The following is a 46,037-nucleotide window of genomic DNA, read 5'->3' as shown; positions in this document are numbered from 1 at the left end:
TGCTTTTGCATCAAGTATCTTCCCCAGCAGAATTCACTCCTTCCTATTCATTGACAAGGTCAATTTTACCAACACAAAGTTTGTCATTAAATAGGAATAAAGATACAAAAACAGTACTCAAATGATTTAGAGTTCTCGAAACTTTAAACCTGTAGTAAAGGGTACTCCTCAATAAGCCCTACTTCGTCCCTCTTCTCATATTCCGTTGAAAACGTTAACCCGTAACTTTTCTGATCAAAAAACAATAGCCATCTGCCTGTTTCTAAACTCTTAACACACCTTCATAATCAAAACCTTGTTCATCATATCCTACATGTAAATGCATACTCTCATCTAAACTATGTATTCTTTCATTTGTACACACTTTCACCTTACTCCCCTAACTTTTCACATTATGCTGAAAATCAATATTCCTCAACTCAACCCAATCAACAAGATCAGGTACCTTTTTTGTCGTCAAAAAATGTTGAACGATTTGATACGCTTGATTGCGGTCGACATAGCTGCACGATGGCACATACAATGGTGATCCAGCGACCAAATGCTCGATCGTTTGGATCTTTTCTACCTTTTGAAAAGGGACTAAAAAATCTGGATATCTGATGATAAAGAATCCATACGGTTCAGTATAAAAGAAAACTAGACTTTCGCATTCCCAATCTTCCTCTAACTCAATGGAAGATTCCCCGTTTCCTTGTTCCCAATACTCTTCACCCTTCTGAAAGAAGATCCTTTTCATGAATTCTTCTTCCGGATTTTCTACTGGAGCTCCTGTGGGACCGTAGTATAAAAACATCAATATCGCTCCTTCATGCCTATATCAATTTAGATTTAACCGATTGTTCTATTTCCCTCAAAATCATAAAAGGCTTGTGTTTGTTGGTTTAATTTTAGCATGTGAAATAGCTTTGGGTTTAGCTTTTGAAAGGTTTGAGTGCTAACCCATTTTACTTCTTCAATATCATGATCCGGATCTAGTAGAATGTTCATCTCTCCCCCGATCATTTCCGCAAAGAACGTAATGATCAGCGCATGATGCTTTTTATCTTGAAAGAATGCTTCACGAACCGAATGAAGTTCATTTACTTTGATAACATACCCTGTCTCTTCTTTCACTTCGCGGATGACAGCCTGCTGCAGGTGTTCACCTTTTTCCACAGCACCGCCCGGAAGTTCCCAATATCCCTTTACATTCTTGACCGTTAATATATTTTCTTCCTCATCATAAATAATAGCTGAAACCACGTCTACTCGTTTCAAATAAATCCCCCTCAACATTCTCCATTCACATAAAATGTCGGATTTATGACACGAACTGTTCATTTTATACATTCTTATTATACTGTATTAGTAGTCAGCGATTGGAGGCCAGAGCATGTGGATGATCATCATTTTGCACATTATCCTTATAGGATTTACAGGGACTACCGTTTCTCTATTAAGACAAATGAAAGGGTCAAACGAGAAAATCATTCAACTGGTAGAACATCAAAAAACGAAACAATGAAAAACTATTATTCCTATTCTTGAGCTTATTACATAAGGTAATAATTCTCATCAATACCGCTTAAACACTCTTTCCTTTACATAAGTTTATCGCAGCAATTATTCCATTAGCATTAACTAACCTTTTCCTCTTATTTTAAAGTAGAGTGCGACATAAGGTACAGGAGTACATTGATCCGGTTCCGGGTCTTTCAATCCATGCACTCATGTAGAGTGCGACCTTCCGTTCATCCCACATACTATCACCTCAAAAGCTTTCAATCCACGCACTCATGTAGAGTGCGACTTGAATGGGAGCAGAAACGAAATGCCTTTCTTGACTTTCAATCCACGCACTCATGTAGAGTGCGACGAACCAAGTGAAAGGGAAGATGTCTTGAAATGGATCTTTCAATCCACGCACTCATGTAGAGTGCGACCGATCCGCATGGATTCGTCAATTGCTGACATCATTCTTTCAATCCACGCACTCATGTAGAGTGCGACAGCGATTTTCAGTAAAAAAATAAATAAAACAGCACTTTTTTATAATAATCAGATAAAAAAGTCCCTTCTGTTGATACAAAGTATAAATTATTGAGACAAATAGAGATAGAGTTTGTCGAAAAATCTTTCTTTTTAGGTGCGAATGCTTCAGGGAATTTATGTGCACCTCACATTCGCACCTAAAAAATAAAAGGATCTTCTACAAAAATTGTTTCCTTTGCACCAACCTGTTCTACTTTTTTTCGATATTGGTTACCCATTTGGTAAAATCGAATACTATCTTTTTCTTCATTAATAGCTTGCAACAACTGATTCTTCAATGTTGCAAATTCCGTTGAATCTACAATACATTCAAATACAGAATGTTGTACTCTTTGACCATAGTTTTGACAAATTTTCGATATTTTCCTTAGTCTCCGTTGCCCATCTCTATCAATTGTACTGACATCATACGTAATCACAACCATCATAAAAAACATCACCTACTTCCAAAGAAATGGTGGATATTCATCTAAATCATTACGTAAAAATCTTGCGAGAAGGAGTGCTTGTGCGTGAGGTACTAATCCCCATGCAATTTTTTCACCTAGAAAAGGATGTTCGATTTTCTCTTGTTTTCGATTTTGCCATGCAGTTAAAAAAGTTTTTCGACCTTTATCTGTCATGATAACTGCACCATTTTCTTTTTTTACAAAGTCAGATGGCGAAATCATTTTCTTATTTACGATTGTTAAGACAAATTTATCAGCAAATACCCCTCTTAGTTCCTCCATCACATCTAAGGCGAGTGATATGCGTCCAGGGCGGTCCCTATGAAGAAAACCTACATAAGCGTCTAATCCAACTCCTTCTAGTGCTGCAGCTACATCATTAGCGAGTAATGTATAAGCAAATGAAAGCATGGCATTGATCGGATCAAGTGGTGGTCTTCTAGAACGAGAATGGAAAGAGAACGATTCTTTTTGCTGAAGAATCATTTCATCGAATACTCGATAGTATGCAGAAGCTGCCTGTCCTTCTAAGCCTCTTAACCTATCTAAATCAGACTCGACCCTCACATTAGCCAAAATATCTGAAATGTGTTGCGTCGTTTGCTTAAATACCGGTACATTTATTCTCAATGGGTAATCTCTTGTCATTCGCTCAAGCATCCATTTATGATTATATATCTTGCCAAATATAAAATTCCTTGCAACTTCAACTGATGTATCTTGACGTTCTGAGACTTGATACTGTTTTTTTCTCAATGTGACATTTCCTCTGCTTTTCCCTGAGACTCGCGCCAAGAATCGTCCACTCTTGGTTAAAAACACTATCGAAATATGATTTTCTGCACAATAACCCATTAAAGCAGGACTTATGCCCCTATAGCCAAAAGAAACAATTCCCTCGATATTATGAAGAGGAAGACGACCTACTTTTTCTTTTTCATTAAGTAAAACAATATTCTCTCCATCCAAAGATAAATATACTTCAGGCTGGGTAATAAATATTGTGTTTAATAACTTCCTCATTCATCCATCGCCCTTTCAATATACTGTTTGACCGTTCTTTTATTCATCAAACTAGGCAAACAAATGTGTTGAAGCGAGCATTTTTTGCAAAATTTCCCTATTTTCACCTGAGGAGTGCGACGCCTCTCAAAAAAATCCAGCATCTCTGTAACCACAACTTTTGCTTTTATTCTATTTTCCGTCGTAATTGGTACTTCCACCCTTTGTTTGATTTCATGATAATAAATGTAACCAGACTGAATATCACAAAGAAGCATTTCTTCTAAACAGGCAGCTTGAGCAGTCAATTGAAGGATGTCTGCATCATTCAATTTTGGCTTCCCTCTTTTATACTCGACAGGGTAAACAAGGTAATTCTCTTCTAAACTAGGAATGTAGACTCCTTTTTTGTGCAAGATAAATTCAACGACGTCACAAACCCCGCTTATTTTGAGCTGGTGAGATACAATTGGCATTCCTCTTACAATTAATTTATCTTTTCTCTTCTCTCTCACAAATGGGTTATCAGCTTTTTGATGAAGAAACTGTCCTTCAATGGTATTTACATTCTCTGCCCATTGTTGTTCGATATGAATTAACGCCCATTGCCTTTTACAGAATTGAAAATGTTGAATACCAGACAGCATTAAGTACTCTTCTTCTCTATTATTTCCCATCCAATACCTGATATTGTAAACCTTCTAATTCTGATACTCTGAATTGATAGTCTTTCTCAAATGTTTTTGGTTCACCGTGTAATGGCTCTATATTCACCAATCGATGAACTTTGGCAGACGAATACTGCCCCATCTTCGATTGGTGCTCCCACCAAATCACTTTATTTACTTCCATACTTCCTTCGGGACGTGCAGATGAAGCATCATTTTCAAATAAGGTACAAAGTGCTTCTTTTATATTCTCTGCATCTTTTTCTGTAAAACCTGTTTTCTCAGCTAATTGCGTGTTGATACTTCCATAAAAGATATAAACGCCATGTTCTACTCGATGTTTCATTCCCATCGTATCAGAACCTTTTTTCTCACCAGGTTCACTGTTTACACTCTTAGTGATCTGCATACTAGTCAAGTCTATGGGAGTAATACTGGTTGCGGTATGGATGGAAACAGGTCCCCTCACTCCTACAGAAACACCTCCACCTGCCCCCTTAAAAGCAAAGACTTGACCAAAACTGCGTACATCAATCCATTTCTCACATGCTACTCTGGCAATCTCATCCGTAGTAGTTTTTTTATCTTTCAGACGTTTTCCAAAGTCAATATCAGATTCAGCCCGTTCTTTTAAACTACTAAACCCATCTACCTTCCGATCGTTTGATTGGACAAAAATAGATTCTCCCATATCTAATAAACGATTTCTGATTTTTCTTTTAATGGCTACATCAGAAATCTCCCCATACCCTTCATGGGTTTGCCTTGGTCGATTTCCGTTAAGTGGATCCCCATTTGGATTCGCTTTATGGACAGATAGCACAACTGCAAAATCAATTTTTTTGTTCAATGTTTTCATATCCTACTCCCCTTTTTCGTCAGTGCCATTCATTTCTGCTCGATTTCTTTTTTGATATAATGCGTGTCGTTGACTGGAAAAACCTAAAATATATTTCCCTGATAACGGTTTGTTTGTATAATCATCTACTGCAAAGGAAGAAAGAACCTCATCCATCATTATTTCTAGGTACATGCTTCTTGCTCCCAGTTTCACCCGGTAAGGCTGTAACGCTGCATATATTGTTGTCCATGTACGTTCTGGTTGTCTTGAGAATGCATTCATATAACGTATCGCATTCGTTGCTCTTTGTTCATCACTTCCAAGAGCACGTCTCTCTAGCACATCTGCAATGGCAAGCAATCGTCCAAATAGATAACTTCTGTCTGTATTTGACTGGTCTAAAGCCACTTCCATTTCCTCCTTTATATTTACTAATGCACATGCAATACCTAACGTTTTTTCCCATTCCCAAGTTTTCATTGCGACAGGGTTAGAGGCACGCTGAATGGCAAGGTTAACAATATCTTTTGGTATGTTCTGATTCCTTTGATCTCCAACAATATAAGGAACTAGACGACTTGCAACCTCTTTTATCAATTGTTCCTTCACTTGAGGACCGTACATGGCAAAGGCGATATCTTTTGGAGTTGGTGTCCCAATAGACGATTTTCCCTCGGCGTAACGCTGTCTCCAACAGCACGACACATACCAATGATTTAACCTGTTTAAATATAAATGCTTGTCCATGTTGATATAGTCGAGTACAGCAAGCCGACCCGTTGTAGCTGCATCTAAAATTAAGATATGAATATCTCTTTTTTTCAGTCGAAAATCATGCTCGTATCCAGCTAGTGCTTTACTGATTTCTTTTGCATACTCTCTTGCAGTAAAACTTTCCTTCTTTTCAGGAAAATCTTCAAATGAATACGGGTCATCAAAAGGTGAAGGAATTTGTAATTGATCATGCTGCCAAACTAGAAATACTCTTTGATCTATTGATTTGCCTTGATATTGAATTAGCCATTTTAATGCATTGTGTGCTTTTTGCGATACTTCATAGCCAACACTTGCAACTTGCTGACTTTTATCAAAACGTCCTCTAAAAGTAAAGCCGCTTGTATCGTTTGACGATATCAACTTCGCCTTATCCCCTGAATGACGTATTTTATTAGCATGTCTTTCTGTATAAGGAATGACTTCTCCTTTCACAAAACAAACATCTTCATTATTTAATAAAGTGTTATAAAACCGAACGAATGAATTATACATTTCTATATCATTCCACACTTTACGACTTATTTCAGGATAAGTATGAACATCAAATCGTATAAAAGCACTAAGTTGATCACTCGCTAAGACAGAAAAAATATCGGGCTTGATTTCACCATATTTTTTATCCCACTTCTCTATCAAATGATTATTTTCATCAACGTGAAGAATACCTTCATTCACTAAATTCCGGATAAGAGTTTTCTGTTTCAAATAAGCTAAAATACTACTCAATTTAGAATGTGCATAAGGTGAATTGGCCCATAATTCCAAATTTTCGATATAACGATGAAAATGTTCTCTCCTTTGTCCACCATACGCCTCATAATCTCCTGCGACATACATGAGCTTATCATGTAAAGGATATGGCGCAACAACACTACCTGCACGACTAGAAGAGGCTTCTGTGCAAGGGATAACAGTTACTGCATCTTCCTGATCTGTAATTTTAGCTGAATGAAATGCTCCTTCTTTTGTTACAAGAACTTCAATATGTGCGGTTTGTGTTGTGTGTGAAATTGGTAGAAGTGTAAACGTTTTAGATTTATCTCCGTAGAATCTTTCTTCTATCTTTCCAATACGATCTAGATTCTCTTGATATGTTTCATACAAGCTCAAAAGCCAGCTCATGAGCCTATTTCTCCTTTAATTTGAGTAAACAGTTCATCTACGCTTTCGATATGATCCTGATCGAACTGTTTGACATCCATTTCTTTTACTTGCCTCACGAGCTGGCATTCTTCAGGTCGTATAAATTGAATATACCCATTTGTCATCAAAGGATTCCATAATCGCACCTCTAAATGCTGACCGCCTGTTTCATCAGGATAGTTCAGTCCATGTACCATCGTACCAAAGTGAATATCACCATAATCGTCATAGTAGCCTGTTCCTTCGCCAAATTCACACGGTTCAACGTAGCCTTGGCATTCTCTTGTGCCAAGAAAAATATCTCGTCTGCCCCCAACATTAAGTGCACGCTTCAAGATATTATGATGTTTATGTTCATTTCGATCAAATGCCAAGTCAGATCGATGAAAATTAAATTCAAAATGAGCTTGCACCTGATATTCTACATCTTGTAAATATGTATAGTGTGCCAGTGTATTTTTTCCTCTTCCATACTCAATTGGCCGTACTCCTTTTGATTCCATTTTAATTGGTTTCATGACCCTTATTTTATCAACAACCATCAATAAAGTAGGTTTCCAATAAATTGATTCGACAATTCCCTTTATCGCCTGATATGTAGGAATATGATAAGAGTACTTCTCGCCACCCATTTTTGTTAAAGGATCAGTAAATAGCGCATAATTCCCATACAAGCGGAATGAAATTGAATTTCTCATTCCAACACCTCCTAACATAAAATGAACATAACACAACATCTCAAAAATGTAAAATTTTACTATTTTAAAATATTGCTGTTTCCATAGAACTATCATTCTCTAAATTCAAGCCGAAATTCTTCTGATCGTATGCACCTTCTGTCAAACAAAAGATTTGACCTTCCCAATAGCTGTGAAGAACTCCCTGCCTTATTAACTCATCCTTTTGACAAGATAAGATATTAATTGAGTATCGCTGAGCATCTTTAAGTAACTGATTTAAGTTGACCTGATGTGTACCATTAAGTTCGGCGATGATTGCTTTCCCTTTTTCATGATAGGGAACGATGACACTTGTCGTTGTTTGATCAATTACTTTAAAATGATCACTTGCAGTTTTATAACTGCTAGCTAAACAAAGTGGCAGCTTTTTATCATGTTTAAAAGTATAGGCAGCATGGTAACCACCGTTTCCACTCCTTGATGCAGTTATTAATTCAATCATGCTTTTCTCAAGAGCTTTAATCGGGTAGTCTAACCTCGTCTCAAACTTTAAATAAAAATGTTGAAAATAATAGTTCATGGCCTCCCTAGAAAGCAAGTGCCCTCCATAAGCAGAGGGATCCATTTTTAAGTCTCTTAACATAACCTTAACAATTTGACTACCCACCTGTATTTCGCGAAGATGTGCCAGTTTTTCTTCTTGATGATCAATAATATAAACAAGCCCTTTTTCCTTTTCTCCATTTCGATTACAGCGACCCGCTGCTTGTGCAATGGAATCGAGTCCTGCTAAAGAGCGTATAACGCATTGAAAGCTTATATCCACACCAGCTTCAATTAACTGGGTACTTATGCAAATGACCGGTTCTTGGTTTCTTAAATGAGTATAGACTTTTTTTAAAGTATCTTGACGATGTGCAGCACACATCGATGTACTTAAATGGTAGACAGGTAAGTTTAGTTGTTGTAAACCTTCAAATAAGCTTTTGACAACTGATTTTGTGTTTAAAATAACTAATACACTGTTTACACGTTGCAATTGTTTTTGAACAAACATTTGCAATTGCTCATGATTAAACGATTCTTGAGTGGCACAATCGATCATATCCACCCGGCGAAATGCTTCGATTACTTCATCGATAGACTGAATCATTTCAGCATCTTGGTTCAACTCTAGACTTTTTTTCACAAGATGCAATGCTGGCTGAGTAGCTGTACAAAGTACAACACTACAACTCGCTTTTTCTTTGAGGAAATTTACGGTTTCATTAAATAAAGACACACAAGAGGTTGGTACCTTCTGTACTTCATCAAATATCACGATCGATTCTGCGATTTGATGTAGTCTTCTCGTATTGCGATTACCTTTCGCATAAAAAACATTTAAAAACTGTACTATTGTCGTTAAAATAATTGGCGAATCCCAGTTATCTCTCGCTAATTTCAATTGATAGCTTCGATTGAGAGCAGATTCATCCAACTCCTCTTGATCTTCTGCTACATCATCTGCACTCTCAATGACATTAGAATGATGCTCTAAAATGTGCCGATCATCCTGTAACACCTTTCTTAATTCAGCTGCATTTTGTTCGATAATTGTTGTGTATGGCACAACATAAATAATTTTCTTTTTACCATAGTAAAGCGCATGTTCCAGTGCATACCGAAGACTAGCCAACGTCTTCCCACCACCAGTAGGAATAGACAGTGTATAAATATCTGAAGGATGTTTTGCTCGTTCTGCGCACTGTAAGGACATGTCGTTTCTCAGTTGATTGATTGGATGGCTAGTTAAATTAAACGTATCCAAATGGGATAACAATCTCTGATGAAACGTTTTAAATAATTGGTCTATTTGAACAGATGCAATTGTTTTCTGTTTCTCTTCAAAAAGACGAGAGTTGGTGCGATCTGCATCAATCAATGTACTAAAAACAAATTTAGATAAATAAAAAGATTGGTCATATATCGACTTTGTTGAAGTCAAGGTATAGTTTTTTAATTCCTTTACTGCTTTTTGAACGTAAGAACGAAATACAGTTTCATTCATCACCTCTTCAAAAAATCGGCTTTGAATCAAAGGTAAATCTTTTAATTCTTGTGTTTCTTTATCTTTGACTCTTGTCAAAAAAGGCGAGTCTGCATTTTGATTTAAAAAATCTTGCAAATCCGAATGATGAGAAATCACTGCATTAGAAACAATTTCTACCAAAAGAGTATAATAGCGATTGTTTGGAGAACCATGAAACATCTTGTACAGCATACGCCCCCCTGCCGTTGAGTGATCGACACGCCCTCTCTGTGGAGGATGATCGGGAGAATCAACTGCTTCACGAATATATTGTTGAAACTCTTTGGAGTATTTTCCTAAATCATGAAGAACTCCTGCCAATCCAGCTATATGGCGAATGCCAAGCTTATCTCCGAACCTCTCACATAATGACTTCACTTCTAATAAATGATCGGAAACAGTTTGAATAGCACCATCTTGTTTTCTGACATGTGCGATATAGTTCATCGTTAACTCCTTCATTGATTTTAAGGGTTTGTGTATATATGTGGGTTTTTACAACACATGTTGAATTATAGGGTGCGACGTCTTTCAAATCTCGGACAAGACGTGTGATTGACTTATTTCAATCCACGCATTCATGTGCGACAGTCATTTACAAGAAAATTATACCATTTTATACATTATTTTAAAAATTTGTGATTTCTCATGGAGAAACGAATAAAATATAAATTTATGGATATTTTCATAAAAAATAATGGTGCGAATCCTCGAGGCTTTTTATGTTTCCCTAGGGTTCGCACCATACTTATTATCATTAATTTTGTTTGTTTTTCTTCGCCCTTTCTTCCTTCCACTGCTCAAGCTCCGATACTGTTAGTAACTGATATCCTTGCTTTGTCAATTCGTTGATGATCGTGACAGCCGCGTTTGCAGAGGTGTCATAGATGTCGTGCATTAAGACGGTTTCTCCGCTAGACGCATGGGTGAGAATGTAGTTTGCGACGTATTGGCTGTTGCGATATTTCCAGTCTTCAGGATCAACGTCCCAAAGCGTGACTTTCATGTTGACAGCCGCGTTGATCTGCCCGTTTGTTCCACCATATGGCGGTCTAAAGTGAGTCGGTGTGAATCCGCCTGCTTTTTCAATGATTTGCTGCGTTTCTTCTACTTGTTTGATGGCTTGTTTTAATGGCAGTCTTGTGAGTAAAGGGTGGTTATAGGAATGATTTCCGATTTCATTTCCACCTTTTCTGATTTCACCTAGCATATCAGGATAATATTGAACCCTGCTTCCTAGTACAAAAAATGTCGCATGGCCTTTGTTTTCTTTTAAAGCAGTTAAGATCTTTGAAGTCGTTGATGGATTTGGTCCATCATCAAATGTAAGGGCAATGGCTTTTTGATGTGGGTTAAATATTCGCTGTTTAGGCAGTTTCATAATCTTTCTTTTTGCGATCGGTTCTTTTTTCTCGTTTTTGTTCTTTTCTTTATTGATGTATTCTGGCTTTAACATTCCTTTAAGCAGTGTTTTCTTAATCGCCAGCACTTGAGGGCCTTTCTTGTCTGGTGCAATTTGCCCTGCTGGGAAGTAGAATTCAATAAAACGATCTTTGATGGCAAAATACTGATAATGCTCTGCCTCAGGAGATGTTCCTTGTTTAAGCAAATGCTTGTGTTCAGCAAGAGAGCGATCTTTTTTTAACTCCTCAAATGTCATTTGAGACAGTTTTTGCAGATTTTCTTTCTTTGATAAAAATAGGTCGTCTATCGATAAAAAACGCTGTTTCTTGAAATCAAAATTGAAAATCTTCGTTTCATGTCTGCCTTTTACTCCGCCTTTTAATTCATATGTATTGAATTTAATCGCAGCAGTTTGTTTGGCATAGTGAGTAATCTCGTAATCTATGTTTAATTCGTATCGATGATCTTCATCGACATCATTTGCTTCACTAAATGATGTTTTGAATTTATCTAGCGCTGTTTCTGCAAATCTTTTCATCTCTTGATCTAGCTTTTTTTGATGAAACACAGGATAGTTCACAGCATATCTCAAGTATCTCCCGTCATTCACGAGGGTCACAATTTCAACTTCTTTATAGCTCGCATCTGGTGCTACCTTCTTCTTCTCTGTCCCGCTTGCCTGCTGATTATGATAAAACGCGGCGATTCCGATGAACATCGCAAGTCCGCATAGGATGAGACTGACTTTCCATTTAATTGACACAAAAATTCTCCTCTCGTGATGCCGTCATGCCTGAATGACGTGTGTTTGTAGGATAGACTTTGCATGCCCCCTTTTTAGTTTGCAAATCACACAATTGTCACATTTTCGACACATTTTTAGAGAGGAATAAAAAAGGACTGATTTCTCAGTCCTTTGATTATTTTTGCATATATAGTTGAAATAATTTCGTTTCTTCATCAATGGAACGCGCTCGATCAAATGCCGCTCTGACCGTCTTTGTATTGTTCATGAGCTCGTACATCATGGTCAGCACAAAGATAAAAGCTGCATTCCCATCGATGTAATCGTCCGGCGCCGAATAAGATGTAGCTCCTGCCTCTAAAAAAGCATCTGCTAGATTTTTCTCTCCTAGTGTGCAGCCTGTAGAGATAACATGAACTCCTTCTAAGGAAGCATACCGCTTGATTTCATCCGCTCCAAAAGCAGTATCCCTAGGCTCTTCATCTTCGTATACATCTTCCCCTAATTCAGGCATGATAAATGCTCCTTCTTCACCATGAAACGATAAAAGAAGGTAATCTATTTCTCCTCTATTTCTACCAGATAACACATGAATCAGGTCATTTGGCCTTCCGATCCAATGCATATCGACTTTCGCGCCGAAGTTTTCAAGTGCTGCACGCAGTGCAAAAGATTCCAGCTCACTATTAGGTCCTGCTGCTAATGTGATGCGCATGGCTTGTTGATCCACTTCTATCTCCTCCAGACTATGATAAAAATAAAACCATTTTTTCCTCATCTGCATATGTATCAGCCCATTTTAACGCCTTTTTTTCAACAGCGTACGACTCAAATCCAACGGAGCGATAGAGGCGCTTTGCTGAATGATTAGTTGTCACCACTGATAAATACATTTGCTCGATGTCCTGCTGTCTTTGCGCGAAGGAAAGAGCTTTCGTCATTAAGGCTTTGCCTGCTCCCATTCCGCGGGCATCAGCTGTTACATACATCGCAGTCAGATTCGCTCGGTGCTTTAACTTCTGCAAGGTTTCTTGGATGAGCGTGACTGCCCCCACAAGCTGCCCTTGATGAAAAGCTCCAAATGTCCACATAGATTGAGCCGAAGCAAAACGCGCTTTATATTTGTCCTTTGTATTGAATTGCTCTTCCTCATAGCTCATCGCAAAACCCTCTGGATTTACTCGCAGTGCTTCTAGTCTGAGTGCTGTATATTCTTCAGCATCATCTGGTGTTAACAATCGAATATTCAGAAAATCGCCTCCAAAAGAATGATGGATACTTCTAATTTTATCTTGAAAAGAACTTTGGATCAAAATTTTATTCCTGAATATAAAAAGGCATCCCATAAAAGGATGCCCCTTCACTACCACTTACAGCGCTTCACCGGACGGCAGCAAGGGTTTTTGATATCACTGCCGCAATCGTATTCTTCTACAATATACTCGTTGTGAGTCGATTCAGTGACCGGATAGTAGTTTTCTATTCTTTTAATGTTTTTATTGACGTTTTTAATATGCGTTGGATGAATTTTTCTGATCGTTTGTTCATTCGTTCTTGTGTTGACAATTTGACGTGTGGGGAAAACAACCGTTTCTTCTCGGCGAGGCCCAAAGAAAAAATCATCTAATCGATTTCGGCTCATCTTAACACCCCTTCAAGTTGTCTTTCACTTACACTCTATCGTATGTAAGAGGCACCTTTCGTGATTAGATGCTTGTCTATTTTTAGAAAAATCAACTATCGATCTAGTTTTCTCTTTCTTTACAAAAGGGTAATTTTAACATATTATACAAATGATATATTGAGAAGAAATAACATCTATGAAATAAAACATAAGCTTTTTTATTCACTGCATTTTTTCTACTCATCATCAAATAAGAGGTGAACGACATGATCAACACGACACAGCCATTCGAACGAAACAAGCTAGACATTGCACTAGAACTAACTCAATTACATCTGAATCATTATCAAACCAATCATCCTGATCAGCTGAGTGAAATTTACGCGAAATATTACGCGCTACTTGAAGTGCTGGATTTGTCATCCTATGATCAATTAATTGATTTACTGCCAAATGAGCTCAAACAGACGCTTGAGTAAAAAAACCATCTATCCCTTGTGGGTAGATGGTTTTCTTAAATTTATACACGTGCAGCCATATCGGTTTCGATTTGCTCTAAGCTTCTTCCCTTTGTCTCGACTAGCACAAATCGGGTGAATAATAGTCCGATTAAGCAGATGACGCCAAATGAGGAGAAAATAACCCCAAAGCTGAATTTGTCTGCCAGGATAGGGAAAACGAGTCCAACTGCTAACGATCCGGTCCAGTTAAAGGCAGAAGAGATACCTGCTCCGATGCCTCTGACAGAAAGCGGGAAGATTTCGCCAATGATGATCCAAGTGATCGGTGCCCACGAGAAGGCATAGCACAAAATAAAGCAGCAAAGTGAAATCAATGTCACCCAGTTTAAAATTCCTTCACTGACGCCAAGTGCACCTAATGCGGCGGGAGCAAAGAAAGAAAGAGCCATGCCCGATCCCCCTACGGTGAGAATCGTTCGGCGATCGAAGCGGTCAACAAATTGTAAAAAGATTACGGTCGTGACGACAAAAATGACACCGACAATGACTGTAAAACCTGCGGCGACCTGCGGCGCAAGGCCTACATTCCGAGCGATACTCGTTGCATAATAGACAATGGAGTTCGCGCCTTGAATTTGTTGAAGGGTCGCCATTCCAACCCCAATGAAAAGAGCCATTCTGAATTTCTTTTGAAACAATTCACGAATACCCGAGCGTTCTTCTTTGGCGACTTCTAAGATTTCCTGCATTTCTGATTCGATTTCTTCACGAGAAGAACGCAGTGATCCTAATACCTCTCGTGCTTTATGAGCCATTCCGTGTTTAATCAAATATCTCGGAGATTCAGGAAGCTTCAGCATGCCAATATAAAGCACGATCGCAAATAAAGCAGCACTTCCCAGCATCCAGCGCCAGCTGTCTGGGATGGGTTCAAACACAAACGCGACAATATAGCTGAGCAATAGTCCAGTTACAATCATGAGCTGATTGAGTCCAGATAATTTCCCGCGGATTTTAGCAGGAGCGATTTCAGACATGTAAGCCGGAACCAATGATGAGGCTGTTCCTACTGCTGTCCCTAAAAAGATCCGAGCGATGGTGAGCGAAATCTCTTCTGGTGCGACAGCTGATCCGATAGCCCCGACAAAAAAGATAACGGATGAGACCAAAATGAGTTTTCTGCGGCCAAATTTATCCCCTAAGAGACCGCTTAAGATCGAGCCAATGATGGCCCCGCCCATTAATGAAGAGACAACGATTCCAAGCCATAATGGGCTGAGCTGAAATTCTTCCTGAATATGTCCTTCCGCCCCTGCAATAATACCAATATCATACCCAAATAAGATGCCTGCAAAGGACCCGAAAAAGAAGATAAATTTGCTTGACACTTTTTTCTCCAAGTGGATGACCCCCTCACTTAATTAACCGCTTTCATTTCTCCCTGTGCTTCCACTGTAAACAGTAGAAGACCTTTCATCCTTCTTCTATAAAACCACATATTCTGCATTGACAAGCTTTGTAAACTGAACAATTTGATCGACCGTTAAATTGAGAGACACGACTGTATGATGGCCTCCCCCTTGCTTAATCCATGCTTTGACGCCATCCTGAAAATTCGGTTTGATTTTCCACAATACACGCGCAACTGGTAAATGAGGTGCCGCTTCCTCCGGCTCAAAGGCTTCAACTTCTTGTATCAGCCATTTGAAATGTGTTCCAAAATCCGCTATGGAAACAACAACACCTTCGCCTGCTTTTCCATCAAATACAAGACGTGCTGGATCTTCCCGGTTTCCAATCCCAAGTGGAGAAACGACAATGACGGGTTTTGTTTGTGCGAGCGCTGGATCTACTTCCAGCATATGAGATTGTAGCACCGCTTCCTGTCCAGACGTCATTTCATATGTGTAGTCCTCCATAAAACCAGTGGATTGATGATGGCTCATCACTTTTAATAAGCGGTCTAGTGCGGCCGTTTTCCAATCGCCTTCCCCAGCAAAGCCGTATCCCTTTGCCATCAGCCGCTGTACCGCAAGTCCAGGCAGCTGCTTCATCCCATGTAAATCTTCAAAGTTTGTTGTAAAGGCATGATAGCCGCCTTCATCTAAGAAACGTTTGATGGCGATCTCATATCGCGCCTGCACCTTGACACTTTTTTCCCATTCTTCAACTGAATACGTTCCATAATTCACATCATATTGCGTTAAATACTCAGCAAATAATGCATCTACCTCTTCTTCCTCTACTGCATTTACATATTCGACGAGATCGCCTATTCCAAAGTAATCAACGGTCCATCCTAATTGAATCTGCGCTTCGATTTTATCGCCTTCTGTCACGGCCACATGCCGCATGTTGTCACCAAACCGGGCTACTTTGATGTGAAAGCTCTCATGATAGGCAGCCGCAACGTCCATCCAATCAGCAATTTGCTGCTGCACATCCGGCTTTGACCAATGACCGGTCACAATTTGGTTTTGTTTATTTAAACGTGCATTGATATAGCCATATTCTCTATCTCCATGTGCGGATTGATGAAGATTCATATAGTCCATGTCGATCGTGTCCCACGGAATCTTTTCATAATATTGTGTGACAAGATGCAAAAGAGGCTTTTGCAAAAGATTGGTCCCTCGTATCCACATTTTCGCTGGTGAAAATGTATGCATCCACGTCATCACGCCAATGACTTCATCGCGATAATTGACCTCTTTCATAAGCTTTGTGATTTGATCCGCACTGACAGCCAAGTCCTGCAAAATCACTGGATAAGGAAGTAAACCGCTCTCATTTAAGGCATCTGTCATCTTTTGTGCATTTGCTTTTACTTTTTGCAGTGCTTCATCACCATATAAATGCTGTGACCCAACGATAAACCAAAATTCTTTTTTCTGACTTGTTAACATAGATATCCCTCTTTTCTTTATCTTGAAGGTTTTTGTCCGTAATACGCATGCTTTCCATGTTTTCTTAAGTAATGTTTATCTAAAATTCGCTGCGGCAATGGCTCCGCAAATTCGTTCAATTGCTTGGCAAAAAGGTTCATTTTCGCAACTTCATCTAAGATCACACTGTTTGTGACCGCACTTTTTGCATCCTTCCCCCATGTAAACGGACCATGACCTTGAAGCAATACACCCGGCACTGCCATGACATCTAGGTTTCTTTTCTCAAACGTTTCGATGATCAGCTTGCCCGTTTCTACCTCATAACCCCGATTGACTTCTTCTTCTGTTAGAAAACGAGCGCACGGAACGGCGCCGTAAAATGTATCGGCATGTGTAGTGCCCATTGCTGGTAAATCAAGACCTGCCTGCGCCCAAACGGTTGCCCACATGGAATGGCTATGTGAAATGCCGCCAATTTCCTCAAAGTGTTTGTAAAGAACTGCATGTGTTGCTGTATCTGACGAAGGACTGAATTCTCCTTCCACCACTTCACCATCAAAGTTCACCACGACCATATCTTTTGCTGATAGTTGCTCATATGCTATGCCGCTCGGCTTAATCACAAACAAACCACTGTCACGATCACATGCACTGACATTGCCCCATGTAAATTTCACAAGTCCGTATTTTGGCAAATCTAAATTCGCTTGATACACTTCTTCTTTTAAGCGATCTAGCATACCGTCGTCACTCCTTTCTTTGGCATGAGATGCGCTACTGCCGCTTCTTCAATCGCAAGCCCCTTTTGATAGCGCTTTAAAAATTCGTCAAAGCCTTTGACATCGAGTGGATCAGGCTCCATGAGCTCTTCTGATGTATGGGCAAATACCCGGTGGGTAAGAAATTCAGCCAATGTTTGCTGCTGATGATGGACCATAAATGAAGCAAGGACCGCCATCCCAAACGCACCACCTTCTCCTGCTGTTGAAACGACTGATACAGGTGTATTCAGCGCTGCGGCAACCATTTTTTGGCCAACGAGCGGTGTTTTAAATAATCCCCCATGTCCTAGTAAGCGGTCAATCACTACATGCTCCTGTTCCTTTAACCGGTCCATGCCTATTTTCATAGCACCAAAAGCGGAGAACAAATGGGTGCGCATGAAATTAGCGAGGTTAAAGCGGCTTTCAGGAGACCTGACAAAAAGAGGTCTTCCTTCTGGCAGTCTCGTAATATTTTCACCAGAGTAATAGCCATAGCTTAAGAGTCCGCCACCATCTCGATCTGCTTCTAAAGCTTGCTGCAATAACGATTCGTATAACCTCTCTGACTCCACATGCATGCCTAGTGCTTCAAATGCCTCTCTGAATATATTCATCCAAGCGTTTAGGTCACTTGTACAGTTATTCGCATGAACCATGGCAACTGGCAGTCCATCCGGCGTCGTGACAAGATCCACTTCTGGATAGACACCTTTTAGATCCTGCTCCAAGACAATCATGGCAAAAACCGATGTCCCAACAGAAATATTCCCAGTCCGTCTTTCTACACTGTTTGTCGCCACCATTCCCGTTCCAGCGTCACCTTCCGGCGGGCAAAATGGAATGCCTGGCTGCAAATGTTTTCCTTGATCCAAAATGGCTGCCCCTGCTGCCGTTAACACGCCTGCCTCTTCACCAGCTAAATAGACACGCGGCAGAAGGTGACGAAGCTTCCACGGGTAGCCTTTTTCTGCAATCAATGCTTCAAATTGCTGGAGCATTTCTTCATTGTAGTCCTTCGTTTCGTCATCAATTGGAAACATCCCTGACGCATCGCCAATACCAATGGCCTGCTTTCCGGTTAACAGCCAGTGAATATATCCAGACAAAGTGGTCATATATTCTAATCGGGATAGATGTTTTTCCTCTTCTAATACCGCTTGATACAAATGAGCAATACTCCATCTTTCTGGAATATGAAATTGAAATACATCTGTCAGCTTTTGACTCGCCTCGATGGTCGTTGCATTTCGCCATGTTCGGAACGGAACGAGAACCTCTCCTGTATGATCACATGCCACATAACCATGCATCATCGCTGATACCCCGATTGAGCCAATGGTTTGAATGGTCACACCATACTTTTGCTCGGCCTGTTCTTTCATCTCTCGATACGCCACTTGCAGACCTGTAATAATATCAATTAAGTTGTACGTCCAAATTCCATCCTGGAGAAAACTTTCCCATTCATATGCACCTTGTGCAATTGGCTGAAATTCCTCATCTATTAAAATCGCTTTAATTCGTGTTGAACCAAATTCAATGCCTAAAGATGTCCGTCCTTCTTTCAAGGCTTTGGCCGTCTCTTTATGATTCAATCTACGTTCACCCCCATTTTGATAGCGGTTTCAATTTTGTTTTTCTAGATTCATTGATTCTCTGGTACAATCACAATATAATATTTGTACGTACATATGTCAATAATAAATATAGTTGTACATACACAATGTGACAAAAACCTGCATTTTTTCTGGAGGGGTCATGACAGAAAAGGAAAGCGCCTGTTTTTGATTCGACAACCATGTTAAAATATGTCCATACAATTTCTTCTCAATCCGAGTAGATGATCAACTGAGAAAGAAGTGAAACGATGAAAAAGAAGTACCAGATCATTATTGATGATATAAAAAGCAAAATACTCACAGGGGATTATCGGATCGGGGAGCGCATTCCAACCGAATCAAGCCTGCAAGACATGTATCAAGTAAGCAGACATACAGTTCGAAAAGCCATTTTGGAATTGTCCAGCGAAGGATTTTTGCGCAGCGAAAAAGGTTCAGGCACATTTGTGACCAATCAATATCAAACAAAACCTGCGGGACATGCACATATGAAAACGATTGGGGTCATTACAACATACATATCCGATTACATTTTCCCTTCCATCATTCGAGGCATTGAAAGCCGATTAAACGAAGAGAACTATTCCTTGTTACTGGCAAGCACAAATAACGATGTTGAGCAGGAGAAAAAAGCGCTGGAGATGATGTTGTCTTTTGGGGTGGACGGACTTATTGTCGAGCCAACGAAAAGCAATTTATATAATCCAAACATTTCGTACTACTTATCCTTTAAAGAACAGGATGTACCGCTCATTATGATCAATGCCTATTATGAGCAGCTAGAGGTTCCTTTTCTCTGTTTAGATGATGTGAAGTCCAGCTATTTAGCCACAAAAGAGCTGATCACCTCAGGCCATCAGCAAATTGGACTTATTTCAAAAACAGATGATTTACAGGGAAAATATCGGATGAAGGGCTATATTCAAGCGCTAGGTGAAGCGAAGCTTAATTTCCTGCCTGAGCATGTGCTCTTTTTCGATACAGAATCAAAGCAGCATTTGGGAGAGCAAATTCACACATTCCTGATGGCGCACAGACACGAACTGACCGCTCTTGTTTGCTATAACGATGAGGTGGGATTAGAAGTCGCCAGCGTATGCAGCGAAATCGGGCTGTCCATTCCAGATGATCTCTCGATTATTGGACAGGATAATTCGTATATTGCCCAGAAAAATGCCCATGTGAAGCTGACAACACTGACCCATCCACAGGAGAAAATGGGCCGTGATGCAGCAGACTGGATGATTAAAAAAGTACAAGGGAAAAAGAATCTCCCTGATCAAACGTTTTACGAGCCTGAATTGGTTCCAGGTGAAACGATCAAACGAATAAAATGAGCCCTTGCCGCAGGTGGCTCATTTTATTTTAGATTCCAGCATAAGGCGTGAATGGGTCGGATCCCTGAAATGAAAGACATGTGTTTCCCCTCATCCACCATGAATCAATAAAAAATCCCTATCTTATAAAAAGATAGGGAAGATATCTATTACGCCTCTTCTTTAGGAGAAGGCACCGCACATACGCCATCTGCACATGCCGCTTCAAACGCATTGTCAGCAGCTTTCTCTGCTTGAGCTGCTTCCTCTTTCCAAGCTGTTTCAAGTGCACGCAGGAACGTATCGGCTGGCTGTGCACCTGCAACTGAATACTTGTCATTGATCAAGAAAAATGGAACAGCATTGATACCAAGCTGTCTCGCTTCTTGTTCGTCTTTTCGGACATGATCGGCAAATGCTTCGCCGCCCAAAACTTGCTGTACTTCCTTCTCATCAAGGCCTGCTTTTTCTGCAATTTCTAAAAGGGTTTGACGGTCCCCAACATGCTTTCCATCTGTAAAATACGCTTGAAACAGCTCTCCCATGACGAAATCGCCTTTCCCCATTTGACCAGCATATTGTGCCAATCGATGAGCATCAAAGGTGTTGGTCAACACGAGCGGATCAAATTGAAAATCGATTCCTTTCTCTTTGCCAGCCTGCTTCACCTGCTCATTCATCGCCATTGCCCGGCTGCGGCTCATGCCATATTTTTTGGCAAGCATATCGTGAACGTCATGATCGACATCAACAGGTGCATGTGGATCAAGCTCAAAGCTTTTAAACTCTATCTCTACCTGTTCCTTCTCTGGAAATTGTTCTAGCGCTGTTTCCAGCTGTTTTTTTCCTATATAACAAAAAGGACAGGCGATATCTGACCAAATTTGTACTTTCATGTTCATCTTCCTTCCGTGCTTGCGCTTTTTCTTTAACGATGTAACAATTATAGTTACATCAAATAGATGATGTCAAGATTTTGATCTTGATAACTGAAAAAGCCTCTCCTTTTAAGAAAGGAAAGGCTTTGAAAATATCTATTCTAAATTTGCATGGTGACCGTACATTGTATGTGTGTCGAGCTCTTTTATTTCCATTAACCTTAAAATGACCGCATCGTATGTCAGAAGAAGCGACTGCTCAAATAGTGAGCCCATTGGCTGAATGGTATGATGGTTTCCTTCCTGTTGATCCTTCGGTGCACCTGACAATAAGATGACTTCATCCGATAGATCAGCTAAAGGTGACTCAGCAGAAAGCGTAAACGCTGCCACTTTTCCACCAATTGCTTTTGCTTTTTTTGCAAGGACAAGTAAAGACTCTGTACGGCCAGATCCGCTCCCCACAATCAAGAGATCCTCTTCTGTAAAAGAAGGCGTATTCGTTTCACCAATCACATAAGCCTTAACGCCAATATGCGTAAGTCTCATCGCAAACGATTTTCCCATCAAGCCAGATCTGCCTGCACCTGTCACAAAGACTTTTTGTGCAGATAAAATCTTTGTGACCAGGCGCTCTGCTTGTTCGTCTTGAATGGCAGACGAATGATCAGAAAGCTCATTTAAAATGGCTTTCACATAGTCGCTGGTCTTCATGATTGTGCGATCAGCTGCTTCATTTGTGCAGCCACTTCTGCTTTATTGTCCTGGCTTGCGATACCGCCGCCGACAATGATTAAATCAGGGTTTAATTTCACGACTTCAGGTAACGTATCAAGCTTAATTCCACCTGCAATCGCTGTTTTCGCCTGCTTGACAACTTCTTTAATCGTCATAAGATCAGCAAATGAATTTTGACCAACTGCTTGCAGGTCATAGCCTGTATGCACACAAATATAATCGACTCCAAGCGCATCCAGCTCTTTTGCACGACCTTCGATATCTTTGATGCCAATCATATCAACTAAAATTTGTTTTCCTCTTGCTTTCGCTTCTTTCACCGCTCCTTGAATGGACATATCTTCTGCCGCTGCAAGAATGGTGACGATATCTGCTCCAGCTTCAGATGCCTGCTGCACTTCATAGCCGGCAGCATCCATAATTTTCAAATCAGCGAGTACACGTAAATTTGGAAAAGCCTGCTTGACTTCTTTTACAGCACGAAGCCCTTCGTTAATCACAACAGGTGTCCCAATTTCGACCACATCAATGGATGCTTCTACTTCTTTGATCAGCTCAATTGCCTCTGGTATATTCACTAAATCTAATGCTAATTGTAATTTCATCAACTTTCACTCCCGTTTTTCATCTCATCTTCAAGAGCTCCGCGGATGATGCATCTTGAACGATGAAATGAGTATAACAACAGGAATGACGCAATGTAAGTACGCACTTTTTTTTTACATACTATACTTTTCCGCATATGGTTACAAAAAAGATACTGTCTTTTGGGCAGTATCTCAGGGTAAAGACAAAGGGCTAAAATAAAAGTTATTTTAGCCCTACAATCGGTAGTCTTTCTATTTATCATCTTTTAAGAAATTGCTGCCGAGATATTGTTTTCCCCAATCATACATCGCCTCTAAAATCGGCATTAAGCTTTCTCCTAGTTCTGTGAGAGAATACTCAACCTTTGGCGGGACGACAGGATAAACCTCCCGGTGCACAATGTGATCTTCCTCTAATTCTCTTAGCTGATTGACAAGCATTCTTTGCGTAATCCCAGGCATTAACGACTTTAACTCACCAAAACGTTTTGTCCCTTCTCTGCCAAGGTGCCATAAAATCAGCATTTTCCACTTACCACCGATAATATTCAGCGTCAGCTCTTTTTCGCAGTTAAACACTTTATTTTCCATTCGTGATGACAACGACATACACTCCTTTAATAACAAACCACTTAGGTTTTATCATAACTGCAACAAAATGGATTGTCGAACATATGGTCTTCGTTATTGATTTTGTTTTTTGACAAAAGCCATCACAGCCTCCGTCATTTTTTGTGCTTCTTTTGGCGCTCTGTCTGATCCAAACCATTTATTCAGGTCACTGTGGCTCAGCGTATGCACCCGAAAAACAAACCGAGAGCCTTTGTCATGATTCAGTTTTTCAGCAAATCGATACACTTCAGGGTTTTCCCAGCCCGTGACCAAATAGACAGGTGGTAAATTCTTTTGATTCATATAAGTGACAGGTGATGCCTTTGTCCAGTTCTTCTCTTGTTTGCCAAAGACTTTTTTGTACGAGGGGATGGCTTGTATAAATTGATTAATGTTTAACGGCCCGTCTAGAACCACAATGGAATTGATCGTTGTTGGCGACAGCCCCACATGTTTTAAGTAGGTCGAATCTGTGGCAACCAGCGCCGTCAAATGACCGCCCGCTGAGTGACCCATGACATTGATTTTTGATGAATCGATTTGATATTCATCCGCATGATCCTTTACCCATTTAATGGCGTTTGCCGTATCATCTGCCATCTGCTCGTAGTTGGCATCAGGATGAAGCCTGTAATTCATTGAAACAAACACATACCCTTGACCGGTAAAATAATCAGCCTTTGAAGCGACTCTATTCTTATCGCCGCCTGTCCAGCCGCCTCCATGGAGATAAATCATGACTGGATGCTTCTTCTTTTTGTCTTCATCTTTGCCCTTTGGCATGTACATATCGAGTGTTTGCTGTTTGTTTTGTGTGTCTGCATAATGGATGTTTGTCGTCGGCTTAGGCTGGTTGAAACGGAACACAAAGAATGCGCAAACCAATAAGCCTGCGATGACCGCCGCAAATAAGAGCCATTTCAAGATTCGATTCAATGTCATTGCACCTTTCTGTGTTGGGATGGGGAAGCATATTTAGGCATATGTTGGTAGACTATCATGATTCATTTGATACGACTTGTATGACTTGAACCGTTTCACAATAAAAAGAAAAATACTGTTCTTCATAATCTTCGACAAAGTAATTCAAATATTCCCAGCCTCTATCCAAAAGTTGAATGTTCAAAAAAAGATAGGAATCGTTTGTTAACTCCAAATCTTTGATTTGAACAGAAGAGACATTGGTGAATTTCAGATGAATGTCTGCTTGTAGATTCGGGGATTCATATGGGATGTGCAGAACAATACAATTGATCATGTCGTAATGTTCATTATACTCTTTAAAGTAGTGGAATTCATTGATTTGCTTTAGATGACTGATATCGAAATCAGGGATTTGCTTCTGGATTTTTTCATCTAAAAACCATGTCATTGTTTGTCCTCCAAGAGGTTATTTTATAAGTTCAATGATTCGTTTTCTTGCTTCCTCATGGTACTGGATATAGGAATGTAATAAAGGATACGATTCAAGAATATGTTGATAGGTTTTAATTTGTGGATATTGCTCTTCAAATGACTGACGTAGCACGTTTAACTGTTTTTTTGGTATTCGTTTATTATCGATCACATAACTTAAGCTGCCTGTCACAAGAGTGAAAAATTCATAAAAATCATCGGACCATATACCAGTTTCCTCCTCAAAAGATACGATATCTTCTGGATAAGCGGAATGAAAACAATATTGATAACGCTGCTTCAAATCATTGATTAAACCTTGTTTATCTTGGCTCGTGTTCATGGATCCACTACACCTTTCTCTCAATGCTTTTAAGTAGATTAAAATTTAAGAAGATTATAGTTCTTATTATTCAATATTTGTGTGATTTTGGATGAATTCTTTTCTAAAATCTTCTGGAATTTTCTGAGTCGGAAATACAACTAAAATCCAACCTAATACAATCTCATCAAAAGTTCTCCACGTTTTTAGCAATTGTTTATTCATATGTTCTAATGGTTGGTAAAATATCATCACTCAATGCCCAATCAAACTCTTGAAACAAAAAACAATCAAATGTCTTACGGAAGACTTGTTGTGGCAGCTCTTTATTTGTGTCAAACACATGATCTACTAAATTCTGATAGAATTTGAATTCTTTTTCTGAACGAATAAATAAGTTTTCAAGCCGTTTCAAACAACTACCTCCACTCTTGTCGAACTAGTAGTTTTTTAATTCTTCCTCTATATCTTCTTTTAATGTTTGAATTTCAATTGACACCGAATTATTTCGATTATAGAAAATGGACGGATTGAATCCATCTGCTATCATACCCGGGAGCCACTCTTCTATAAAGTCTTCTAAATCAATCATTTCTGGCACTGTTTTTTCCCATTGATCGATTGCGCAATAAGCGGCATGATCCTTTGTCGCCCAAAAATGAAGCTGCGGTACACCACGTTCATCCTCTTACATAACCCAGCCCTTCTCGTTGCTTAATGACCAAACCTCTTCTAAATCAACAATCTTTTTGATGAAGTAGTCATAACGCTTTTTCGCAGATAACTGGATGGTGGTTTCTAATTCTTTCGGATGCATGGACATTGCGTCGCTCCTTATCTATTTATTTACTGTAGAAAACGGCATGATTTTAGAGATTACTTATTGAATACGACGACTCCATACGGATTATAAAACGAATCAGCTTCGGAATAAATATCGTATTCAATAAGAGCTGGCCCGTCATCACCTAAAATAATGTTCTTTTTCTTATGTTCTTCTTCCCAAAAGCCCATTTAAAATACACTCCTTTATATTTTTGCGTTCTTGATTTCCACAAGTGTTATGCTATTCTCATTTTGTCTTATCACAATAACCGTAAACTTGTATAAACAGGTTTATTTGTATGTTTGAATAGTGCTACTTCATGATCAGTTAACCACTTAAGCTCTCGCATATGATAAGAAATTTCTTCCAAATAGGTATCGGTTTTAGCAATTAGTTTTTTAGATAATATCTTTCTTTTATTGTCTTCAATGACAAGATAGAGAGTAAACTGCTTTAGATCTAACTCGATCAGAGGATATGCTTTCTTTTTTTTATCGGGGCTTAGTTTTGTTTGTTTTCCTTTTATCTCAGCTTTATATTTCTTTTCTTTCATTTTTTGAAATGTCGCTTTGACGAGCTGACTGTCCCAATTTTTTAATTCACACAGATAGAACACCGCTTTTTCCAAAGTATCAGCTAAGATCTTTTTCTTATTTGTTGCATTTTGAAATTCACTGTAACAGAAGGGTACTTCTAGCTCATAAGTATTTTTTAAAAATAAGATGTCAGGTTCATTTTTAGAAGTACTAATTAATTTGTAGTCTTTAAAAGATCCACATATAAAAACAATAGCCTCACAATCTTTCGTTTGAATTCTTTTCCCTAATTCCCATAAAAACATTTCAGTTATACAAAGGGATTGGCTAGCTAAGTTCCCACAATCGTCATCTGACATTAATTGGATATATTTCAAATACACTTCTTATAATCCTCCTTTCTAGAATCACTTTCTCCACCACATTCAAACTAAGGAACCTTAATTTCTATTTAAAGGAAATTAATCTTTTTAAGGATTTTTCTAATAAATCACGTGGTATATGGTCATGACTAATATAGTGAAATATTGCAATACCATTTTCCAATGAGAGAATTGTCCATGCCATTTCTTCAGGTGAAAGAGTACATGTAAGGTTCTCTTTTTCTATTAAATTCTCAATGGATTGAGAGATTTGTTTTACCGATTGTAGGATCATATTTGACCACTGACACCTTACTTCCTCATTTCTCATTGAATACAAAAGAAATTCCATATTTAGCAGGCTCCACGTCCGATTTTCTTCAAAATTTTGAATAGACTGTTGATTCATTTTTTCTGGAAAGTGTAAAAGAGAAGGCTGTTCTGCTAATAAAGCATTGATTTTTTTAACATGTAATTGCATTTGTTGTTCCAATAGAGCCAGAAAGATCTCTTCCTTTGAATGGAAATGCGCATAAAAGGCCCCTTTGCTAAATCCCGCATATTCTGCCAATTTATCAATGGAGACCCCATGAAAACCATACTTGGCGAAATTCTCAACAGCAGAATTTATGAGTAATTTCCGTGTTTCATCTTTCCTTTCGTTTTGCGTTTTTCTTTGTCTAATCATTCCTTTACCTCCTTATCTTGACAATAATACCATATAGAATTAATATACCAATTAGTATATTAATTCTATATGGTATATATCTTGATGTACAGCATAAACAATTAATCGCTATGGAAAAGGAGCAAAACAATGCGAAAGATGGGGAAAAAAATTCACAAAACGAAAAGGGACATAATCGCTCAAACAGTTAAATCAGGAATTATTACATCAAATTTAATCCCAATGTGTGCTGGCTTAACCTTGGCATTATACACTTATCAAATTGACATCCTTCATAAATCTATTGAGATACTATTTGCATTTGCAGGTTCAATTTTATTAATTGGTGCTGCTGGAGCTTTAAACAATTTGTATGATAGGGACATAGATTCCGTGATGAATAGAACAAAAAACAGACCTACTGTAACAGGAGAAGTCAATCTTAAAAAAGTTCTATGGCTTAGTATCTTAATGTCTGTTTTAGGATTGATTTTTTTAGCATTTACAACCTATCTAGCAGCTATTATAGGATTGATTGGTTTACTTTTTTATATTTTCCCTTATACAATGTGGAGTAAAAGAAAAACCGTTTACAACACAGAAATTGGTAGCATTTCTGGGGCAATGCCGCCTCTCATTGGTTGGACGGCTATTTCACCAGACATCTCACACCCAGCTATTCTGGGGTTATTTTTCATTACAATTATTTGGCAGATGCCGCATTTTTACTCAATAGCTATTAGAAAGCAAAATGAATACAAGGCAGCAAACATTCCCATGCTACCTGTTGTAAAAGGAATGAAAAGAACATACTTGCAAACCAATCTTTATATCTTAGCAATAACCTTAAGCAGTTTTCTTTTCCGTTCTTTAAGCATAGGGCTTGTGCTTATGTCTTTTTTTCTAGGTTTTATATGGATTTGTTTAAGTATTTTAGGTTACAAGCGAATGAATTCAGAGAAGTGGGCATCTTTTATGTTTGTCTATTCACTAATTTATATGACAACTCTTTATTCAACGGTCATTATCTATACTCTTACTCGTCAAATTTTTTGATTTATTCAAACCTTAGTTCTGTAGACGACCATAAAAAAGTTCATATAAAAAGCACCCTACACGGATGCTTCAATCAAATGATATTTTTTCAAAATACGATAGGTGATTTCTTTTGCTTCTAGTCCTGTGCCTTCGATATTTGTGGCGAAGATGTAGGTTTTGTTTTTATGTTTGATGAAGCCTACGTACCAGCCGATGCCTGAGCCGGAGCCTGTTTTTCCGTATAGGGTGGCATGTTTCTCTTCTTCTTGTATCATCATTCGTTTGACCGTTCTCATGACAGATAGGTCAAATGGGAGACTTTCTTCATATAGCTGTTTGAGGAAATGGACTTGTTCTACTGGAGAAATGCGCAACGAACTGCTTAACCAAAATTGATCGATTCCGCCAGATATGTCTTCATTGCCATAGTGTATGGCTTTCACCCAATGGCTCATGCGTTCTTCCCCGATGTCACGCGCCATGGCTTGATAGTACCAGACGACTGAATCTCTCATGCCAGAGCCCAGTGTATGATCCTTATTCCAGTTATCAATTTCTCTTTTTACTCCGTCCCAATATTTGATGTCATATTCATCTCTCACCGCGCCGGTTTGGAGTCCGATGAGGGCATTTGCCACTTTAAATGTTGATTGTGGGGCAAAGCGCTTATTCGCTCTTTTTTTGTTATATACCCATGGCGATTTTTCTTTTACTTCTTGGATCACAAATGTGCCTTCCCTGTCTTTCAAGAATTCATCATCTACTGACCATGCTGGTGATGTTCCCTCACTTGATGACGGCTGACCGATACAAAGCGCCATCAGCAAAATGAAGAAAACTAGCCATTTCATATGCTTTTTCTTCAAAAAACCGCTCCTTTTCCCATGATTTGTATCGATTGTAGCATGCCTGAGCGATGAGACATAAGGTACGCTTGTCCTCTTTTCTGCCAAATAAAAAAAGCCGGTTTCATCCGGCTTTCTGATCATATTAGCTTTCTTTTTTCTCTTCAATGGCCTGCTTCGCGATTTTTGAAATCGTCATATCATCCATTGGCGGGTTATGGAGCCCAGCACGAATATCTCGATAGTAACGCTGCAGCGGACAGCCAAGACTCAAACTTTTTGCACCGACTAAACGCATGGCTTTATCAACCACCTGCAGACTATGATTGACGACTGTATGCTTCACTGCACCGAATTCATTGATTAACAGCTCTCTTTTCTCAGGCTGCTCATACAATGTTGTCGTTGAATAGATGACGTGGCGTGCTTGCTTTAGTAGTAAATCAATTTCGCCAATCAATGTTTGGACATTTGGCAGGTCACTAATCGTTCCGCTGATACTGTTCGGTGAATGAGTGATGGCATACTGAACTGCATAATCTCTTGCCGCTTGCGCAATCCCTAAATAGCAGGAAGGAATATGTGCGATCCAAGGGTTTAATGTACCGCCTCGAGGTCCTTTTTGCACTTCAACAAGCATGTCATCTGAGACCACAACTTGATCTAAGATTAAATCATGGCTTTCTGTTCCTCTCATGCCGACAACATCCCATGTTTCTTCTATAGAAACACCTTCTGTATCACGGTGAATTAAGAAGAATCCCATCGCTTCTTTTTCTTCAATCCATACGCCGACTAAAAAGTATGTGAGAGCTGGTGACATCGTTGTGAAAATTTTACGTCCATTGATCACCCAGCGATCACCTGATTTAATCGCTGTTGTTCCAGGCTTGCCGCCTCTTGTTGGGCTGCCTGTCTGTGCCTCACTCACAGCGCGGTTGACAAGGGCGCCCTTCTTCACTTCTTCCGCAAAGAATTGCAGCTGTTTCTCATTCCATAGTTTCTTTTCATAAATTTCACCTACAACTCCTTGGTGCCAGCCGATCGATAAGGCAGTTGCTCCGTCCATGCTCCCAAGCGTTTCTTGAAATAGAACCATATCTGTTACAGATTGACCTCCGCCTCCATATTCAGCGGGGAGAGACAGGGTTGTATATCCCATGTTTACTAATGATTCGATATTCTTTTTAGGAAAATAAGCGCCTTCATCATGTTTTTTTGCGTTTTGTTCGATCGTTTCACGAAGAGATTCCAGCTGATTGAGCCATGTTTTTTGAAAATCGGTATCGACAAATAATGCTTTAGACAAAATGTATCCAACTCCTCTGTTTCTCACAATCTATGATATCTCATTTTTCCAATTGGAATGAATAAAACACACTTTACTTATAGGATTTAATGTGTTAAATTTTATCAATATTAAGTACATCTGTCAAAGGAACGTGATGCTTTTATGATCTCAGCTACTAATCTACATAAATCTTATGGGCAGACCCATGTGTTAAAAGGCATTGATTTCTCCGTACAAGAAGGTGAAGTGGTCGCAATTATTGGACCGAGCGGATCAGGAAAAACAACACTTCTCCGCAGTTTAAACAGCCTCGACATTCCAGACAAAGGAGAGCTGACTGTTGGAGAAGCCACGATTCAATTTGAACGATATCATAAAAAAGATCTTTTAAAACTAAGGCAGCAATCTTCCATGGTATTTCAGCATTATCACTTGTTTCAAAATAAACGGGCACTTGAAAATATTACAGAGGGATTGATTGTGTCTCAAAACATGTCTAAGAAAGAAGCAGAAAAGGTTGGAGAGCAATTTTTAACGCGGATTGGACTGCTTCATAAAAAGGATGCATTTCCGAGTGAACTATCTGGCGGGCAGCAGCAGCGGATTGGAATTGCCCGCGCTCTTGCGATGAATCCTGCGGTGCTTCTGTTTGATGAACCAACGTCCGCACTGGACCCAGAGATGGTTGGAGAAATCCTTGAAATGATCAAGGATATTGCAAGCCAAGGGATGACGACGGTCATTGTGACGCATGAAATTTCCTTTGCAAAGGACGTAGCGGATACGGTGATCTTTATGGCAGATGGGGAAATTGTTGAAAAAGGCTCACCAGAAGATGTTCTGATGAAGCCTCAGCATGAACGAACGAAACAATTTTTATCCAGAATTCATCGCAGAATGTGGCAAGGATCGGAGGAAGACATATGAAGCAAAAGACAGCATTCATGACATCTGGTGTCCTTCTGTTTCTCCTCTCTTTGATTGGCTGCAGCAGTGTAAAAACAACAACAGATGATGGGAAACAAATTGTGAAGGTCGCACTGAGTGCAGAGGTCAATCCACCCTTTTTAGCGACAAATGACCGAAATGAACCGATTGGCTATAACATTGATTATTTAAATGAAGTGGAAAAAAGACTTCCGCACATCCATTTTGATTACATCTTTGGCGAGGAAGAATCCAATCTTATTGGTGTTGGCGCTGGGAAGTTTGAAATGGCGGCTAATTGGTTTTTCAGTAACCCTGAACGCGAAAAGCGGTTTCTTTATCCCAAGGTTCCGTACGGCTATTCGATGACAGGTTTAATTGTGAATGAATCAAACCAGGATATTCAATCGCTTGACGATATGACATCTAAAAAGCTCGCTCCAGTCAGTCCTAGCGGCGGATTGCGCTCTATATTAAATCAATATAATGAAGAACATGATCCAGATATTCCGCTGACAACCATTGAGAGCCCTTCAAATGAACTCAACTTAAAGCGCGTTGAAAGCGGACGGTCCGATGCGGCCTTTATGAATATTTCGACCTTTGATACCATTCAAAAGCATCTGAATCTGAAGGTCAAAGTGGGCGGGATCGTGTCAAAGGAGCCGATCTATCTTGTCTTACAGCCAAGTGAGAAGCAGCTTGCAGCAGATTTGGACCGGGTTACACAAGAGATGATTGATGATGGAACATTGCCTAAGCTTGCGAAAAAGTGGTTTGGAATTGATTTCTTTCAAGATATTGACTACATCTCAGAGCAAGGCTATCAATATGAAGAAAGGAAGGAAGCGTCATGACGTTTACAGCTGGAGATTGGCTGCGGATCTTTTTACAGGTGCTTGAACGCCTGCCACTCACTTTTCTCATTATTGTAGTATCATTGTTTTTCGCTATCATAATAGGGCTTTTATTTGCATGCATTCGTATTAAGCAAATCCCAGTGCTGAAGCAATTGGCTGTTGTCTATTTATCTTTTACACGAAGTACGCCATTAATTGTTCAGTTATTCTTAATTTATTTTGGACTGCCTCAGCTTTTACTTGTGGCAGGAATTCAAATCAACCATTGGGATCGTGTGTTATTTGTGATGATGACGTTCTCTTTACATACGGGCGCTTATTTATCTGAAGTTTTTCGCAGTGCGTATTCATCAGTTGGGAAAGATCAGCTGGAAGCCGCCTACATTGTTGGGATGACAGATACACAGGCCTTGATCAGGATCATTATCCCGCAGGCCTTTCTCATTGCTCTGCCAAACCTCGGAAATTACACCATTGATCTTGTGAAAGACACGGCGATTGCCTTTACGATCGGGCTCATCGATATTATGGGACAGGTGAAGATCATCTTAGGAAATAACTATGGAATCGGCATGTTTGAAGTGTACGTGATCATTGCGATTGTGTACTGGCTCATTTGTATGAGCATTGAACTAGTCACCATGCTGCTTGAAAAGAAATTTGTAAAAGGCCGCACCAGCCTGTCACGTTAAGGAGGCGATTTAGATGCAAACCATTGATATTCCATTTGCGATTGACCAAGTACCTCATATTCTAAAAGGCGTTCCTTTCACCTTATTAATTGCACTAGTTTCTATGGCTGTGAGTCTTGTGATCGGATCTGTTTTTGCTTTCATTCGTCTCTTTCGCATCCCTGTACTCAGGCAGCTGGTCACGCTCTACGTCTCCTTTTTTAGAGGAACGCCTCTTATTGTTCAACTGTTTGCTTTCTTTTATGGGCTTCCTTTTGTTCTAACTAGCATGAGCGGCACATTTGGGCTGACCTTTCACCCGGATATGGTCTCCCCATTAGCTGTTGCTCTCATTACCTTCAGCCTGCATTCAGCCGCCCATTTAACAGAGGTGGTCCGAAGTGCACTTCTCGCAGTAGACAAAGGGCAGCTGGAAGCGGCAAAAATTGTAGGCATGACCACAAGGCAGGCGATGATTCGCATTATTTTGCCGCAGGCTTTTGTTGTGGCCTTACCGAACCTAGGCAATCAGCTCGTTCAGCTATTAAAAGCGACATCTCTTTCGTTTACAATTGGGGTACTCGAAATCATGGGTATTTCCCGGATCATTGCAAATGACGGCTATCAGTTTTTAGAAACTTATCTCGTCTCTGCTTTGATCTATTGGCTGCTGAGCATTTTCTTTGAATTAGCTTTTGCATTATTAGAGAAACGTGTCAGCGTATACGGCAGAACTCTCGGGCGTTAAAAAGTCGATCAGGCACAAAAACCTGATCGACTTTTTTATTCACCCTTTTTTGGTATGTTAAACAGTTCTTTTGGTGCGAGTTTGAGCTTTGGTGCTGAGCCGAATACGACAGGTACAGAAATATATCTGAACTCTCCTTTTCCATCCATGCTACGGCCATGTGCCCATCTGCCTTCCTTGCTTTCTTCCCGTTTTGAGAAGTTAAACAAATCATGGGAAAGTGGTTGGTACGACGACATCCTCTTCTCGCTCTATTAAACATCTTTTCAATTATCACTATTCAACCGCAGCTCTCTTTATGAAATGACCTGATCACATAAAAAAAGAGAATGGCTTATGCCATTCCCTTTGTTATCTTACTTATTCAGCACTGACTAAAATTTTCACTTGATCTTTTTCATTGATTAAAGCATGGAAGCCATCCTCGATCACATCGTCCAGCTTGATTTTTTTCGTGACGAGTGTGTCTGCAGAGAAATAGCCTTTTCTCATTAAGTTTAATACAGATGGGAATACGTCTCTGTAGCCGATAATTCCTTTCACTGTACGTTCTTTGATGACAATATCATTCGGCATAATTTCTGCGCCTTTTTCCCAAATACTCACAATGACTGTTTCGCCTGCAATTTTAGTTGATTGGATTGCTTGCTTCAATACAACAGGTACACCCGTCACTTCAAAAGAAACATCGACGCCACCGTTTGTACGGCTTGCGATTTCTTGAACAACATCTTCATATTGAGAAGGATCTACAATGATCGCTCCAAGCTCTTTTGCTTTCTCTTGGCGTTCTTTCGATAATTCAACTGCATAAATATCAGTAGCACCAGCTGCTTTTAATGCTTCAATGACAAGTAAACCAATTGGTCCGCAGCCAAACACAGCCGCTGTATCCCCAGCTTGTACTTTACTAGAACGTACCGCATATAAAGCAACTGCAGAAGGCTCAACAAGCGCGCCTTGCTCATAGGAGATTTCGTCTGGTAATAAATGAAGTAATTCTTCATCAACTGATACATATTCAGAGAATCCACCGCCGCCTCCGGCAAGTCCTAAAAAGCCCATGTTTTCATCTAAGTTATAAGCACCTTGATGCCCGTGAGTTGCAAAAATAGGTTCTACAACCACTCGATCGCCTACTTTGTAATTGCTTACGCCTTCTCCTACTTCAACAACTTCCCCAGAGAACTCGTGTCCCAATGTAATTGGTGCTTTTTCTTTTGTAAGTGGATGAGGTTCATTCACAGGAATGAAGATCGGTCCGCCTAAATATTCATGTAAATCACTACCACAAATGCCGCACCATTTTACTTTCAGTTTCACTTTACCTGGAGCAACTGTTGGTTCGTCAATTTCCTCTAGTCGAATGTCCTTTTGATCGTGCCAGCGTAGTGCTTTCATTTGTAAGACTCCTTTTCTCATCAATTTAATTAACTTACTTAAATAATGATAACATAATTTTTTTAATTTTCTAAGTAGGATGCACTATTTTTTTGACAGTCAATGGACGAAAGATGACAAAACATAGCAATAGACAGATAAGAAGCATACAAATACACCCAACGATGACGGACATTCTGATCGATAAAATATGAGCGAGCCCGCCGAATATTCCCGTCATGGCTATTGTCAAAATGGCTTCAATTAAAGCATAAAAGCTGGCTATCCTTCCCATCACCTCTACTGGGATATTTGTTTGATAGAACGTCATAAAACCTGTATTCGCAAAAGCTAAAAAGAAAGCTAATATAAAAAAACCACCGGCTGCTACAAATAGTGTGCTGGAAAATGCATATATAAGATAGCCAAACGCCACAAACAAACTGCCGACTCCAAGCATCAGCGAAACTGACAGCCTTTCGACAATGACCGAATTAAGACTTGCCCCTGCGATGATGCCTGCTCCAGCCACACTAACAAGAAGGCCATATTGGGTATCAGTCAGCATCAGTACTTCTTTTGCAAAAACTGTTTCAAGTGAGTCAATGGCTGTAGGAAGGACCGATATTGCCGCGCTAAATAATAAATATACCGCCATGATTTGGCGTGACGTCAGACTAAATCGCAGAACCAGCTTTGCATCCTCTTTTAACATTGAAAGGGAAAACCCCTTTTGGCCAGCATCTGTTTTGAGCAAATTCGGTAAACACATCGTTAACAGAGCAGATATCAAAAGGCAGAACGCATTTACATAAATTGAAAGAACAGGCGTCCCGATGAGAAAAAGCAGACCTGCTGCTGCGGGTCCAAGTAAAAATCCACCGGATTGTAATAAAGAGCGAATGGCATTAAACCGTTTTCGGTTATCGGCCGGGATGAGTCCTGTCATATACACCATCGACGCTGGATGAAACATCGCTTGTGCCATCTGTATGAAAAACACCATGACATACAGGATAAGCAGATGTCCTGAAAATAAGGCAAAAGGGATGCATGCAATGAGCAAAGCACGGGTAATATCTAAACTGATCATCACATTCCGCTGATTCAGCCTGTCAATCAAACTGCCAGACCAGCTATTGGTCAAAAGAGAAGCTGCCGGTCTTAGCAAATAAACTGCTGTTACAGCAAGAACAGAGCCCGTTTCTTGAAAAATAAGCAGATGGAGGGCAATCATATAAATCCATTCTCCTATGTTTGCGATCCCGATGGCTCCAAGCAAAATACTCATATCCCGCCAATGTTTTTTCATCATTGTCCCCCCTATTTGTCATAAAAAAAAATCCCGCCCCCAAGACATTTCTGTCTTGAGGACGGGATTTACTCCGCGTTGCCACCTCAGTTCATTCATCTGTTGCCAGATGAACCTTAGCGGGTGATCACTCACCCTTCTCTGTAACGGGAGAAATTCGCTGCACCACCATCCGAGAGAATCCGGTGCAGAGCTAAGAGGCTTGGTTCCATCATGCTTCCCAGCTCCTTCTCAGCTTCACGGAGTTCTCTGTGTGGGGCAGCTATGATGTACTCTTCTCTATTGGCGCTGTGTCTTTTTTTCATCACGATCTTCAGCTGAATTGTTACATATTGTACTGCCGCTTGATCAAAGCGTCAATGTTTTTTTCATGTTAATCCGCATAAATCATTTTTCTAGTCATGCCGCCATCAACAACCAAATCTGTGCCGGTCACAAATTGATTGTCTTCATCTGTTAAATAAAAACAAGCTTTCACAATATCCTTTGGCGTGCCGACTCGATTGGAAAGATGCTGCTGATGGTCAATTTCTCGAAGACTTTTCTCATCCTTCGTTTCAATCCACCCAGGGGAAATGCTATTCACCGTAATGTGATCCTGACTAAAAGAAACCGCCAAGGCATGAGTAAGCGCGGAAATCCCGCCTTTTGATGCAGCATATGCTTCTGTATGAGGCTCTGACATGGTCGCACGGGTAGAAGAAATATTCACAATGGAACCGCCGTTTGGATTCTCTTTCATAAAACGCGCTGCTTCTCTAGCACATAAGAAAGTCCCTCTTACGTTTGTATGCAGCACATGATCCCACTCATCGACTGTTAACTCATAAGGCGATGCTGTGCACATGACGCCTGCATTATTGATGAGAATATCAATCGTTTTGCAGCGCTCCGCCGCAAACGACATTAAGCGCTGAATATCCTTCTCCTGTTTCACATCCGTTTTGAAGAAATAAACTTCATAGGACTCTTTTCTCAGCTGCTCCTCCAAACGCTTTCCCTTTTCTTCATCAATATCAGCAAGCACCACACGCGCCCCTTCTTTTGCATAGCCGCAGGCGACCGCTTCACCAATTCCATTGGCTGCGCCTGTGATGATGACGGTTTTATGTTGAAAATTCATCATTCATCCAATCCTTTCTCCATGAGATGTTGTCGTCTATCATACCATTTTGAGGAGTATGCATGAATAAAAAGCCCTCTACCGCAATTGAAAGCCATAGAAGGTTTTTTAAAACTAAAATGGAACGAAGAAAAGTGATTAATAGGATCTGATATTCTTCAAACCAATCACCATAAAAACAATTGTAAAAGCAGCTAAAACTGTTATGTCTAGTAATAAGATTGATTGGTTGACAGTACCGCTCATGATCTCACCAAAACCAGACATCATCCATGTTTGCGGTATAGCCAAAGAGATCTTCTTCATAATGTCTGGAACGATATCTAAAGGCCAATAAATACCACCTAGCATGCATGATCCTACAATGACAATTGCACTAAATACTTCAGCTTGTTTTTTTGTATGAGATAAAGTGGCAATCATAAAACCTAAACTCACGACTAGCCCTATAACAAATGATCCAAACACTAGAATATGAATCAAGTTGCCTAAGTACATTTGAAAGAACACAGATAAGATGGTCAAAAGAACACCCAGTTGTATCCACCCAAGGAGGAAATAAGCCATAAAATAGCCCAGAAGCACATATATTTTATGAATTGGACTAGAAAGCAACCTTTGCCATGTATAATCTTTATACTCCAAATGTATAGATGACACAGAGCTTGAAATCGCAAACATCATAAACATAATTGTAAACCCAAGCGGTATCAAATTTGGCTGCTGGCTTGCTTGACCATCTTGATTTTCTTCAACCAATGAAATGGTGCCAGATCCATTTAACTTGTGCAATGCATTGGTGAGAGAAACACTTTTCTGCTCTTTCACACCCTGATTGATTTGATAAATGATGGCTGCTGTCTCTTTTAAATAGGGAGATAAGACTGCATATTCCTCAGTTTTCTTATAAACTGTCACATCAAAAATCTCTTTATTTTCTTTTAGATGGGACTTTAATTGGTTTGCCACTTTCACAGACGCAACTACCTTTTCTTTAGATACTAAATCTTTTGTATCGCTTTCAGTCGTCTTTACCCAAAGAAATTTTGTGTTTTTTTCGAGAATATGAAAAATCTCTTGATCCAGTTTACCTTGGCCGGGCTCTAGAATAAAAGCAACTGTCGGTTTCTTTGTATCAGATGCGGTACTTCCAAAGATAAAACTAAATACCATTGGCATAACAAATAAAAAAATGAGAGTCAATGGGGACTTTAATGTTTCTTTTAGCTTTAACGTGATAATGGCTAATATCTTATGCATAACGATGCTTCCTTTCAAAAGACATTCTTAATAAAGCAATGATGAAGAAAGCTAGTCCCATCCCACAGCTAAGTAATAATCCGCTTTGAATTTCATTAAAATCAGCACCTGCCATACTTTTCAAAAACATTTGAAGTGCAAGAGAATTAGGTAAAAAATAGCTGATATCAATCACCCATTGTGGGAATAAGTATAAGGGCACCATACTCCCACCTAAAGCAGCTAACACTTGAGTTCCTAAAATCCCCACACTGTTAAACGTTTTTTCTCTATTGATAAAAGAACTAATTAGCACCCCGAAACCTGCAGCATTTAATATAAAACTACATCCGATCATAACAACAGTAAAAGGCTCTCCCCAGTTCACCTTAAAGACAAAACTAGTAAATAAAATAATGACCGCAAGTTGAATTATACTCATCAAAACAATACCCAATAACTTCCCAACGATGTAACTAGTATTGCTTAATTTTGATACAATCAGCCTTTTATAAACATCTTCCTCTTTTTCCTCTATCATACTTCCAACTAGAAAAACAACAGTCATTAATAAAAAAAGCACACCCATCCCGCCTGCGTAGTATTGGAAGGATGTAATCGGCTGGCTGCTGATATGAATATTTCTCTCGTTCACTAGTTCTTTTTTGAGTTGATCAGACACGATCTCCACTTCTTTACCTTTATTCAACGGCACCAGAATACGATTCATATGATAATTTTGAAAGAATTGCAAAACCACATTTTCCAGAACCATTTCCTGTAAGTTTGAATTAGGTCCTTTCAAAATATTCAATTGCACATGATCGTGATTCAATATGCTTTTTTCAAAATTCGGCTTGATGATTATACCCATTGTAATGTCCCTACTATTTAAATCTTTCTCTAGTTGATTTTTCGAGGTGACCTTCACATCAAATATGTCACTGAGTTCACTCTTAGACAATGTTGAAAGAAACATTTTACTTGTAGCGGACTTATCTTGATCTGTTATTCCTACTCGAAATGAATTGATCCTGATTTCATCTTTCTTCATGTTATCTCCAAATGCTGCACCTAAAATAGCAATTAATATGATAGGCATAAAAAAAAGTGTAAAAAAGCTTTTCTTATCCCTAAAAAACAATAATAGATCTTTCAGTACAACCCAAATGCTCATATGCTCACCTCCAAACAGCCTAATCCCTCAATTTTTTACTAGTTAAATATAAAAATACATTTTCTAGGTTTGGTTCTACGATTTCTGCTGAAATAATTTGAACATTTAATGCAGTCACACCTTGAATGAGACGACTTAATAGCTGTTGAGGATGTTGATCAAATATTTTAATTTGATTTCCGTGAATCACGATTTCCTTTAACGGATCTTCATCATTTATGTATTGACACACTCGATCTATTTCGCTCTGTCCATGTTCACGTTTAATAGTAAAAATAATTTCCCTTTGATTGCCGACAAGCTCACTTAATTCATGTTGATCTCCCATTGCAATGATCGATCCGTGGTCCAAAATAGCCATTCTTTCGCATAAATATTCGACTTCTTCCATGTAATGACTAGTATATATAATTGTCATCCCTTCACTATTTAACATTTTTACTGTTTCTAGTATGTGATTTCTTGATTGTGGATCTATACCTACAGTCGGTTCATCCATGATTAATAGTTTCGGTTGATGCAAAATCGAGCATCCGATATTCACTCTTCTTTTCATTCCTCCAGAGAATACTTTCACTTTGTCATTTGCTCTATCTTCAAGACCAATTAACTTAAGTGTTTCTTGTACTCTGCTTTTTAACTCCTTTCCTTTCAGTCCGTACATTCTCCCCCAAAATATTAAATTTTCTTTTGCTGTCAAATGTAAATATAAAGCGATCTCTTGCGGGACAATACCAATCATTTGCTGTCCCTTTTTTGTTTCTTTATTTAAATCTAAACCTCCAATCGTTACAGATCCACTCGTTGCACGGATAAGCCCTGTCAAGATGCCAATTAATGTGGTTTTCCCAGCACCATTCGGTCCCAATAGACCAAATGATTCTCCTTTTTTTAAGTGAAAGGTTACCCCTTTTAATACCTGTTGATCCTCATAACTTTTCTTAATATCATGTACTTTTAGCACCCTATCTCTCTCCTCTAATCTGTATATCGTTCTCTCACATAAAATCCCTTATAATAAATACCATCCAATAAAATCATAATTCACAGTAAAAAAATTCTACTAAAGATGGATATTTCCAATCTGTTCATTTTAACATGTTACGGAATGCAGGAGAATAGTACAGGCTTTTTAAAATTTTGAAAATACAAAAAAACTCACAAGGTATTCTTGTAAGTTTTTTAATAAATTCTTTGTACAGATAAATACAAATTTCAGTCATATTACAAGCACAGGGGGTTGTCACCCCTCACAAATGTTTGAGTCTGCTTTGTCCAGAAAAGTTTAATCGACATTTTTATCCTTTCCTGAAAAGAGCAATCCAGTCATCTACCTCTATTGATCCTATTTGATCCTCTCTCTTTTTCAATCTATAATATTGCTTTATCTTCTCGTTAGCATCTAACAAGTATTTTGTAACGATCTCTTCTTCCTTTAAAGTTTTCGTTGTTCGCTTGACCCATTCCTGAAAAGGATAACGTTTTTTTCGTTCCATTGATCTCACTTCTTTTAATCCCTCTTCTAAAAACAATTTCCCCCATTGTTTTGTCGATAGACAGGAGACATGACTTGAGTCTCTCAATCGTTCTAGCTCATTGATAAATAGTGCAAGCTCTTCATCATTTGGCGAAACATTATCAATAAAGAAAAACAGACCATTTGACTTTAATACACGAGATGCCTCTTTGGCAAACTGTTCAGGGTGCGGGAAATGGTGTGCTGCAATTCGGCATGTGACCATATCAAATGTGCCATCTAAAAAAGGAAGGCTTTCTGCATCCGCTACTACATAAAAAATTTGTGGATACGCTTTCAAATGAAGTGATGTATGAGAAAGCATGTCTTTCGTTAAATCCGTCGCAAACACTTGTTTCACATATGGAGCCAGTGTTTTTGCGGTATGCCCGCCACCAGTTGCTATATCGAGAACGACCCAGCTTTCTTCTGGAGCTGTCCATTCAACAATGAGATCTAGGTCTGCTCCCTTTGCATGAGTTTGACTCGTCACATACTTTTCTGCATTTCTCCCAAATTGTTCTATAACTCTTCTTTTGGCTTGATCTGCATTCATCTGATTCCTCCCCTTTGAAATAGATTGGATTTTCTACAATAAAGAGCCGTCCCATTTTATTGAGCGGCTCCTTTCATGTTAAAAATTATCGAGAAAGCATCCCGTGCGGGTCAATGACAAATTTCTTCGCCACACCCGAATCAAAGTCACTATATCCTTTAGGGGCTTGATCAAGGTCAATGACGGTCGCATTGACGGCTTTGGCGATCTGTGCTCTTCCGCTTAAAATGGATTTCATTAAACTGCGATGATATTGCATAACAGGGGTTTGACCTGTCACAAAGGTATGAGCTTTCGCCCAGCCAAGTCCAATTCGCACTTTCAGAGAACCGACTTTTGCATCGGCATCCACTGCTCCTGGATCTTCTGTGACGTAAAGCCCTGGAATTCCAAGCTTGCCGCCAACTTTGGTAATATCCATAATTGTATTTAAAACGGTCGCTGGTGCTTCTCCCTGATCTCCATGACCCGAAGCTTCAAAGCCGACACAATCGACAGCACAATCGACTTCTGGCTCCCCTAAAATATTCGTAATTTGTTCGCCGATTCGATCATGTTTTCGTAAATTGATCGTCTCGCAGCCGAAGCTTCTTGCCTGCTCCAGTCTTTGCTCATTCAAATCTCCAACAATCACAGCAGATGCGCCAAGAAGCTGAGCCGAATGGGCTGCTGCAAGACCTACTGGGCCAGCACCTGCAATATATACGGTCGAACCAGGCTTTACTCCTGCCGTATAAGCACCATGAAAACCTGTCGGGAAAATATCAGAAAGCATTGTCAGATCAAGGATTTTTTCCATCGCTTGATCTTTGTCTGGAAATTTGAGCAGCTGAAAATCTGCATATGGAACCATGACATACTCGGATTGACCGCCAACCCATCCGCCCATATCTACATATCCATAGGCAGAGCCTGGACGGTCCGGGTTTACATTTAAGCACACATGGGTTTTTTGTTCCTTACACATGACGCAGCGTCCGCATGCAATATTAAACGGAACGGATACGAGATCTCCTTTTTGAATAAACTCCACATCTCGCCCAACTTCAACGACTTCACCTGTAATTTCATGACCAAGGACAAGTCCTTCAGGTGCAGTCGTACGCCCTCTTACCATGTGTTGATCACTTCCGCAAATATTCGTCGTCACTACTTTTAAAATGACGCCATGCTCACATTTGCGCCCCACATTGGCTTTAGGTACACCCGGGCCATCTTTTAAGACCAAATCAGGGTATCCAATATCCTCAACTGCTACTTTTCCTGCTCCTTTATAAACGACACCTTTGTTTCCCGACATGATTTCATTCCTCCCTTTTGTTTAAAAATGAAGTCTCTACAATTTTCTCTATTTCTTAAGCAATTTCCTTCTTCAAACCGCACATTATGTGAAAAAGAAGGAGATACATGTCTACGTGAGAAAGAAAAATGTGTCTTCCAGTGAAATAAAAAAGAAAATATTGAAAAAAAAGCTAAACTTTTGAAGAATGGTGTCGATATAAGAAATAAGCCAGACAGGTATCCTTAATCGACAAACAAATTCCTTATATATACTATCATTCCTTACACACCTGGCTGGCGCCTACCTTACATACAAAAGGCTCTTCTGATGAAGAGCCTTTATTTATTTTTACATTCGATTGCAGGCAAAGAGGCTCCTCTGACGAAGAGCCTCTTTTTGAGTGCTTGTTCATTACCTGGGAAATATTTTCATCATTTTAAAGCTTTGATACAAATGTATGTATCATAGTGATAAACCGAGACTTCTCTAAAGTGATATGCTGAAAACAGACGGCTGATCTCTTGTTCACTGTACGATGAAAAAGATGTTGACCGTTTTTGTTCCTTTATCAGCTCCTGCTTTTGAAAAGATAAAAATACTTCACCATCCACTTGAAGGACTCGGTACACTTCCTTCATAACTTGCTCAATATCCTTCAAGTAATAGATCGTCTGCACCGTAAATAATTTATTGAATGATCTGTCTTCAAAAGGTAATTGCTCAGCCTTGCCAAGCGTAATAACGGCTTTGTCCTGTTCCGCAAGCTTCTTATGTTTTCTTTTTGCATATTTAATCATATGACGAGAGGCATCCACTCCATATACTTTTCCGCGGTCAAGTTTTTCTGCTACCTTTGATAAGGTGATGCCTCTTCCAGTCCCAATTTCTAAAATTCGGTCATTTTCTTGTATATTTAAGAGTTGAAGCGTCCATTCATTGATATTATGATGATTTTTTTCCATATAGCGGGCAACCCATTTTGAGAACAAGCCTTTTGGTTCCCTCATTTGTTTTCCAATCCAGCTTTGAATCAATGTTAACACCTGCTTTTCACCAGTAAATATAACTATTTACAAATTTTCTTACTTTTCATATCGGCTCTCACCTAACAAAAATTAAGACCTAGTCCTAATTTATTTGTCCTTTATAAGACGCTCCTTTTCAGAAAATGTTTCGCAGAAAGTGAAAATTTTTTTGACCTGAATAGGCGTTTTCATTATTTGTGCTCAGATTGATTTCGTTTTCTGCATGAGCTGCATAATTTATAAATGTATCTTGATAAGATAAAGGTGGTGCTAGATTATGGGCTTTGGCGGTTATTCTGGAGGCTACTGCGGTGGCTACGGTGGCGGTTTTGCAGGCGGATTCGCATTGCTTGTTGTACTGTTCATTTTGTTGATCATCATTGGTGCAAGCTGGATTTGCTAATGTAAAAGGAGCAGGAAACCATGACGTTTCCTGCTCCTTTTCTTTAATACCAATAAGTCCGGTACTGATACATATAACGTCTGAGCATTTCCTCTTGCTCTCTTTGCATGCGGTATGGATTGCCGTACCCGTGCTTTAAGGAATGCGGAATAGATGCATATCCGTGCCCAACAGACGGAAATCTCATATATGGTGACATCGACATTTATTGATCACCTCACAATCTCCTTTTACGGTTATCATATGTGCAGGTGATCAATGTGGAGCGTGTCTAAACCTGGTCCTTCTCCCTCGTATAACAATCAAGCATGGCAAGCATCATAAACATGTCAATCTCCTCCTTTTCACTTTTTTCATTTCCTGTTTTAGTTCATATACTTTAGTTGTTTCTGTTTCATTTCTTCATAAAATGTTTCGACTTCTTGTTCGTAAAGAACAGTCTCAATATCCTTGTATTTACGTTTGATCGTCAATGTAATAAAAAATAAATGGATTGTCATATACGCTCACCTCCCTTCAGTTCGCAGCACGCGAAATAGCCCGCAGATCTTCTTTATCAGTTGACCTGCGGGCACACAAAAATACAGCTCAAAAGACATTGTCTTCCAACCTGCAATGGATGATACGTGTGAAATCCTCGTTTACTACTTAAACAGTTATAAAGCGTGCACCGTATAAGGCAAAGGAAGAACACGAACTCTTCCACAGGCTGATGACATGATGAAATTGTTGGTTGAATTGATCACAAGTAGATACGAATAACATATTCTTCAGCCTCCTTTACGTTTTTTTAATTACTTTGTAAGTATATCCAGCAAGCACCATTTTGTAAACCTGTTTTTAGTAATATAGATGATTTTTGTGTTTTTGACTAAATTTCTACAGTTATTCTTGTCCGATTGTCCAATACAATGAAAAAAGCCCCCTCAGGCACATGAGGAGGCTTTCGAATTAATCTTCATCTAATTCTTGCAGTTTCTTTTGAAAGAAAATCGCACGTTTAACACAAACAAAAGCTGCTAATAAGAAAACACAATCTATTCCCATCATCAGCATTTTTGGAGATGCTTCGATGTGCTGGTTCGGTAAGATCGTACCAATATATAAAAAGGTGCTGACAGCAAGCAAAATAAAAGCGTACTGCTTGTAATCTGTCACTAAATCACTCCACTTTTTCTTCACTTGTTTCACCTTCCAGTTATCAATGTCTATTCATAGCTTAACATAGTGAGAGA

52 protein-coding genes, 2 pseudogenes and 1 CRISPR repeat array are annotated in these 46,037 nt (G+C 39.4%); of the genes and pseudogenes, 9 read left to right on the top strand and 45 right to left on the bottom strand.

Annotated features, from left to right (window positions below; all coding sequences use genetic code 11):
* Window positions 1-379: 379 nt before the first annotated feature.
* On the bottom strand, window positions 380-796 hold the full coding sequence (locus QSJ46_RS14930) for a hypothetical protein (RefSeq protein WP_285604931.1): 417 nt from the start codon (window positions 794-796) through the stop codon (window positions 380-382).
* 35 nt (window positions 797-831) lie between these two features.
* On the bottom strand, window positions 832-1,260 hold the full coding sequence (locus QSJ46_RS14925) for an NUDIX hydrolase (protein ID WP_285604930.1): 429 nt from the start codon (window positions 1,258-1,260) through the stop codon (window positions 832-834).
* 115 nt (window positions 1,261-1,375) lie between these two features.
* On the opposite strand from QSJ46_RS14925, the gene QSJ46_RS14920 reads away from it, so the two are divergent.
* Window positions 1,376-1,507, top strand: coding sequence for a hypothetical protein (locus QSJ46_RS14920; protein WP_282959105.1), 132 nt, complete (start codon window positions 1,376-1,378; stop codon window positions 1,505-1,507).
* A 187-nt stretch (window positions 1,508-1,694) separates the two neighbouring features.
* Window positions 1,695-1,992: a CRISPR direct-repeat array (repeat unit 32 nt; unit sequence CTTTCAATCCACGCACTCATGTAGAGTGCGAC).
* Window positions 1,993-2,171: 179 nt separating this feature from the next.
* On the opposite strand, the gene cas2 is transcribed toward QSJ46_RS14920, so the two are convergent.
* The 11 genes from cas2 to QSJ46_RS14865 form a co-directional block, all read right to left on the bottom strand.
* Window positions 2,172-2,462: a CRISPR-associated endonuclease Cas2 gene (cas2, locus tag QSJ46_RS14915; RefSeq protein WP_144490336.1), complete on the bottom strand. Its 291-nt coding sequence runs from the start codon at window positions 2,460-2,462 to the stop codon at window positions 2,172-2,174.
* Between the two features lie 12 nt (window positions 2,463-2,474).
* Complete coding sequence (cas1c, locus tag QSJ46_RS14910; RefSeq protein WP_212040037.1) at window positions 2,475-3,506, bottom strand: type I-C CRISPR-associated endonuclease Cas1c; 1,032 nt, start codon at window positions 3,504-3,506, stop codon at window positions 2,475-2,477.
* Window positions 3,503-4,162, bottom strand: a complete 660-nt coding sequence (gene cas4 / locus QSJ46_RS14905) for a CRISPR-associated protein Cas4 (protein WP_285604929.1) — start codon at window positions 4,160-4,162, stop codon at window positions 3,503-3,505. Before cas4 ends, cas1c begins: the two co-directional genes overlap by 4 nt.
* Entirely contained in the window at window positions 4,152-5,012 is an 861-nt protein-coding gene (cas7c, locus tag QSJ46_RS14900) for a type I-C CRISPR-associated protein Cas7/Csd2 (RefSeq protein ID WP_285604928.1), read from the bottom strand. The genes cas4 and cas7c overlap by 11 nt, the downstream gene beginning before the upstream one ends.
* A gap of 3 nt (window positions 5,013-5,015) precedes the next feature.
* On the bottom strand, window positions 5,016-6,893 hold the full coding sequence (cas8c, locus tag QSJ46_RS14895; protein WP_285604927.1) for a type I-C CRISPR-associated protein Cas8c/Csd1: 1,878 nt from the start codon (window positions 6,891-6,893) through the stop codon (window positions 5,016-5,018).
* Entirely contained in the window at window positions 6,890-7,612 is a 723-nt protein-coding gene (gene cas5c / locus QSJ46_RS14890; RefSeq protein ID WP_285604926.1) for a type I-C CRISPR-associated protein Cas5c, read from the bottom strand. The genes cas8c and cas5c overlap by 4 nt, the downstream gene beginning before the upstream one ends.
* A gap of 64 nt (window positions 7,613-7,676) precedes the next feature.
* Entirely contained in the window at window positions 7,677-10,112 is a 2,436-nt protein-coding gene (gene cas3 / locus QSJ46_RS14885) for a CRISPR-associated helicase Cas3' (protein ID WP_285604925.1), read from the bottom strand.
* Window positions 10,113-10,422: 310 nt separating this feature from the next.
* The gene (locus QSJ46_RS14880) at window positions 10,423-11,832 is read right to left on the bottom strand and encodes a polysaccharide deacetylase family protein (protein ID WP_285604924.1); all 1,410 of its coding nucleotides are present in this window, start codon (window positions 11,830-11,832) and stop codon (window positions 10,423-10,425) included.
* A 157-nt stretch (window positions 11,833-11,989) separates the two neighbouring features.
* Window positions 11,990-12,544, bottom strand: coding sequence for a delta-aminolevulinic acid dehydratase (locus QSJ46_RS14875; RefSeq protein ID WP_107163332.1), 555 nt, complete (start codon window positions 12,542-12,544; stop codon window positions 11,990-11,992).
* Window positions 12,545-12,560: 16 nt separating this feature from the next.
* Window positions 12,561-13,127, bottom strand: coding sequence for a GNAT family N-acetyltransferase (locus QSJ46_RS14870; RefSeq protein ID WP_285604923.1), 567 nt, complete (start codon window positions 13,125-13,127; stop codon window positions 12,561-12,563).
* Between the two features lie 50 nt (window positions 13,128-13,177).
* Complete coding sequence (locus QSJ46_RS14865) at window positions 13,178-13,456, bottom strand: CotD family spore coat protein (protein WP_047201941.1); 279 nt, start codon at window positions 13,454-13,456, stop codon at window positions 13,178-13,180.
* A 248-nt stretch (window positions 13,457-13,704) separates the two neighbouring features.
* On the opposite strand from QSJ46_RS14865, the gene QSJ46_RS14860 reads away from it, so the two are divergent.
* On the top strand, window positions 13,705-13,917 hold the full coding sequence (locus QSJ46_RS14860; protein WP_107163331.1) for a hypothetical protein: 213 nt from the start codon (window positions 13,705-13,707) through the stop codon (window positions 13,915-13,917).
* Window positions 13,918-13,958: 41 nt separating this feature from the next.
* Here the strand turns inward: QSJ46_RS14860 and QSJ46_RS14855 are convergent, their stop codons facing one another.
* From QSJ46_RS14855 to QSJ46_RS14840, 4 genes are all read right to left on the bottom strand, one after another.
* The gene (locus tag QSJ46_RS14855; protein WP_047201943.1) at window positions 13,959-15,299 is read right to left on the bottom strand and encodes a sugar porter family MFS transporter; all 1,341 of its coding nucleotides are present in this window, start codon (window positions 15,297-15,299) and stop codon (window positions 13,959-13,961) included.
* Between the two features lie 84 nt (window positions 15,300-15,383).
* Complete coding sequence (gene araA / locus QSJ46_RS14850; protein WP_285604922.1) at window positions 15,384-16,805, bottom strand: L-arabinose isomerase; 1,422 nt, start codon at window positions 16,803-16,805, stop codon at window positions 15,384-15,386.
* Between the two features lie 17 nt (window positions 16,806-16,822).
* Window positions 16,823-17,527: an L-ribulose-5-phosphate 4-epimerase gene (locus tag QSJ46_RS14845; protein ID WP_285604921.1), complete on the bottom strand. Its 705-nt coding sequence runs from the start codon at window positions 17,525-17,527 to the stop codon at window positions 16,823-16,825.
* Window positions 17,521-19,146, bottom strand: coding sequence for a xylulokinase (locus tag QSJ46_RS14840; RefSeq protein WP_285604920.1), 1,626 nt, complete (start codon window positions 19,144-19,146; stop codon window positions 17,521-17,523). Before QSJ46_RS14840 ends, QSJ46_RS14845 begins: the two co-directional genes overlap by 7 nt.
* A gap of 272 nt (window positions 19,147-19,418) precedes the next feature.
* Between QSJ46_RS14840 and QSJ46_RS14835 the strand changes: the two genes are divergently transcribed.
* Window positions 19,419-20,507: a GntR family transcriptional regulator gene (locus tag QSJ46_RS14835; protein ID WP_107163328.1), complete on the top strand. Its 1,089-nt coding sequence runs from the start codon at window positions 19,419-19,421 to the stop codon at window positions 20,505-20,507.
* 149 nt (window positions 20,508-20,656) lie between these two features.
* Here QSJ46_RS14835 and QSJ46_RS14830 read toward each other — a convergent pair whose 3' ends face one another.
* The 13 genes and pseudogenes from QSJ46_RS14830 to QSJ46_RS14775 form a co-directional block, all read right to left on the bottom strand.
* Entirely contained in the window at window positions 20,657-21,382 is a 726-nt protein-coding gene (locus QSJ46_RS14830; protein WP_285604919.1) for a DsbA family oxidoreductase, read from the bottom strand.
* 138 nt (window positions 21,383-21,520) lie between these two features.
* The gene (gene hxlB, locus QSJ46_RS14825) at window positions 21,521-22,078 is read right to left on the bottom strand and encodes a 6-phospho-3-hexuloisomerase (protein WP_039180125.1); all 558 of its coding nucleotides are present in this window, start codon (window positions 22,076-22,078) and stop codon (window positions 21,521-21,523) included.
* Window positions 22,075-22,707, bottom strand: a complete 633-nt coding sequence (gene hxlA, locus QSJ46_RS14820) for a 3-hexulose-6-phosphate synthase (protein WP_285604918.1) — start codon at window positions 22,705-22,707, stop codon at window positions 22,075-22,077. Before hxlA ends, hxlB begins: the two co-directional genes overlap by 4 nt.
* A 234-nt stretch (window positions 22,708-22,941) precedes the next feature.
* Window positions 22,942-23,298, bottom strand: coding sequence for a winged helix-turn-helix transcriptional regulator (locus tag QSJ46_RS14815; RefSeq protein WP_048238955.1), 357 nt, complete (start codon window positions 23,296-23,298; stop codon window positions 22,942-22,944).
* Between the two features lie 75 nt (window positions 23,299-23,373).
* The gene (locus QSJ46_RS14810) at window positions 23,374-24,243 is read right to left on the bottom strand and encodes an alpha/beta hydrolase (protein WP_212040046.1); all 870 of its coding nucleotides are present in this window, start codon (window positions 24,241-24,243) and stop codon (window positions 23,374-23,376) included.
* Window positions 24,244-24,298: 55 nt separating this feature from the next.
* Window positions 24,299-24,673 (bottom strand): hypothetical protein, encoded by a 375-nt coding sequence (locus tag QSJ46_RS14805; RefSeq protein WP_285604917.1) that lies wholly within the window; start codon window positions 24,671-24,673, stop codon window positions 24,299-24,301.
* Window positions 24,674-24,691: 18 nt separating this feature from the next.
* Window positions 24,692-25,039, bottom strand: coding sequence for a YxiJ family protein (locus QSJ46_RS14800; RefSeq protein ID WP_285604916.1), 348 nt, complete (start codon window positions 25,037-25,039; stop codon window positions 24,692-24,694).
* A gap of 196 nt (window positions 25,040-25,235) precedes the next feature.
* Entirely contained in the window at window positions 25,236-25,433 is a 198-nt protein-coding gene (locus QSJ46_RS14795) for a hypothetical protein (RefSeq protein WP_285604915.1), read from the bottom strand.
* A gap of 24 nt (window positions 25,434-25,457) precedes the next feature.
* A pseudogene (locus tag QSJ46_RS19615) lies at window positions 25,458-25,676 on the bottom strand (DUF2750 domain-containing protein); the annotation flags it as partial.
* A gap of 30 nt (window positions 25,677-25,706) precedes the next feature.
* Complete coding sequence (locus QSJ46_RS19610) at window positions 25,707-25,841, bottom strand: DUF2750 domain-containing protein (protein WP_352230652.1); 135 nt, start codon at window positions 25,839-25,841, stop codon at window positions 25,707-25,709.
* A 53-nt stretch (window positions 25,842-25,894) separates the two neighbouring features.
* Window positions 25,895-26,032, bottom strand: coding sequence for a hypothetical protein (locus tag QSJ46_RS14785; RefSeq protein ID WP_160300382.1), 138 nt, complete (start codon window positions 26,030-26,032; stop codon window positions 25,895-25,897).
* Window positions 26,033-26,103: 71 nt separating this feature from the next.
* Complete coding sequence (locus tag QSJ46_RS14780; RefSeq protein ID WP_285604914.1) at window positions 26,104-26,763, bottom strand: hypothetical protein; 660 nt, start codon at window positions 26,761-26,763, stop codon at window positions 26,104-26,106.
* 64 nt (window positions 26,764-26,827) lie between these two features.
* Complete coding sequence (locus tag QSJ46_RS14775; RefSeq protein WP_047201959.1) at window positions 26,828-27,430, bottom strand: TetR/AcrR family transcriptional regulator; 603 nt, start codon at window positions 27,428-27,430, stop codon at window positions 26,828-26,830.
* Between the two features lie 129 nt (window positions 27,431-27,559).
* On the opposite strand from QSJ46_RS14775, the gene cyoE reads away from it, so the two are divergent.
* Window positions 27,560-28,465: a heme o synthase gene (cyoE, locus tag QSJ46_RS14770; protein ID WP_285604913.1), complete on the top strand. Its 906-nt coding sequence runs from the start codon at window positions 27,560-27,562 to the stop codon at window positions 28,463-28,465.
* A 56-nt stretch (window positions 28,466-28,521) separates the two neighbouring features.
* On the opposite strand, the gene blaBPU is transcribed toward cyoE, so the two are convergent.
* Both blaBPU and QSJ46_RS14760 read right to left on the bottom strand, forming a co-directional pair.
* Window positions 28,522-29,313, bottom strand: a complete 792-nt coding sequence (gene blaBPU / locus QSJ46_RS14765) for a BPU family class D beta-lactamase (RefSeq protein WP_285604912.1) — start codon at window positions 29,311-29,313, stop codon at window positions 28,522-28,524.
* A gap of 124 nt (window positions 29,314-29,437) precedes the next feature.
* Window positions 29,438-30,601 carry an acyl-CoA dehydrogenase family protein gene (locus tag QSJ46_RS14760; protein ID WP_048238960.1) on the bottom strand — a complete coding sequence of 388 codons (1,164 nt, stop codon included), beginning with the start codon at window positions 30,599-30,601 and terminating at the stop codon, window positions 29,438-29,440.
* A 144-nt stretch (window positions 30,602-30,745) separates the two neighbouring features.
* Here QSJ46_RS14760 and QSJ46_RS14755 point away from each other — a divergent pair, with 144 nt between their 5' ends.
* From QSJ46_RS14755 to QSJ46_RS14740, 4 genes are read left to right on the top strand one after another with little or no spacing between them, the layout of a single operon-like run.
* On the top strand, window positions 30,746-31,510 hold the full coding sequence (locus QSJ46_RS14755; RefSeq protein WP_483298737.1) for an amino acid ABC transporter ATP-binding protein: 765 nt from the start codon (window positions 30,746-30,748) through the stop codon (window positions 31,508-31,510).
* On the top strand, window positions 31,507-32,367 hold the full coding sequence (locus QSJ46_RS14750) for an amino acid ABC transporter substrate-binding protein (protein WP_285604911.1): 861 nt from the start codon (window positions 31,507-31,509) through the stop codon (window positions 32,365-32,367). Before QSJ46_RS14755 ends, QSJ46_RS14750 begins: the two co-directional genes overlap by 4 nt.
* Window positions 32,364-33,062 carry an amino acid ABC transporter permease gene (locus tag QSJ46_RS14745; protein WP_041086347.1) on the top strand — a complete coding sequence of 233 codons (699 nt, stop codon included), beginning with the start codon at window positions 32,364-32,366 and terminating at the stop codon, window positions 33,060-33,062. Before QSJ46_RS14750 ends, QSJ46_RS14745 begins: the two co-directional genes overlap by 4 nt.
* 13 nt (window positions 33,063-33,075) lie before the next feature.
* Window positions 33,076-33,789, top strand: coding sequence for an amino acid ABC transporter permease (locus QSJ46_RS14740; protein WP_047201963.1), 714 nt, complete (start codon window positions 33,076-33,078; stop codon window positions 33,787-33,789).
* A gap of 35 nt (window positions 33,790-33,824) precedes the next feature.
* Here QSJ46_RS14740 and QSJ46_RS14735 read toward each other — a convergent pair.
* From QSJ46_RS14735 to QSJ46_RS14690, 10 genes and pseudogenes are all read right to left on the bottom strand, one after another.
* Window positions 33,825-34,047, bottom strand: a pseudogene (locus tag QSJ46_RS14735) (manganese catalase family protein); the annotation flags it as partial.
* A 102-nt stretch (window positions 34,048-34,149) separates the two neighbouring features.
* Window positions 34,150-35,190, bottom strand: a complete 1,041-nt coding sequence (locus QSJ46_RS14730; RefSeq protein ID WP_107163316.1) for a 2,3-butanediol dehydrogenase — start codon at window positions 35,188-35,190, stop codon at window positions 34,150-34,152.
* Window positions 35,191-35,260: 70 nt separating this feature from the next.
* Window positions 35,261-36,481, bottom strand: a complete 1,221-nt coding sequence (locus QSJ46_RS14725) for an MFS transporter (protein WP_285604910.1) — start codon at window positions 36,479-36,481, stop codon at window positions 35,261-35,263.
* Between the two features lie 373 nt (window positions 36,482-36,854).
* Window positions 36,855-37,604, bottom strand: a complete 750-nt coding sequence (locus tag QSJ46_RS14720; protein WP_285604936.1) for an SDR family NAD(P)-dependent oxidoreductase — start codon at window positions 37,602-37,604, stop codon at window positions 36,855-36,857.
* Between the two features lie 138 nt (window positions 37,605-37,742).
* Window positions 37,743-38,864, bottom strand: a complete 1,122-nt coding sequence (locus QSJ46_RS14715; protein WP_285604909.1) for an ABC transporter permease — start codon at window positions 38,862-38,864, stop codon at window positions 37,743-37,745.
* Window positions 38,857-40,020 (bottom strand): ABC transporter permease, encoded by a 1,164-nt coding sequence (locus QSJ46_RS14710; protein ID WP_285604908.1) that lies wholly within the window; start codon window positions 40,018-40,020, stop codon window positions 38,857-38,859. The genes QSJ46_RS14715 and QSJ46_RS14710 overlap by 8 nt, the downstream gene beginning before the upstream one ends.
* A 19-nt stretch (window positions 40,021-40,039) precedes the next feature.
* Window positions 40,040-40,984: an ABC transporter ATP-binding protein gene (locus tag QSJ46_RS14705; protein WP_047201968.1), complete on the bottom strand. Its 945-nt coding sequence runs from the start codon at window positions 40,982-40,984 to the stop codon at window positions 40,040-40,042.
* Window positions 40,985-41,318: 334 nt separating this feature from the next.
* Window positions 41,319-42,092, bottom strand: a complete 774-nt coding sequence (locus QSJ46_RS14700) for a class I SAM-dependent methyltransferase (protein ID WP_285604907.1) — start codon at window positions 42,090-42,092, stop codon at window positions 41,319-41,321.
* 85 nt (window positions 42,093-42,177) lie between these two features.
* Window positions 42,178-43,392 (bottom strand): formaldehyde dehydrogenase, glutathione-independent, encoded by a 1,215-nt coding sequence (gene fdhA / locus QSJ46_RS14695; RefSeq protein ID WP_024423097.1) that lies wholly within the window; start codon window positions 43,390-43,392, stop codon window positions 42,178-42,180.
* A 413-nt stretch (window positions 43,393-43,805) separates the two neighbouring features.
* Window positions 43,806-44,408, bottom strand: coding sequence for a class I SAM-dependent methyltransferase (locus tag QSJ46_RS14690; protein WP_047201970.1), 603 nt, complete (start codon window positions 44,406-44,408; stop codon window positions 43,806-43,808).
* Between the two features lie 268 nt (window positions 44,409-44,676).
* Here QSJ46_RS14690 and QSJ46_RS19645 point away from each other — a divergent pair, with 268 nt between their 5' ends.
* The gene (locus QSJ46_RS19645) at window positions 44,677-44,802 is read left to right on the top strand and encodes a YjcZ family sporulation protein (protein ID WP_008342643.1); all 126 of its coding nucleotides are present in this window, start codon (window positions 44,677-44,679) and stop codon (window positions 44,800-44,802) included.
* A 43-nt stretch (window positions 44,803-44,845) separates the two neighbouring features.
* On the opposite strand, the gene QSJ46_RS14680 is transcribed toward QSJ46_RS19645, so the two are convergent.
* The 3 genes from QSJ46_RS14680 to QSJ46_RS14670 all read right to left on the bottom strand — a co-directional run bounded on the left by QSJ46_RS14680 (window position 44,846) and on the right by QSJ46_RS14670 (window position 45,984).
* A complete protein-coding gene (locus QSJ46_RS14680; protein ID WP_155267112.1) occupies window positions 44,846-45,007 on the bottom strand; it encodes a hypothetical protein in 162 nt (53 codons plus the stop codon).
* 160 nt (window positions 45,008-45,167) lie between these two features.
* Entirely contained in the window at window positions 45,168-45,302 is a 135-nt protein-coding gene (locus QSJ46_RS14675) for a YrzI family small protein (protein ID WP_064497892.1), read from the bottom strand.
* 451 nt (window positions 45,303-45,753) lie between these two features.
* Window positions 45,754-45,984, bottom strand: a complete 231-nt coding sequence (locus QSJ46_RS14670) for a YrhC family protein (protein WP_034279976.1) — start codon at window positions 45,982-45,984, stop codon at window positions 45,754-45,756.
* Window positions 45,985-46,037 lie beyond the last annotated feature (53 nt).

It is taken from the genome of Bacillus sp. YKCMOAS1, from assembly GCF_030268125.1.
Lineage (GTDB): Bacteria > Bacillota > Bacilli > Bacillales > Bacillaceae > Bacillus > Bacillus safensis.
This window is presented reverse-complemented; position numbering and strand designations above follow the sequence as displayed.

Coding starts and splice junctions, on each gene's coding strand:
- QSJ46_RS14930 (WP_285604931.1), bottom strand. CDS start 796: ATGTTTTTATACTACGGTCCCACAGGAGCTCCAGTAGAAAATCCGGAA.
- QSJ46_RS14920 (WP_282959105.1), top strand. CDS start 1,376: ATGTGGATGATCATCATTTTGCACATTATCCTTATAGGATTTACAGGG.
- cas2 (WP_144490336.1), bottom strand. CDS start 2,462: ATGATGGTTGTGATTACGTATGATGTCAGTACAATTGATAGAGATGGG.
- cas1c (WP_212040037.1), bottom strand. CDS start 3,506: ATGAGGAAGTTATTAAACACAATATTTATTACCCAGCCTGAAGTATAT.
- cas4 (WP_285604929.1), bottom strand. CDS start 4,162: ATGGGAAATAATAGAGAAGAAGAGTACTTAATGCTGTCTGGTATTCAA.
- cas7c (WP_285604928.1), bottom strand. CDS start 5,012: ATGAAAACATTGAACAAAAAAATTGATTTTGCAGTTGTGCTATCTGTC.
- cas8c (WP_285604927.1), bottom strand. CDS start 6,893: ATGAGCTGGCTTTTGAGCTTGTATGAAACATATCAAGAGAATCTAGAT.
- cas5c (WP_285604926.1), bottom strand. CDS start 7,612: ATGAGAAATTCAATTTCATTCCGCTTGTATGGGAATTATGCGCTATTT.
- cas3 (WP_285604925.1), bottom strand. CDS start 10,112: ATGAACTATATCGCACATGTCAGAAAACAAGATGGTGCTATTCAAACT.
- QSJ46_RS14865 (WP_047201941.1), bottom strand. CDS start 13,456: ATGAGCCGAAATCGATTAGATGATTTTTTCTTTGGGCCTCGCCGAGAA.
- QSJ46_RS14860 (WP_107163331.1), top strand. CDS start 13,705: ATGATCAACACGACACAGCCATTCGAACGAAACAAGCTAGACATTGCA.
- araA (WP_285604922.1), bottom strand. CDS start 16,805: ATGTTAACAAGTCAGAAAAAAGAATTTTGGTTTATCGTTGGGTCACAG.
- QSJ46_RS14845 (WP_285604921.1), bottom strand. CDS start 17,527: ATGCTAGATCGCTTAAAAGAAGAAGTGTATCAAGCGAATTTAGATTTG.
- QSJ46_RS14835 (WP_107163328.1), top strand. CDS start 19,419: ATGAAAAAGAAGTACCAGATCATTATTGATGATATAAAAAGCAAAATA.
- QSJ46_RS14830 (WP_285604919.1), bottom strand. CDS start 21,382: ATGAAAGTACAAATTTGGTCAGATATCGCCTGTCCTTTTTGTTATATA.
- hxlB (WP_039180125.1), bottom strand. CDS start 22,078: ATGAAGACCAGCGACTATGTGAAAGCCATTTTAAATGAGCTTTCTGAT.
- hxlA (WP_285604918.1), bottom strand. CDS start 22,707: ATGAAATTACAATTAGCATTAGATTTAGTGAATATACCAGAGGCAATT.
- QSJ46_RS14815 (WP_048238955.1), bottom strand. CDS start 23,298: ATGTCGTTGTCATCACGAATGGAAAATAAAGTGTTTAACTGCGAAAAA.
- QSJ46_RS14810 (WP_212040046.1), bottom strand. CDS start 24,243: ATGACATTGAATCGAATCTTGAAATGGCTCTTATTTGCGGCGGTCATC.
- QSJ46_RS14805 (WP_285604917.1), bottom strand. CDS start 24,673: ATGACATGGTTTTTAGATGAAAAAATCCAGAAGCAAATCCCTGATTTC.
- QSJ46_RS14800 (WP_285604916.1), bottom strand. CDS start 25,039: ATGAACACGAGCCAAGATAAACAAGGTTTAATCAATGATTTGAAGCAG.
- QSJ46_RS19610 (WP_352230652.1), bottom strand. CDS start 25,841: ATGTCCATGCATCCGAAAGAATTAGAAACCACCATCCAGTTATCTGCG.
- QSJ46_RS14785 (WP_160300382.1), bottom strand. CDS start 26,032: ATGGGCTTTTGGGAAGAAGAACATAAGAAAAAGAACATTATTTTAGGT.
- QSJ46_RS14775 (WP_047201959.1), bottom strand. CDS start 27,430: ATGATTAGACAAAGAAAAACGCAAAACGAAAGGAAAGATGAAACACGG.
- cyoE (WP_285604913.1), top strand. CDS start 27,560: ATGCGAAAGATGGGGAAAAAAATTCACAAAACGAAAAGGGACATAATC.
- QSJ46_RS14755 (WP_483298737.1), top strand. CDS start 30,746: ATGATCTCAGCTACTAATCTACATAAATCTTATGGGCAGACCCATGTG.
- QSJ46_RS14750 (WP_285604911.1), top strand. CDS start 31,507: ATGAAGCAAAAGACAGCATTCATGACATCTGGTGTCCTTCTGTTTCTC.
- QSJ46_RS14745 (WP_041086347.1), top strand. CDS start 32,364: ATGACGTTTACAGCTGGAGATTGGCTGCGGATCTTTTTACAGGTGCTT.
- QSJ46_RS14740 (WP_047201963.1), top strand. CDS start 33,076: ATGCAAACCATTGATATTCCATTTGCGATTGACCAAGTACCTCATATT.
- QSJ46_RS14730 (WP_107163316.1), bottom strand. CDS start 35,190: ATGAAAGCACTACGCTGGCACGATCAAAAGGACATTCGACTAGAGGAA.
- QSJ46_RS14725 (WP_285604910.1), bottom strand. CDS start 36,481: ATGAAAAAACATTGGCGGGATATGAGTATTTTGCTTGGAGCCATCGGG.
- QSJ46_RS14720 (WP_285604936.1), bottom strand. CDS start 37,604: ATGAATTTTCAACATAAAACCGTCATCATCACAGGCGCAGCCAATGGA.
- QSJ46_RS14715 (WP_285604909.1), bottom strand. CDS start 38,864: ATGCATAAGATATTAGCCATTATCACGTTAAAGCTAAAAGAAACATTA.
- QSJ46_RS14710 (WP_285604908.1), bottom strand. CDS start 40,020: ATGAGCATTTGGGTTGTACTGAAAGATCTATTATTGTTTTTTAGGGAT.
- QSJ46_RS14700 (WP_285604907.1), bottom strand. CDS start 42,092: ATGAATGCAGATCAAGCCAAAAGAAGAGTTATAGAACAATTTGGGAGA.
- fdhA (WP_024423097.1), bottom strand. CDS start 43,392: ATGTCGGGAAACAAAGGTGTCGTTTATAAAGGAGCAGGAAAAGTAGCA.
- QSJ46_RS19645 (WP_008342643.1), top strand. CDS start 44,677: ATGGGCTTTGGCGGTTATTCTGGAGGCTACTGCGGTGGCTACGGTGGC.
- QSJ46_RS14680 (WP_155267112.1), bottom strand. CDS start 45,007: ATGTCGATGTCACCATATATGAGATTTCCGTCTGTTGGGCACGGATAT.
- QSJ46_RS14675 (WP_064497892.1), bottom strand. CDS start 45,302: ATGACAATCCATTTATTTTTTATTACATTGACGATCAAACGTAAATAC.